Below are 56633 nucleotides of genomic sequence, written 5' to 3'. Positions count from 1 at the left end.
TCGTCGAGAACCTGCGCGTCCTCCCGTATCTGGGTGGCCGTCCGGCCGAGGGCCTCCGCGACGGCGCCGCCGAGGACGTCGTCGAGCAGTGGCAGGACCTCGTGCCGGAGTCGGACCCTGGTGAACGCCGCGTCGGTGTTGTGCGGGTCCTCGAACGGGACGACGCCGAGTTCGCGGCACGCCTGACGGGTCACGGATCGACGCACGCCCAGCAGCGGACGCCCCCACGGATCGTCCCACTCCTGCATCCCGGCGATCGACCGCGGACCGGATCCTCGCGCCAGGCCGAGCAGCACGGTCTCGGCCTGATCGTCGAGCGTGTGCGCAACCAGAACCGGCCTGCCTGCACGTGCCTCGCCCAAGGCGTCGTACCGGGCGCGCCTGGCAGCCGCCTCCATCCCACCGGAATGTCCGACGTCGACCGCCAGAACCACGGCATCACTGCACCCGAAGGCCACCGCCTGCGCCGCCGCAGCGGCCGCGACGTCGGCGGATCCCTGCTGCAGACCGTGATCGACGACGAGGGCGAGAGCATCCGGTACTTCGGCGACGGCGGCCGCGGTCAGGGCCAAAGAATCCGCGCCACCGGACAAGGCCACGGCGACGGGCCCACCGCCATGATCGGCCGACCACGAGCGGACGGCATGCCGGACGCCCAGAATCGCCGGTTCCTCGGGAAGCAGCACCGGCCGCGTCCGATCGGCCCGACTCAGCCGAGGACGCGCGCGATCCACCGGTCGGGATCCTCGATTTCGGCGAGCAGCGGCAACGTGTCACCGTCGGTCCAGATCGTGTTGAACCGTTCCATCCCGACTGCGCCGACGACGTGGTCGACGAAGGCCTTGCCGCGCACGTACTGCGCCATCTTGGCGTCCACACCGAGCAGTGCTCGCACAACTCGCTGGAGAGGGTTCTGCTTTCGTCGCCGACGACCGTCGAAGGCACTGCGGATCTGGGCGACGGACGGGACAACCGCGGGCCCGACTGCGTCCATGACGTGGTCGGCGTGGCCCTCGAGGAGGGTGCCGAGAACCAGCAGGCGATCGATCGCGTCGCGCGTCTGCGCCGGCTGCGTCGCGCGGAGCAGCCCGACGATTCCGGCGTCCTCGGCCTTGTCCGATCCTTTACGGTTCTTGAGCGCAGCGGTGAGCCGGGACGCGACTTCGCTCACCGGCTCGTCGACGCCGTCGGACAGCAGGGCCACGTTGCTGCGCATGTACTCGCCCAGCCACGGCGCCGACGAGAACTGCACCCGGTGGGTCACTTCGTGGAGGCAGACCCACAACCGAAAGTCGCTGGGCGAGACACGAAGTGCGCGTTCGACGGCAATGATGTTGGGCGCGACGAGAAGCAGCGTTCCGTTCTCGCCCGTGAACGGATCGTACTGTCCCAGAATGGCACTCGACAGAAACGCGAGCATCGCCCCCGCCTGCAGTCCAGCGGGCTTTCCTCCGAGCAGGCCGGACGGCTCGGTGTCCACCTCTCCGGTCAGGTGCTTCATCGACGCGGCAGCCGCCTCGATCCAGCCGGCGCGGTCGACGATCTGTGCCTGCGGCACCGCAAGGCCGTCGGCCAGGCCGGTGGTGTCACGAACCGGTCCCTCGGCACGGACGGACGCCTCGGCGAGTTCGGCGACGATGGCATCGGCGGTGTACCGGGACGTCGAGGGAGGTTTCGGGGCGAGTTTGGCGCCGGTCTTCGACGCCAACGCCCAGTCGACGGATGCCCCGATCCCACCGGGAGCCTGGGCGTCGTCCTCGCGCTGTGAATCCGTGTTCGAGCGGGTCACCGGCAACCACACATCCTGAGTGTCGACGCCACTGCGTCCAGTGCCGGCCGTGATATCTCCGGCGGTCGGTCGTTGGACATCAGAGCGAACGTGAGTGCCCTTCCGTCGACGTCGACGACGTATCCGGCGAGAGCGCTTGCTGCTGACAGTGTGCCAGTTTTCGCCCTGACCCATCCGGCGCCGATGCGGTCGTCGCTCGCGTAGCGGTCGGACAGGGTTCCGGTGGAACCGGCGACCGGCAGGTAGTCGAGCATCGGGCGAAGCTCTTCGCGCTCGGTACCGGCGGCGGACGTCAGGATCTGATCGAGGATTCGAGCGGGTATGCGGTCGTCGACGGACAGGCCGGAGGCGTCGTGGAGTGTCATTCCGGTGAGGTCGTAGCCTGCCGAGAACAGCGCCTGCCCGATCGAGTCCACCGCCCCGGTGAACGACGCCGACGTGTTCGTCTCGATTGCGATCTCGCGTCCGATGGCTTCGGCGAGGACGTTGTCGGACCGGCCCATCATCTGGCCCAGTCGCTCACGAAGCGGCGCCGACTGCACGCTGGCAACCTGGTCGGCTCCGTCCTGCGCTGTTCCGGTCGTGACGCGCGCCTGATCGATCCCGAGCCCGCGTGCAAGCGCGCGACCTGCGTCGAGGGCAGGCTGGGCACTGCGGGGCGACTCGTCCTCCAGCGGTACCGACCTACCTCCGTCGATCATGATCGGTTCGATGGGCGTGATGTAACCGGCGGCAACGTCCGGATCGAACCATCCCTGCGCCATCGTCGGGCCGGAGTAGATCGAGGTGTCGACGACGATGCGGTCGACGGGCACACCCGAACGCTGGATCTGCTCCACGAGATCGTCGATCCGTGCCGCTCCCGGATAGAAGCCGGGGCTTCCCTTCGGCTGGGCGGTGATGGTCGGGTCGCCCGCGGCGACGATCACGATCTCGCCGTCGCTCTGCCCCTTGACCACCCGCGTGGTCACTCGGTGGTTCGACGGCATGGACAGCATCGCCGCGGCCGCGGTCAGCACCTTCGTCGTGGACGCAGGAGTCATGGGGATGTCGCCGCCGGAGGACCACAGCACATCGCCGCTGACCGCGTCGGCGACGACTCCGGTGAAGGCGCCGAGTGCGTCCACTCCGACGACCGGCGCCAGGGCGGCCGCCACACCTGCTGCGGTGGGCGCGACTGCAGCATCGGATACCGGGGTGAACGCCGGATCGAGCTGGATCGGGTCCGGTTCGGGTGCGGACGCGGCCTGCGACTCGTCGCCCGAGATGCCGGGAACGATCGCGGCGACCGCGGTTCCGCCGGCGGCCAAGGCCACGATCACGCCCAGCACGAGCAGGACTCTGGTCCGTCGGCGCTTGCGCCCCGCCGTCGGGCCGAGAGAACGCTTGGTCAACCCCGCCACCATTCCTCCGTCAGTTCAATTCCGCCATGTGAGCAGAAATGTGTCCCCCAGGACGCATTTCTGCTCACAACGGCTCGGCGACAGTCCCTCAACACTATCGCCCTGTCCGGTACGCTTGCGCCGCCACCATCGTGCGTCACTTCGGGCGCACCCAACGTAGAAGAAGAGCGAGGGCGTGCACGTGTCGTTCGACGTCACCATCGAGATCCCCAAGGGTCAGCGCAACAAGTACGAGGTCGACCACAAGTCGGGTCGCGTTCGGCTTGACCGCTACCTCTACACGGCGATGGCATACCCGGCCGATTACGGCTTCATCGAAGGCACCCTCGGCGAGGACGGCGATCCGTTGGACGCGTTCGTTCTGCTCCCGGAATCGGTGTTTCCCGGCGTCATCGTCGAAGCACGCCCGGTTGCGATGTTCAAGATGGTCGACGAGGCAGGCGGCGACGACAAGGTGCTGTGTGTTCCCGCGGGCGACAAGCGCTGGGATCACATCCAGGACCTCTCCGACGTGTCGACGTTCGAGCTGGAGGCCATCAAGCATTTCTTCGTTCACTACAAGGACCTCGAGCCGAACAAGCACGTCACCGCGGCCGACTGGGTGGGGCGCGCCGAGGCCGAGGCGGAAATCGCCGCATCGTTCAAACGTTTGGCGGACAATCCGGAGCACTGACACACGATGCTCGGGCATCGTGGGGTGAAGAGAGAACTTCGAGCAACGTAAACCAGGGAAAGCATCAGGTGGGGAGAAACATGACCGACAGCAACACGACCGGCGAGCGTCGTAATTCGGAATCGCGAGCCATTTCCGATCCGGCACAGTTTCCCGATCTTCCCGTCACGGTCGTTCTCGACCGGATTCCGGTGCCGATTCTGGCCGTCGACCCCAGTGGCGCGATCGTGTTCGCCAACGAAGCGTTCGACGAACTCTTCGGCACGGACCGGTCCGAGCCCGCGGATTTCCACCTGCACGACATCTTCCCCGACCAGGCGCCCGAGGGTGTCAACGTCGCGGACATGTTCCTGACGACCGTCGCCACCCGCGCCGATTCACTGTGGCGCATGACCGACAAGACCGGTGACGTTGTTCAGGTCCGGGCCAGCAAGTCGATCCTCCGGCGTGCGGAGGACAACCTGGTACTCGTCGCGCTCGAAGATTTCACCGATCAGCTCTGGAACGACCCGAAGAGCGCACTGCGCTGACGGTTCAGCCCACGCTCCGCAGGTCTCGACAGGGGCCCGCGGGACGTGGGCTGTTCACTTGTCGAACACACGCACCTGGTTGCCGCCCGATCGTTTCGCCTCGTACATGGCGGCGTCGGCCTTCAACAGGGCTGAATGAATCATCGCCGAGGCATCCTGCGGCTGCAGGCTCTTCCACCGATCGACGGACACGACGGCGGCTCCGACGCTTCCCGTGACCGACACTTCGTCGGCAGGCTCGTGCAGAGATTCGAGGATTCGGCCCGCGACTTCGGGCGCCTGGGACCTCGTCAGTCGCACCGCAGCCGTGAACTCTTCACCACCGGTGCGGGCCACGCAGGACTCGTCGGGCACGACGGCTTCGAGACGGTGCGCCGTCGACCTCAGCACCCGGTCTCCCGCAGCGTGGCCGCGACTGTCGTTGACGGACTTGAACCGATCGAGATCGACGACGAACACTGCGACGTCGTCTCCGTCGCCGGACTCGGTGAGCAGTCGTTCGATCCGAACTTCGAATCCGCGTCGGTTCAGCAACCCGGTGAGCGAATCGGTGACCGCGAGTTCCAACTGAGCTTTGATGACAGCTCGGAACACGATCACGGAATTGACCACGACCAGGGCGACGAGCGCCTGGGCAACGACGGACGCTGCGTCGTGCACCCCCTCGATGTAGGTGCCGATGGCCAGGACCACGATCACCGCGCTGACGAAGAGAGAATGCAGCCGTAGAACCTTGGTGGACGAGAAATACGCGATGTAGATGCCGATCACGGCGAACAGCACGGTCGCGTACAGCGCGAGCCCGCGCTCGGCGAACGTGAACAGAACGGTGGCCACGCCCAGGTCGGCGTAGAGAACGAACCATCCCGGCATGCGCACGACTTCGCGGCCGTGCACCCACCACCACGCCCCGACCGGGAGAGTCGAGAGCAGCACGGCACCACACAGAATGCGTCGAAGATCCGATGACGGGCCCTCGTCCGAGAGCATCACCACGGCGCCGATGACGGCGAACACAGGAACGAGAACCGCGATACCCAGACCGACCCTGCGCTCGAGTCGATCCGCCGGGGCGGTGCTTGCGCGTAGCCGGAAGGTACGCGGGATCCACCGTCGTGTGCCGTCCAGCACCGCGTCCTCCCTAGTGGTCAGCTGCCCGAATTCACTGTCCCCGGGCGATCGACTCGTTCAGTCGCGGCCGGAGGGTGCGTCGGGCCGGACTCGCTCGTAGTCGGTCAGGAACCGGTCCAGCAGGTCGACGAGCGCAACCCGATCTTCCTGAGTCCAATCGGCCAGTACCAGCCCGAGGCTGTCGGTGCGCTTGCGGTGCATCCGGTCGGCGACGCTGCGGCCGGTCTCGGTGACCGCGAGGACGTACGCGCGGCCGTCCTTCTCGTCACGCACGCGCTGTACGTGGCCGTGCTCCACCAACTGTGCAACCTGCCGGCTCACGGTCGACGGGTCCGAATTCACCAGAGTCGCAAGCTCACTCGATCGCATCGGCCCGTCGCGCAGCAGCCGGAAGAGGCAGACGAATGCTGCGCCTTCCACGCCACCGGACTCGACGGACATCTGGGCCAATTTCCGCTCGCGAATGCGCTGCAATCGCACGAGCTGGGTGCCCAGTTCCTCGGCGGTGTCGATGTCGGCGGTACCACTCACGTCAGCTGCCACTGAAGTTCGCCGGTCGTTTCTCGAACACGGAGGTGATCGCCTCGGTAAGGTCGTTCGACGCCAGGAACGCTGCGTTCCAGGCCGCGACGTAGCGGAGACTGTCGTCGACGGCGGCGGACCGCGAATGGTCGAGGACCGTCTTGATTCCGTGTACGACGAGCGGAGGGTTGGCGGCGATCTCCGCCGCGGTCGCCCGAGCGCCTGCGAGCAACGCGTCCTGATCCTCGAAGACGTCGTTCACGAGCCCGATCTTCTCCGCACGAGCGGCGTCGATGTCCTTGCCGGTGAGCGCGAGCTCACGCAGGTGTCCGTCGCCGATGATCGCGGGTAGACGTGCAAGCGAACCCATATCCGCGACGATCGCGACCTTGACCTCTCGAACACTGAACTTGGCATCGGCACTGGCGTAGCGAATATCGGCGGCGCTGATCAGGTCGAGGCCACCGCCGATGCACCAGCCGTGCACCGCCGCGACGACGGGCTTGCGGCAGTCGGCGACAGCGTTCGAGGCCAGCTGCATGCGCTTGATGGTGTCGTGGAAGGTGGTGCGCGGACCCGCGAGCGCCTTGTCCGCCATGAGCGGCGCGAACTCCCCGCCCATGGCAGCCAGATCGAGGCCGTACGTGAAGTTCTTGCCGGATCCGGTGAGCAGAACTGCGCGCACCTCGTCGTCGGCGTCCAACTCGGCGAACAACCGCGGGCACTCGCTCCAGAAATCAGGCCCCATCGCGTTGCCCTTACCCGGCCCGAGCAGCGTCACCGACGCGATATGGTCGGAAATCTCGACCGAGAATGCGTTCCAGTTCCGTTCCGTCATGGACCCGAGAGTAACAAGCCTCGGGCAGCCCACCTCGGCTGTCGGCACAGGTCGCATCAACAGCAGTTCTTCGGTGTCGATCACGCGTTCTCGAAGGCCTTCTCATCGATAGTCGAGCCGGCTGCATCGCAGCGTCTCGACAGCATGCTCGACGCATTTTTGTCGGTGTCGTGTGCTAGCAGATCGAACTTCGAAAACGGTTGCCCCACAACCCGAAAGACCTTGCAGCCGAACAGAACGGGCGGTATATTCGAACATACGTTCCCATTAACCGGGGGGGTTCACCACATGCCACACACCACGCCCAGCAGATACGCCCGCTACCTGGGCCCACACACACCACCCACCATCGACCCAACACTCCTGACCGAACTCACCGACGCAGCCAGAGAAGAAAACAAAGCCTGCGCACGCAAAGTCGCCCACGCCGCACGCATCTGGGAAACCTGCATCGAACAAACCATCCACATCGGCGAACGCATCACCGACGCCGGCAACTACGCAGCCTCCGAAACCGCAGCCGCACTCGGCTGCTCCAAAACAGTCGCAGACACCTACTCCGACATCGGAATGGACCTGCGCCTACGCCTCCCCCACATCAAAGCAGCCTTCGACGCCGGAGACCTCGACCTACCCCGAGTACGCGCCATCCACCGCCTCACCGCCCCCTACAGCACCCCCGCCGTCGAACACGCACAAACCGACATCCTCACCGCCGCCCTACACCTGTCCCCCGGACCACTCGCCACCGAAATCAACACCATCATGCACCGCTGCGCACCCGAGGAAGCAGTACAACTACGCACAGACCTCACCCGCCTGACCGGCGTGAAATACCGCGACAAAGACATGATCGCCACCATCGAAGCCAACCTCGACGCCGCAGACGCCGCCGCCAGCTGGCAACGCATCAACGAAGTAGCCGACACCCTCTGCCCCCGCGACCCCCGCACCCGAGGACAACGCCGCGCCGCCGCCTACACCGCCCTCATGCACAGCGAAACCCACATCGCCTGCACCTGCGAACCCGACGACAACCACCCCTGCACCGCCAACCCCGAACCCCCCGACCGCCGCCGACCCCTCACCACCGTCACCATCGACATCGACATCGACACCCTCCTGCACCTCGCCGACCTCCCCGCCTACCTCGCCGACCACGGCACCATCGACGCCGACTACGCCCGACAACTAGCCCACAACAGCGACCTGCAAATCCTCATCACCGAAGCACTCGACCTCGCCCACGAACTAGGCCACATCACCAACCCCAACCCCGACAACAACAACGCCGCCGCACACGACACAGATCCCGAGCCCACACGCACACCACACCCCACCGCACACCCGACCTTCCATCCACTCGGACGCGGCCGACGACGCCGCGGACTCGACCTCCCCACACCCCCAGCCCCACACCCGACCGACACCGACACCGACACCCCGGCCGGACAGTACGAAGGCCGATACACACTCATCGCCGCACTCGAATCCGCCATCGAAACCAACCCCGCACTGGCAGTCCCGCTCTACCCCGACGGCCACGGCGGACTCACCACCCCACCACCCGGCGCACTGACCTACCGACCCGGCACCGCGCTCGCAGACCTCGTCCGACACCGCGACCGCACCTGCCGCCACCCCGGATGCGACGTCCCCGCAGCCGGCTGCGAGATCGACCACGTCATCGCCTTCGACCACCACAACCCCACCCGCGGCGGCTGGACCATCCTCACCAACCTCCACTGCCTCTGCAGATACCACCACTCCCTCAAAACCATCGGCGCCTGGACACCCACCATGCTCGCCGGAGCCGCCGAACACTGGCAATCGAACTCCGGCACCACCGCAGTCACCCTCCCCGGAAACACCTACGGAACAACCGACCTCACCGCACAATCACTCATCCCCCACATACCCCGCAAACGCAGACCCACCACCACCAACACCACCACCACCAACGCCACCAACCCAACCCACACCCCACCGACGAACGACACCGACGACCCCGCACCGTTCTGAACGGCACAGAGGCTCGGGTGGGGAGAGCTGAATGTGCCCCAGCGTGTCCCACCGTGTTACGCCGCGTTACGCCTGGGCTAAGACCCTGCTCAGGCCTGGAGTTCGTATCCTCGGCGGCTCATGATTTCTCCATGATGATGCACCAGGGACTCGGGCTCGAGACGTTCAACGATCTGCCGCGTCGCAAAGCGGTGCACGCGCTCTACGAGTGCAGCTGTTCGCACACGTGGGCATCGCGAGTCGCCGACGCGCGGCCGTACGGGTCGTACTCCGAGTTGTTCGCGCGGGCGGATGCAGAACTTGCGGAGCTGTCCGACGCAGACGTGGACTACCTGGCGTCGACGCTTCGGCCCGTCGGGCGAACATGCGCCGGAATGGATCCGGCGACGCAGAGTGTGTTCATCGACGCATGCCGCATGTACATCGAGCGGTTCGGTTACGGGTACATCGTGTGCTCGACGATGCTCGGTGACGATTCCTTCCGCCTCGACCCGCGCGCCGTGCTCGTCGACCTGGGGCATCGCCTGGACAATTCCGACGAGACCGAACGCAAGGTCATGCGGGACGAGCTGGCGAAGATCAACCGCACGCGCATCGAGCGCGTACTCGGCCCCGAGGACGGCTGGCCGCCGTACTGACGTTCGGACAATCAGCACGGCAGCCACTCGTCAGGACAGTTCTTCCTGCAGGCGCTCGACGAAGTTGGTCGCGCTGTAGTAGTCGAGCCGGAACGTGTCCAGTCCGACGGCGTAGACATGCTGTTGCTGCACTGCAGGAGTCTGGGCGAGCAGGGGGTCGGCACGGTACTCGGCCACGTCGGTGTCGTCGGCCGTCACGAGAACAACCGTCTGCCCGGCCAAGGCGAGCGAGTAGTTCTCGGGCGAGATCTGGACGATGTCCTTGCGCGCACCCATCGACGTGTCACCCAATGCGGCCGAGGGGATTTCGGCGAGAGTGAATCCCAGCTCGGCCAAAAGACTTCCCTGCGCGGATTCTTCCGTCCACACGTTGGACCCCTCGGCGCCGTTGTAGACCAACGCCGTGGTCGGCTGCGGCGGCAACGTCATCTCCGCCTTCGTAGACGCTACGAGATCCTCGAACGTCGCGATCTTCTCCTGCGCCTGCGCCTCGTGACCGGTCGCTTCGCCGAGCAGTTCGGTGACGTCCTGCCACGAGTTGTTGCCGTAATCCACGACGATGGTCGGCGCGACTGCACTCAACTGGTCGTAGAGGTCGATCGCGGAGTCCGCACCGGTCTTGGAGACGACGATCAAGTCCGGGTTCTGACCGATCACCTGCTCGACGTCGATGTCGGTCGCGGGAAGCGGTTCCACGGCGCGTTCGGCCGCGATGTCACCCCACTGCGTGAAGAATCCCTGGCCGTCGGCGACGTCGGTGTTCGGCGATGTCGCCCCGCTCGCGACGACGGGAGCATCGATCGCCAGCAGACTGCCGGTAAGGGTGACCGCCGTGGACAGAATTCTCTCCGGCTGCGCCGGAATCTCCACCGGCCCCTGTTCGGTGTCGACCGTTCGGGGCCAGGATCCGTCGGAGGACGCTGCTGCGGTTGTATCGGAGTTCTCGGCCGTGTCGTCGGCGGACGAACTGCAACCGACGAGGGCGACCGTCGACGCGATCAGTACCGCCGCGGCGCGGGTGAGGGTACGGCTGGTGGGCACGAGGAGTGGACCTTTCGATATGAGGTTAGGCTTTCCTGATGCTAGTTGATGTGGAAACGACAGTGCGCTCCCAGCTCGCGGAGGCCGGATCCGAGCCGGAGTTCTGGAAACGCGTCTCCCGAGCGGGAACTCCGCAGATCGAACCCGTGGCCGACGGTCGCGTGCAGGTCAGCTTTCTGTACAGGCACTCCAGTGGAGTGGACCCGGCGCGCGTGTATTTCGACGCGAGCTCGTTGACCGACCATCACAGTGCGCAGTTGACGACGATGCGTCGGCTGGCAGACACAGGCATCTGGTTCTGGTCCACCGAGGTCGCATCGACGTGGCGCGGCAGTTATCGATTCGTACCCGCATCGGCGAAGTTGGTTGCGCAGGTGGATCCGCCCGGGATAGCCGACACCGTAGCGGGGGTCCGGTCGAGGTTCCTCGGGCTTCTCGACCATGCGGTGGCCGACGAGTTCAATCCACGACCTGCCTCGATATCGGGCACGGACCGGGCGTCATTGGCCGAGATGCCGGACGCGCCCGTCCAACGCTGGTGGCACGAGGCGGACGAGAATACTGAGGCGCCCCGGGAACTGTTGTGGGACAGCACCATTCTCGGCAACAGTCGTCTCGTCTGGGTGCACGAGACTCCGGGCGACGTCGATGCACGACGCCCCCTGGTGATCGTTCTCGACGGCGAGCGCTGGATGGAGGACAACCCGTTGGCACCGGTTCTGGACCTGGCGACCGAGGCGGGCGAGTTCCCCGCGGCCGTCGTGGTGTTCGTTCACACGATCGACAACGATTCTCGAGGTGAGGAACTCCCCTGCAACGCCGATTTCTGGCGAGCGATCATCGATGAACTGCTGCCGAAGGTGGCCGACATCACACCGTTCACCGACGATCCGACGCGCACTGTTGTCGCCGGGCAGAGCTACGGCGGCCTGGCAGGGATGTTCGCCGCCCTGACCCGGCCGGACCGGTTCGCGCTGGTGGCGAGCCAGTCCGGCTCGTTCTGGTGGCCACAGATGCCGCACGGCGACACGCAGGGCCCGCTGGGTGGGCGTATTGCGGAAATGCTTGCCGATCAGGTGGTTCCGTCGTTCCGCGCAGACATGACCGTGGGGATCCACGAAGGGCACATGCCGGCGAACAACGAGCGTATCGCGGACATGCTGCGATCTCGGGGCATCGACGTCCGATACTCCGAGTTCGACGGCGGGCACGAATGGCTGTGCTGGAGAGGCGATTTGGTCGAGTCGTTGATCCGACTCCTGAGCTAGTGCGCTACTGGGGCTAGAAGAAGTCCAGCGTTCGGCCGACGAAAGCAAGCACGACGATCACGACGATCAGTCCGATCACGCCCAACACCGCGACGGGCATGGCCAGGCTGCGCTGCGGAGGCTCGTGCTGCGGTCCGCTCACTCCCGTCTCGGCGGGAGGGGTATCGCCCGGCGTGACGCCGCCGCCGGCCTCGAGGCCTGCAGTGTCGTCGGGTTCAGGATTCTGAGCAGTCATGAGTTGTAGTTACCCGTCCCTGTCGGCTCCAATCAGGAGTGGAGCCTGCAGAATTTCAGGACGCCGGGTTCAACGTTCGAGAGCGGCACGTGCGATTGCGCCGGTGAAGAGGGCGGAGATGGCGTCGCCGATGGCATCGTGGTCGATCTCTTCCGGGTCGACGGAGTGTTCGACGGCGAGGCCGGAGATCAAGGCGAGCAGTGAGGTTGCGACGCGGCGCGCGTCGATTCCGGTGCCGACGCCCCAGTCGTCGGCTCGTTCGGCGATCAGTCGTTCGAGTTCGTCGCGGAGACGGCGGCGTTCGCGGCGATATCCGTCGGCGAGACTGGGGTCTCGGCCGGCTTGGATGCCGTATTCGGTGACGAGCAGTGGCCAGCGCGGTTCGTCGACGACCCAGGAGGCGATGGCGTCGCCGCTTCTGCCTGCGGCGTCGCCTGGGCCGAGTCCGGAGACGGTGTCGATGACGCGGGTGGCCAGATCCATGGATTTCTTGGACAGCAACTCTGCGAAGAGTGCCTGTTTGGATTCGAAGTTGGAGTAGACGGCGCCCTTGGTGAATCCCGCTCTGCGGGCGATGTCCTGCAGTTTGGCTGCGGCGTAGCCGTTCTCCGTGAATTCGTCGGCGGCAGCGTCGAGCAGACGTTCGCGCACGTTTTCGCGGCCGGGCCGTTGTGTCGGCGCCCACTGTGCTTGACCTCGTCCATTCACGATACCTAGAGTATTCAATACCTGAGGTATTCACAATTGCGTCGAAGGGACTCGCATGCGCAAGGTCGTCTGGATCGCGTTCGGGGTACTGCTGCTCCAACTCGGCTTCATCGCCAGCTACGTTGCCGCGTTCCATCAGCCCACCCCGCGGGACATCCCCATCGCCGTGGTGGCCGAGCAGGGTCTGCCCGCAGGAATCGACACCGACACCGCGGACAAGCTCAACGCCATCGACGGCTCACCGCTCGACGCGCGTGCGGTCGCCAGCACCGAAGATGCCAGGTCGTTGATCCGCGACCGCGAGGTGCTGGGCGCCTACGTGGTCAGCGCCTCGGGCACCGACACGGTCATCACGGCAAGCGCCGCGGGCAGTTCCATCTCCGCTGCCCTCGAGTCGATCTTCACCGAGGTCGAGGCCTCGCAGGGCCGTCAGTTCGTCGTCCGCGACGACATTCCCGTCGGGATCCACGACAACCGCGGACTGTCCGGGTTCTACCTGTCCGTCGGCTGGGTCGTCGGCGGATACCTGCTGGCCGCCGCGATCGGCCTGCTCGTCGGCGCCCCGAAGTCCCGCCGCGACGCCGCTGCCCAACTCGGAATCTTCGCCGCGTATTCCGTGCTGTCCGGTGCGCTGGGAGCACTGATCGTCACCCACCTGCTCGGCACGTTCGCCGGTCACTGGTTCCCGCTGTGGCTCCTCGGCACCGGGGTGGTGTTCGCGACGTCGATGTTCACGCTCGGGCTGCGCGCGGCCATCGGAGTGGCGGCGGTGCCGATCGCCATCATCGTGTTCGTGATCCTCGGAAACCCGAGTGCCGGAGGCGCGTTCGGACCGTACGTACTCCCCGAGTTCTACGCTGCCGTCGGACGGTGGATCACGCCGGGAATCGGAACCGAGGGTGTGCGCAGCATCGTGTACTTCTCCGGGACGGGCCTCGGCCAGCCTGCGCTGGCCCTCGCGGTGTACTCGGTGGTGGGAATCGCCCTGCTGTTCGCCTTCACGAAGGCCGCACGAACCGAGCAACCGGACGCACTCCCAGTATCCTGACCACCATGACAACCACCTTCCCCCTCCCTTTGCCAGATCTCGCGGTGCGCACTCTCGGCGGCGCGGTCGTGTGGGCGAACGACGAAACGTTCGCGGAGAAGGAGAATCTGGTCAAGCCGGGGAAGGCCGATTACCAGACCGCCACCTTCGGTCACAAAGGGCAGATCTACGACGGTTGGGAGACGCGGCGGCGTCGGGAATCGGGTTACGACGAGGCCATCGTGCGGCTCGGAGCGCCCGGTGTCGTCGACGCAGTCGTCGTCGACACCGCCTGGTTCACCGGCAACTATCCGCCGGAGATTTCCGTCGAAGCGGCGTCCGTCGAAGGCTTCCCGTCGGCGAAGGAGCTGTACGAGGACACCAAGTGGGAGACCATCGTCCCGAAAAGCGCCGTCGAGGGCGACTCGGAGAACCGCTTCAAGGTGGCCTCGGACGAGCGCTGGACCCACGTCAAGCTCAGCATCTACCCGGATGGCGGTGTCGCACGGTTGCGGGTGCTGGGTCGAGGAAAGCCGGATCCGCGTTTCATCGCCGCAGGCCCGTTCGATCTCGCGGCGCTCGAGAACGGCGGGTACGTCTCGGCGTGCTCCAACATGTTCTACAGCTCACCCAACAATCTGTTGTTCCCCGGACCGCCTCGCTCGATGGGCGAAGGATGGGAGACATCACGCCGCCGTAACGACGCCAACGACTGGGTCCAGGTCACCCTCGCCGGAACGGGCACCATCCACCTGGCCGAGCTCGACACGTCGTGCTTCCTCGGAAACGCTCCCGGTGCAGCGTCGTTGAAGGGCAAACTCGGAAACGGTGAATGGATCGAACTGCTGCCGCGCACTCGTCTGCAGCCGGACACCAGGCACCGCTTCCTGCTCGATCACACCGAGCCGGTGTCCGAGGTGCGCATGGACATCTTCCCCGACGGCGGCATGGCGCGGCTCAGGCTGTTCGGCGAACTGCGCACCGAGTAAAGGCGCACCGAGTAAAGGCGCAACGAGTAACTGCGAACGGGGCCGAGTGGCAATACCATTGGAAGATGCCCCGGCTACTTCACCCGAACGCAGCCCACGTCGCGGACATTCTGATTTCGCGCGGACACCACGGCGTCGTCGTCACCTCGCCCGAACCGACACCGACGGCCGAGGCCGCCGCTGAATCGTTGGGTGTCGCCGTCGGCGCGATCGTGAAGTCGCTGGTCTTCCTGCTCGACGACGACCCGGTTCTTCTGCTCGTGTCGGGTGCACACCAGGTGAACCTGGAGGCGACGGGCGCCCGCCTCGACGGAACCCTGACGCGTGCCCCACTCGACGTCGTCAAACACGCGACCGGGCAGCCGATCGGCGGCATCGCGCCCGTCGGCCACCCCACCAACCTGCCCACCTACGTGGACGAGTCACTGGCCGAACACAAAGAGCTGTGGGCGGCGGCAGGGCATCCGAACACTGTCTTCCGGACCACCAGTGCAGAACTACTGCGCATCACCGCAGGCCTCGCGGTCGCCGTCACCTGAACACGTGACCGGGCCGCGAGGTGCCCTGAGTCAGGACGCGAGGACTCGGCTGCGACGAGCGACGCCCGCACCTTCGAGAACTGCATCCGCTGCGAAGACCACGCCGCGGTCCTCCAGCCACGGCACGACACCGTCGGCGACGCGGTCCAGATTCCGGGACGTGGGCCCGACGGGTACCAGCGTCACACCGTCGGCGACGTCGGCTGCCTTGACGTCGGCGATCAGGCCGGCCAGGCCGGACGGTGTTCCGACGTAGCGAATGGATCCGGGGACCGTGGGCGCGTCGAGGGCCGCGAACTCGCGGCGAGCCGTCCTTGCGTCGTCGGCGATGTGGATTTCGATGTCGAGGAACACGGCGACGCTGTCCGCGTCCTTGCCCACCTCGACGGCCTCGGCGCGGGCACGAGCACGTGCCTGCTGCCCTTCACGAAGGTCGGCGGCGTGGATCCGCACGACTGTCTCGGTGGGGGCTGCGTCGGTGATTTCGGTCCACTGCGACGGGTGGACGAGTGCTACGCGTACGGCTGAACTGTTCGACATGAAGGTGAAGTCCTTCTGATGCAAGCAGGGATATGACGGCTGAGGCCTAGCCCGAACGCCTACACGAACCCGAAGCGGTACGGCACAGATCGACGTAGCGATCCGACCAGAGTCCGCTCTGCGACAGAGCAATTGCTGTCATGAAGCGATGCTAACCGTTTGTGTGGCGCATGGGGATCCCACGCCTGCGGCACCGTCGACCAGATCGGGGAACGGGCGGGGATCCGGCACCGGATTCCACCATCCGCCGTCCTCCTCGTACGTCCAGGACGGGCCGTCGGTTGCGAGGGTCCGGACCGCGTCGATCAGCCTGTCGACGTCGCTTCCGGAACTGCCGAGCCCCAGGCTGGCGCGTACGGCTCCGCCTGCGTGGCCGAGCCTGGACAGCAGTGGATGAGCGCAGAACTTGCCGTCGCGCACACCGATTCCGTGCTCTGCCGACAGGTACGCGGCGATCTCGCCCGGGCCGTACCCGTCGACCGTGAATGTGACAATGCCCACAGTGTCCGGGGCGTCGCTCCAGACCGTCAGAAGGCTGACGCCGTCGATCGACGACAAGCCGTCGCGCAGACGGTCGGACAGTTCGCGCTCGTGCGAGATCGATCCTGCCGACTCGTGCAGAGCCAGCGCCTCGCATGCAGTGGCCAGTGCGACGACTCCCAGGACGTTCGGGGTTCCGGCCTCGTGACGCGCGGGCACCGGCGCCCATTCGGTCCGATCGATCGAAACCGAGCGCACGGCGCCGCCTCCGGCGAGGTACGGCTCGGCCGCGTCGAGCCAGTCCCGCTTGCCGACGAGGACGCCTGCACCGTGTGGTGCGTACAGCTTGTGGCCGGAGAACGCGAGGTAGTCGACACCCAGATCACCGATGTCGATGCGGCGATGCGGCACCAACTGCGCGCCGTCGACGAGGATGCGCGCGCCGTGCGAGTGCGCGAGCTGGGCCAGTTCGCGGATCGGCAACACCTCTCCGGTGACGTTCGATGCGCCGGTGATCGCGAGCAGCGCAGCAGGTTTCGTCTCCAGTTCGACCTCGACGCGCGTCAGCGTCTCGGCGATCGAGTCGGCGGCGACCACAACGCGACGGTCCCTCCAGGGCAACAGGTTCGCGTGGTGCTCGATGTCCAGCACCACGGTGTCACCCGGCACGCACCCGGCGAGCAAGTTCAGCGAATCCGTGGTGTTCCTGGTGAAGACGACGACCGAATCCGGTTGTGCGCCCACGAAATCGGCTACCGTCACCCGAGCCTTCTCGTACGCAGCCGTGCACACACGGGATGCGTACCCGGCGCCGCGATGCACGCTCGAGTAGTACGGAAGCAACTCGGCGATCCGTGCGGTGACCTCGGCGAGCGCAGGCGCACTGGCCGCGTAGTCGAAATTGGCGTACGTGCAACTCGTTCCGTCGACCAACGGGACCTGAAGGTCAGCTCCGCTGACGGCGGCGAAAGACGCACACGAGTTGTTCAGAACAGCAGTCATGACAAATAACCCCTTGTCGATCAAGGGACCCGACGTACCTGTCAGAAATCGAGTCCGCGCTTGCTGCACCGGTTTTCCGGCGCCAGCCAGGTCGTCACCCGGAGCACCCCACCGCGGAGGAGGGTTGCCGACCAGCAAGCCGGGGCTCGATGCTGGTACTCATGACCTGAAAAGAGGATGGCAAACGTGGCGAGGGATTGTCAACCTCCCAGGTAGGAAACCCTTCGACGGGGGCAAACGGGGCACTTCCTAGTAGAATCCGCGCAATGCCGAGCTACGACTTGTGTCGGAAGGGGACAGCCGAGACTGTTCACCTTCTGGACAACCGAACATGAGATAACGACGCGCGACGTTCGTTCGAATTTCGGTACCACACGAGAAGAAGGACACCCGGTTGTCTGTGCAATCACCATCGGAAACGGCCGACACCCGCAACGGGGTTCCGCCCGAGTTCCTGCGCGGTGAGCGTGCTCCACAGGAACGCACGCTCATCGACATCCTGCGGTCCACGACGTCGCAGTTTCCCGACGCACCGGCCATCGACGACGGCACTGTCTCCGTCAGCTATCGCGAACTGATCGAGGACATCGACGAAGGCGCTCAGTGGCTGGCCAGGGCCGGCGTCCGGCGCGGCGATCGCGTCGGCATCCGGATGCCGTCCGGTTCCTTCTCTCTGTACGTCGCAATTCTGTCGATCCTGAACGCAGGCGCCGCCTACGTGCCGGTCGATGCCGACGACCCCGACGAGCGGGCCGAGCTCGTCTTCGGCGAGGCCAAAGTGACCGCTGTTGTCACAGCTGGCGGTATCGCCGCAGGTACGGCCGAGAAGCAGGACACACCCGCCCCCGATGCTCTGACGACCCCGACTCCCGACGACGACGCGTGGGTCATCTTCACCTCCGGCTCCACCGGCACCCCGAAGGGTGTTGCGGTCAGTCATCGCAACGCAGCGGCGTTCGTCGACGCCGAGGCTCGGATGTTCATGCAGGACGATCCGCTGGGACCGGGCGACCGTGTCCTCGCCGGCTTGTCGGTGGCGTTCGACGCCTCGTGCGAGGAGATGTGGCTGGCGTGGCGGCACGGTGCATGCCTGGTGCCCGCTCCCCGATCGCTGGTGCGCAGTGGGTTCGACCTCGGGCCGTGGCTGGTGTCCCGCGACATCTCCGTCGTCTCGACCGTCCCGACGCTCGCTGCCCTGTGGCCTGCCGTCGCGTTGGAAGCCGTGCGACTGCTGATCTTCGGCGGCGAAGCGTGCCCGCCGGAACTGGCCGAGCGTCTTGCCGTCGACGGCCGCGAGGTGTGGAACACCTACGGACCCACCGAGGCCACCGTCGTCGCGTGCGCGTCGATCATGGATGGCAAGGGACCTGTTCGGATCGGTCTTCCTCTCGACGGGTGGGACCTGGCCGTCGTCGACGGCTCGGGCAACCCTGTTGCCGTCGGAGAAGTCGGTGAGCTGGTGATCGGCGGCGTCGGCCTTGCCCGTTATCTCGATCCGGCCAAGGACGCCGAGAAGTACGCACCGATGCCGACGCTCGGATGGGACCGCGCCTACCGCAGCGGAGACCTCGTCAAGCTCGAGCTCGAAGGCTTGCTGTTCCAGGGCCGCGCCGACGATCAGATCAAGTTGGGTGGCCGACGGATCGAGCTCGGTGAGATCGACAACGCGTTGCAGGCGCTTCCCGGTGTCGGTGGTGCGGCCGCTGCCGTGCGCAAGACCGGCGCAGGCAATTCGGTGCTCGTCGGCTATCTGGCCAGCACCGATCCTCACTTCGACGTGGAGGCCGCCCGCCGGATTCTGGCCGAACAGTTGCCGTCGGCACTCGTTCCGCGGCTCGCGCTCGTCGAGGAGATGCCGACGAGGACGTCGGGCAAGGTGGACCGCAACGCCCTGCCATGGCCGTTGCCCGGCATGGGCGAGGGCTCCGATCTCGCCGGTACGGCAGGCTGGGTCGCGGAGCTGTGGACCAACATCCTCGGCGCGCAGGTCTCCGACGAGAACGCGGATTTCTTCCAGAACGGCGGCGGATCCCTGTCCGCGGCTCAGCTGGTGACGGCACTGCGCGAGCGGTTCCCGGAGATCACCGTCGCGCAGCTCTACGACCACCCTCGACTCGGGTCGCTCGCGCGCTACCTCGACGAGTTGAAGCCGCCCGTCGAGGTGGTTCCGCGGGAGGTCGAGCCGACGTCCAGGTCGGCCCAGTGGACACAGATCGCGGCCACGGTTCCACTGACGACGTTGACGGGTCTGCAGTGGGTCACCTGGCTGGGGATCCTGTTCAACGTGATGAGCTGGTTCGCCGAAGTTCCGTGGGCGCCGACGGTGTCCTGGTGGTGGATTCTCATCGCGTTCGTCGCGTTCATCACTCCGGTCGGACGCATGGCGATCTCGGTCGTCGGCTCTCGAATTCTGCTGGCCGGTCTGAAGCCCGGGGCGTATCGGCGCGGCGGCAGCGCACACATTCGTCTGTGGACCGCGACGAGGCTGACCGACGCCAGTGGCGCCTCCAACCTGTCCGGTGCGCCGTGGATGGTCTACTACGCCCGAGCGCTGGGCGCGAAGATCGGCAAGGGCGTCGACCTGCACACCCTTCCCCCGGTGACCGGGATGCTCGAGCTGGGCGACGGTTGTTCGGTCGAACCGGAAGTGGATCTCAGCGGCCACTGGATCGACGGCGACATCGTCTACATCGGCGGCATCAAGATCGGTGCGGGCGCCACCGTCGGCGCCCGGTCAACACTCCTGCCGGGCACGACCGTCGGCAAGAACGCCGTGGTGAGTGCGGGTTCGGCCGTCGTCGGCCGGGTCAAGGCGGGTCAGCTGTGGGCCGGATCGCCCGCGCAGAAGGTCGGCAAGGCCGAGCACCCGTGGCCGGAGGAGACTCCCCCGCGGGCCACGCGCTGGGTGCTCGCCTACGGCGTCGCGTCGCTCATGCTGTCCGGGATGGCGATCTTCTCCCTCGGTGTGTCGCTCGTGCTGATGGGGTGGTGGCTGCACACCGCGACGACCCTGCTGGGTGCCGTCGGGCGCGCGGCGATCATGCTTCCGGTCGCCACGCTCGTCTCGCTCGGTGTCTTCGCGCTGATCACTCTGGTGGCGGTCCGCTTGCTCGGCATCGGCCTCACCGAGGGATATCACCCGGTACGAAGCCGCATCGGATGGCAGGTGTGGGCGACCGAGCGCCTGATGGACTCGGCCCGCACGTTCCTGTTCCCGCTGTACGCGTCGCTGCTCACGCCCCACTGGCTGCGGTTGCTGGGCGCGAAGATCGGCAAGGACGTCGAGGCGTCGACGGTGCTGATGATTCCCAAGTTCACGACCGTCGCCGACGGCGCATTCCTGGCCGACGACACGATGGTCGCGAGCTACGAGCTCGGTGGCGGATGGATGCACCTGGGCGACGCGAAGGTCGGCAAGCGTGCGTTCCTCGGCAACTCCGGCATGACCGGGCCGGGACGCACCGTGCCGAAGAACGGCCTCGTCGCGGTCCTGTCGGCGACGCCGGACAAGGCGAAATCCGGATCCTCGTGGCTCGGCAGCCCGCCGGTGAGGTTGCGCCGGGCAGCGGGCCGGGCGGACTCGTCGCGCACGTTCGATCCGCCGGTGAAGCTGAAGATCGCGCGGTCTCTCGTCGAGACGTGCCGCCTGATCCCGGTGATGGTGACGTTCGGCATCGGGCTCGGTGTCCTGTTCGGACTGACAGCCATCGCCGACGCCGTGGGCTTCTGGCTGACCGCGCTGCTCAGTGGACTCGTGCTGCTGATCGCCGGAGCTGTCGCAGCCGGGGTGTCCGCCGCCGCCAAGTGGGTCTGGGTCGGCCGCATCGACAAGGTCGAGCATCCGCTGTGGAGTTCGTTCGTGTGGCGCAACGAGGTGGCCGACACGTTCGTCGAGACCGTTGCGGCACCGTGGTTCGCGCGGGCCGCCGAGGGTACTGCTGTCCTGAACGTGTGGTTGCGCTGGCTCGGCGCCGACATCGGTCGCGGAGTGTGGTGTGAGACGTACTGGCTCCCGGAGGCTGATCTCGTGACACTCGCCGACGGCGCGACCGTGAACCGAGGGTGCGTTGTGCAGACACACCTGTTCCATGATCGGATCATGTCCATGGACAGCGTCACTCTGGGACGAGGAGCAACCTTGGGACCGCACTGCGTCGCGTTGCCTGCCGCCGGTATCGGTGACGGCGCGACGGTCGGTCCTGCATCATTGGTCATGCGCGGAGACACGGTTCCCCATCACACCCGTTGGCAGGGCAACCCCATCGCTCCCTGGGCCAAGGGCGACCCTTACGCACGCATCGTGACCGAGGCCCCCGACGACAGTCGTTCCGGCGGGCTCCACGCCCCCCACGACGGTCGTTCCGGCGGGCTCCACTCTCCCCACGACGGTCGTTCCGGCGGGCTCCACTCCGGGGCGGGCCTATGAAATTCGGTGGCTCCAAGTTGGTGACGCCGACGTTCGACATCGACGGCGCAGACCCACCGATCGACGACTACCTGCCACAGAACGGCAACCGCGGCTACCGAGTGTCGCGGTACGAGTTGGACCTCGAGTACAAGGTCGAGAGCAACCGGCTCGCCGGTAAGGCAAAGATCACGGCGGTCACCACCGACACCGTCTCGAAGTTCGCGTTCGATCTCGGCCCGGCACTGCGCGTGTCCAAGGTGACCGTCAACGGTTCACGGTCGGTGAAGTTCAGCCAGCACCGAGGCAAGCTCAAGATCACCCCGGCCAAGCCGGTTGCGTCGGGGGCGGCGCTGGTGGTGAACATTCAGTACAGCGGAACCCCGAAGCCCATCGACGGGTTCTGGGGCGAAGTGGGCTGGGACGAGCTCACCGAGGGTTCCATCGTCGCGAGTCAGCCGAACGGCGCGGCGTCGTGGTTTCCGTGCGACGACCACCCCGTGTCGAAGGCCAGTTACGGGATCACCATCACGACCGATTCGCCGTACTACGCCGTCGCCAACGGCACGCTGGTTCGCAAGCAGACTCGTGCCAGCCGCACCACGTGGGTGTACGAGCAGCCCGAGCCGATGGCCACCTACCTCGCCACCATCCAGATCGGCCCGTACAGCCAGCACACCATCACCGAGTCTCCTGTCCGCATGAAAGCCGTGCTGCCACACCGGCTCAGGCCCAACTTCGAGCACGACTTCGGCCGTCAACCGCAGATGATGGAGACCTTCACCCGCCTGTACGGTCCGTATCCGTTCGCCGCGTACACCGTGGTGGTCACCGACGACGACCTCGAGATCCCCATCGAAGCGCAGGGACTGTCCATCTTCGGCGCCAATCACTGTTCCGGCACACGGTATTTCGAGCGGCTCGTGGCGCACGAGCTCGCCCACCAGTGGTTCGGCAACAGCCTCACCCTCGGCAAGTGGAAGGACATCTGGCTGCACGAGGGGTTCGCCTGTTACTCCGAGTGGATCTGGGCGGAGAACTCCGGCGGCTCGTCCGCCGCGGAGAAAGCCCGACGCGTACACACCATGCAGCGCGGACTCCCCCGGGATCTGATTCTGGGAGATCCGGGGCCCGCGAAGATGTTCGACGACCGCGTGTACAAGCGCGGCGCGTTGACGCTGCATGCGCTGCGCACCACCATCGGCGACGACAAGTTCTTCGAACTGATCCAGGAATGGACGTCGAAGTACCGCTATTCCACCGTCAGCACCGCCGATTTCACGGATCTGGCATCACGTTTCGGTGCCCCACGGTCGCTGTGGGACGCCTGGCTGGGGCAGGAACAGCTGCCTGCTCTGCCGTAGTTCTCGAACTACGGCAGTTACAGGGTCCACCATGCGACGAGCACCAACGCGGAGTACAGCACGGCCGTCGCCGCCGCACCCAGCCACGACGACGGCGGTACCGACACCGACCACCGACTGTCGTCTTCCAACCGGAGATCGAACGGAAAGGCGCTGACGCACAGCGCATCAGCTCGGGTCGGGTGTGCGAGTACGACCCCCGAGGTGTACGGGAGGCCGCGCAAGACGAGGGTGCGCTGCGCTCCGCCCACGGTGTACGTGATCGTGTTGTCGTAGATCTCGCCGGTGAACCACCCGCGGTGCACACGCCATCCCGTCGCATGAGCCAGACGCACGGTGCCACGCTCCGCCACGGACTGCTCGACGGCGTCGATGACGACCGGGTCCGCGAACCTCAGCAGGGTCCACCACCGGGCGATGCGGCGCGCACGCAGACCTACACCGACGGCGATCAGCCCGATGGCGAAGAACGGCAACAACACTGGCACCGTGGTGAGCAGCAGGATCGGGATCACGAAGGCGAGGAACACGGCGTAGCTTTCGCGCCAATCCCACACCGACAACCCGGTGACCGGAACGAGGAGCGGGACCCGCCGCGTGCTCACGAGCGGGGAGTCCGACATAGTCAGCTGATCTTAGACGCCTCGGCCGGGAGGTGGTGGGTCGAACGGGTACGAACGAACGCCCAGCAGACTGCGGCGATGACGGCACCGGCGGTGAAGATCGCTGGATAGGTCACCACACCCGGCCACGCTTCGGTCAGCGCCGACAGGATCGCTGGAACGGCGAAGCCCAGGTAGGTCAGCGAGTAGAAGACGGCAGTGAGCCCGGCCAGGTCGTCCGGTCCGGCGATCCGCTGCACCTCCTGCAGCCCGGAGACCAGAGCCATGCCGTAACCGCAACCGAGGACAGCTGCCGCGATCAACGCCGCGACGATCGTCAGCACCGAGGCAGCCCACGCGGCCAGCACCATGCCGACCACCAGAATCGTCAGTGCGACGAGTGCGCCGCGAGCGGCGTCGGGTGTGTCGATTCTGCGCCCGACCGCCTGAATCGCGAATCCGGATCCAAGTGCGATCACGGACATCAACGCGGACAACGCAATCGGATGCCCTCCGCTGTGGTCTGCCATCAGCGACGGGAGAACGGCGTAGGCGACGCTTGCCGCGCCGAACACCCACGGCGCGAGCGGAACCACGACCAGCAGGAACCGCTTGTGTCCGGCGGACGGGATCTTCAGGTCGTCGACTAGTCGACGCCGATCGGCGGACGGCACTGCGGGCCGCGTCTCGGGAACCGAGATCATGCCGAGGCCGGTGACGACGCAGATCCCGACGTGCACCAGGTACGCGAGATGCGTGGGCCATGGACCCCATTGCGCGAGCACACCCGCCACGCCTGCACCGAGCGCAAATCCAGCGGTGAGGCTCATGGCAGCGCGCCTCGCGCCCGCCGATGAACCGGTCCGAGCGGACAGTTCCTTGATCCAACTGCCGCCGACGGCCATTCCGATACCGAGTGCCACTCCACTGAGCACGCGGCCGAAGAAGAGGATCGCAGCGGTGTCCGCGCCGATGGCGATGAGGATCGATCCCGCCGCGGCGACGGCCGTCGCCGGCAGCATGACCGGACGCCTGCCGAGCCGATCGGACAACGGACCGCAGACGAGCAACGCAGGAACGATGCCGATGACGTACGCGAACAGGAACGTGTCGACGGTGATCGCGGAGAACCCGTGTTCGAGCCGGTACATCACCAGTAGCGGGGTGAACTCGTTTCCGCCCCACGCGACGGCGAACATCCCGGCGGCTACGAGAATCCACCGTCCCGTCCTGGCATCGGTCGTCCGCGTTGGAGTCGTTGCTTCGGACCCCTTCACTGAATTCTCGGTCATTTCGCGCCTCCTTCGTCCAATCCGTGTGTGCGTCTCATGTGGGTGTCGACGGCCTCGCCGAAACCGTCGACGTCGGCGGCCTCGATCAAGTCCGCGAGGCGGCTGTGGTCGTCGACGATGCGGGAGATCTGATCGGGATCGCGGGCGAGCGAATGCGTCGTCATCCGCCGCTGGCGCTCGCGAAGTCCGTCGTAGAAGGCGTCGAGCAGTGGGTTGGCACCGGCTCGGACGATCAAGCGGTGGAAGTCCGCGTCGGCGGCGCTGAAATCGGCACGCGTACCCGTTGCGGCGATCTCCCGCTGCTCGGCCAGGTTCGCGCGTAGCCGAGGCAGAAGCCGCTCGCGCACGTGCGGCGACGCGGCGACGACTCGGACGCTGCCGGTCTCCACGAGCCACCGTGCGGACACGACGTGTTCCGCCTCGCCGGGGGCGATGGGTACGACGAGTGCGCCGCGCTTGGGATAGAGCCGCATCCACCCCTCGACCTGTAGGCGCAGAAATGCCTCGCGGACGGGAGTACGGCTGATGTTCATTCGGCCGGCGATGTCGCCTTCGCTGACCAGTTCCCCACCGGGCAGCTCACCGGTGACGATCATCTCCTTGACCGTCACATAGGCATGCTCAGCGGCCGTGGGTTCCTTAGACACAACATAGATACTAGATGAACCGCGTTCGGCGTCGAGCTAAGGCACCCAGTACCTCGTGGCGAGGGCATCGACGATGGGGTCGTCGTCGGCTGCGTCGTCGAGAGCGGCGAGGTCGTCGCGGATCGCCGTGAAGCGTGGGTCGTCGCCCTCGGCCACCTCCGCGTCGGTGGCGCCGTCACCTGCGAGTTGATCGAGCAGCTTCGCGCGCACTCGTGCTTTCAACGAGTCGGTCATTCGTCCTCACCCTTCTTGAACACACGCCGAGCCGTCGGGATCAGCACCACCAGAGCTCCGACGAGAACGACCACGGAAAACGCTTCGAGCCACATGTGCTTTCTCTTTCCTCAAGGCGCCAGGGCGCTACCGAACGGCAGATTCCTGACCACGGTGAACAGAACTACGACAAGCGCCGAGAACAGCACTACCCAGCTCGGCGGCGCGTGAACGGCCCGGCCGCGAACCCACGTCGCCCACAGGAGCACTCCGAACACGAGCAGTGTCACGGCGAGCACGTTCGTCGACACGGCCGACGCGACGTCGCCGTGCACCAGGTCTCCGAACGCCCTCGTCGCACCGCACCCGGGACACCACAACCCGGTCAGCGCATGAAACGGACACGGTAGATACGTCGACGACCTCGGATCACGCACGAACAGCACGGCCCCCGCCGCAACCGTCAGTCCCGCAACCGCCGCCGGAGCAGCGAAGCGTCGTCGACGTCGCGCCCCGGTCTCGGTCATGCATCCAGACTAAGCGAGTCCCGAGTCGGCCTCGGGCTTGTCCACTGCGTGGTCGTAGTAGCCGACTACCCCGCGCACTCCGAACACCGCGAACTCGGCCTGACCGCCGGACGTGACGGCGTCGTCGACGATCCGGCGTAGGACGACGTCGACCAAGCGGTCCAGGGCGAACCATCGATCCGCGGGACCGGCCTCCTCGTGAAGTGCCGACTCGTCGAAGCTACGTCCGATGGATGCGTCGAGGTCCTTCATCTCGGCGAAGATCGACGTGTCCGGGACGGTGATATCGGCTTCGTTGTCCAGCAGCACCCGCACCGCCCAGCGAATATCGTCGACATGGTTGGCGAGCCACAGACGTCGCCGATGCACGACGCCCAGAGCCGGCCACCTCTTCCTGGCTGCCTGACGGGTCTTGCCGGTGACTGCGGCGAGGTCGGCCAGGCTGGCACCGAGCCACATTGCAGTCGACGCAGCTGTCTCCGTCGCCGCGGCAGCCTCGGCGACGACGCGGGCTTCGTTCTCGATGGCCTGCCCGAGATGCACGAGCGCGTGGGTGCGACGGGACCGCTCGTCGCCGATGTCGGTCGGTTTGTCACCCGGGTCGAATACTGACAACTTTTGGTTCACACCGACGAGAGTACGGTGTGAACCGCAGGTTTACAACGGCATTTTTCTACGGCACGACTACGACGCTGCCGATCATGTCCGGATGAGGAGTGCAGTGGTAGGTGAAGGTGCCCGGTTCGGTGAACGTGTGCGAGAACGAGCCTTCCTTGGCGAGGGGGCTGCGGAAGGACCGATCGTCGGCGACGACATCGTGAGCCATCCCACCGTCGTCGAACACCCAGGTGACGGTCTCCCCCACCGAGACGGTGATGTCGGCGGGCGTGTACGCACGATCGGCCACGGTGACCTGGTTCTTCACCGGCGGCGCAGCTGTCTCCTGGGCGGGCTGGGAAGTGCATCCTGCGACGGTCAGGGCCACGATCGCTACGCCGAGCTTCAGTCTCACAGTTTCAACCGTATGGCATGTCGTGAGCTCGGGTAACATCACCGCCGTTCACTTATCGACCGAAAGGCCAGGCTTGTCCATGACGACACGACGTGCCCGTACCAGCGTTGCATCGTCGGCAACCCTGCTGTTCGCGACCGTGATGATCTTCCTCGCGACGACCTTGTTCGGCACCGCGTCCGCGCAGGCCAGGCCGGTCCAGTTCGTTCCTGCAGGCGCCATCAGCCCGACCATCGGCTTCGATCCGGCTGCGGTCATCGAGTGGCGATTGGATCAGGCGATCGTCAACCAGCCAATCTTCGTTCGCGTCGACCCGTACTTTCCCGGCCTCACCGACTTCTCGCTGAACAACTGGTGCAACTGCGCCATCAACTGGTTCAACCACACCACGCAGCAGGGCGGGGTCGCGTTCCCCGGTCCCCTGCCGTCCGGGCCGATCCGCACCGGCTCCGGTGACGTCTCGGCCTGGACCGACATTCCCGGCGGCTTCACCCTTGTCCGTGGGCAGGGCAACTGGTGGGTTCCGTAGGCGGCTCCGCCGCCACATGAGTGGAAATGTAGGCCAGGGCCTACATTTCCACTCACACAGGGCGATCTCGAACTAGAAGAGCGCCTCGCCGAGGTACCCCCCTTCCGAGGTTCCTCCGGGCATGAAGAACACCGCGGATCCGATCGGCGTCGTCCACTCGTTCAGCGCGTCGTGTTCGTCCAACCGCTGCTGCACGGGAAGAAACTGCGTGTCGATGTCGCGCTGATACGTCGCGAAGATCAACCCCGAATTGCTCGTCGAACCCCCCTCGGGTGCATCGTCGTAGTTGTACGCACGCCGGAAGAACCGCTCCCCGTCGTGCGTGTGCCGGGCACGTGCAATGTGCGACGCAGGCGAGATCACCGGGATGCCGAACCGATCGGTGGCATCGAAATCCGCCTCGTCGTGCTCGCGTTCGCCGGTCATCGGCGCTCCCGTGTCCAGCTTCCGACCGACCGCGAATTCTCTTCCGCCGCGGTCCAACTCGTCCCAGGTGTCGAGTTCGACGGAGATACGGCGCACGATCATCGACGTACTGCCGTCGTCGTTCCACACCAGGGAGTCGAAATCCGTTGCCGGATCCGGGTTCACGGTGCCGTCGACCTGTCCCATCAGGTTCCGCATGGTCGTACCTTCGGTCCTGGCTCCGCGGGAGGACCGAAACCCTCGTTGGACCCAGCGAATCGACGCCATCGACCTTACGTTCTTGGTCAACACCCGCACCGCATGGCTCACTGCGGACGGGTCGTCGGCGCACACTTGAAGCAGAAGGTCTCCGCCGTTCCACCGATCCTCGAGTCGATCGATGCCGAACGGAGGCAACTGTCGGACGGGTGACGCCACTCCCGCCGCCGCGAACGCGCCCGGTCCGAGCCCGACGGTGACCGTCAGATTGGCCGGGTCGGCCGCGAGTTCCGGTTCGGTATCGGCCAGGGCAGGCATGCCCTGGGTGAGCCTGTCGGCGTCCGTCGTCCACAGTGTCAACACCGACACCACGTGTTCGCGTCCTGCGCCGCCCGCGAGGTCGAGCGCAACGAACGTCCCGTGCGCCTGTGGCGGAGTCGAGACACCGGCCTGATGTTTCCCGTGAAACGGAACGACCTGTCGACCGAAGACGAATTCCTCCGGCTCCCTTGTGTATCCGTACGCCACACCCGCAGCCCCCAGCGCGGCGACGCCTCCACCGAGAAGGCGTCGCCTGCTGATTCCGGGACTGCGGCGTGGTGCTGCGTCAGCCACCGTAGTTTTCCTGCGCGCCCGCGAACTCGCGGACCTGCGCAGTGAACGTGGACGACGATCCGTCCTCGAACGTCAGCGTGATGTCGGTGTCTGCTCCCGGAGTCAACGGCGACGTCACGTCCATCAACATGATGTGGTCCCCGCCCGCCTGGAGCACCTTGGTTTCCTGTGCGCCGACGGCGAATCCACCTTCCTTGGGCTTCATCACCATCGTTCCGTCGGCACTGGCGACCACCTCGTGCAGTTCCATCATCGACGAGGCGGGTGACTGCGCGGAGACCACCCGGACCTGGGTGTCTCCGGTGTTCTGGATCTCCGCGAACGCGGAGGTCATTCCCGTGTCGGCAGATTTGATCCAGGCCTCGCGGATGGTGACCGACTCCGACTCCGTTGCAGGAATATCCGAGCTACATCCGGCGAGCAGGGCGAACGATGCCAGGGCTACGAGCAGTTTTTTCATGTCGACTCCGATGTCGATGCGCGGCGCCGAAGCCCGAGCAGGGCGTCGACGAGAAGGAAGACGAGGACGCTGATGCCGAGAAGTGGTACGAACCAGCCGATCACGGCAGTGATCGCAGCGAGCGGGACGAGCTGCCGGACCGGCAACCGGCGCAGCCCGCCTGCGGGCGGGGCGGAGGCCGAAGGACGACGTTGCCACCACATGAGGTATCCGCGGACGATCACCGTCACCAAGGCCACGGCCAGCAGTGCCAGCGCGATCTGGTTGGCGATCCCGAACAGAATGCCCATGTGCAGCGCAATGCCCCAGGCGGCCAGCTTCGCGGCCATCGGCCACTCCGAGAACCAGTTGGTATCGACGATCGAGTTGGTATTTCCGTCGATGGCAAGGGAACTCGTGGAGAACACCCACGGCCCACGCGTCTGCGCGACGACGAAGGCTGTGTCGGCCGTAGCAGGGATGGTGACTTCCACTGCGCCGGCGAGCCCCGCCGCCCGAGCCGTTCCGATGACGGCGTCGAGGCGGCCGATTCCAGCGGACACCACGTCGGCCTCCGGTGCCATGGCCGACATGTCATGGCCTGCGTGGTCGCCGGACGGTGCCGGCGCGTCACCGCTGATCGACGAACTCACTCCCGGCGTCGTCCAGTTCAAGGAGGACCTGAGTTCGGTGATGTTCTCACCGGCGTACTTGGACCAGGTCAGTCCCGTCGCGGACAGAAACACGAGGCCGATGGCTATCCAGATACCGACACTTCCGTGCCAATTACGGTTTCTGGCTCGACCTTTCGACGATCGCTCGACCGTGAGGAGTCGTCCACCGCGTCGATACCGTCGCACCCAGAGCACGACGCCGCCGAGAGCGACGACCCACATCCAGGACGCGGCGAGTTCGCTGTAGATGCGTCCGGGTTCGCCGAGGTGAAGGTGCCGGTGGAATCCGCTGATCCAGGTGCGGGCCGGCAGTGCGTTGCTGCTGCCGTACACCACCGATTCGCCGACGGATTCCGCGGTGACCGGGTCGACGAAGACTGCTCGCCGTTCGGACTCGCCGAGTGAGGGATCGGTGAACATGACCCTGGTGGTGGTGCCGGGTTCTGTTGCCGGGCGTACGGCGTCGAGGCTCAGGTCGGGCCTGACCTGGGTTGCGGCAGTTACCTGCTCGGCCACCGAGGCGGTGGGCCCAGCCGAGTCGGTGGTCAGCAGGTCGGAGTACAGGATGTTCTCGGCCGTCGGCGCGAGTGCGTAGAGACCACCGGTGAGCGCGGCGATCAGGATGAACGGTCCGACGAAGATGCCTGCGTAGAAGTGCAGGCGCATGACCAGAGAGGGACGTGGTGGTGATCGATCGGGTCGTTCCGGACCGATTTCGGGCACGACTGTGCCGGTTGTGGACATAGGTGTTCCAGTTCTGTCGGGTGTCGCAAAAGCCCGGTGATCGACGGCGCTTCATGCGCGAGGGATCACCGGGTGTGAGGAAAGGAAAGATCAAGCAGGGCAGGGAGGCCCGCGAGTTCCTGTTCCCGACGACACCAGCAATCGGAGTACGACGTTCGGCCGGTATTCGGTGCTCTCGGTGCGAGCCCGATCCTGCACTGGCAGAACCAGACACAACACGGGAAGGATCCGGCGCAACACGGCCACAGCTCGACTGTGCCCGAGCACGGCACCACGAATGAGCAAGGCGCACAGCACCGTCGCGCATGCGTGCGCCGCCAGCATCGACGGAGTGAGCGACGAGCCGTGGTGATGCCCACTTGCCGCCGTCAGCACCGTGTGTCCGACGACTTGGCCGAGCGCGAGCACGACCGTCGTCGGGACGCGGTCCCCGAGGGCTGCGGTCAGGACGCCGAGCGCCGCACTGACGACCACGAGCAGTACGAGGGCCGATTCGCTCGGCACCATGACTCCGCCGCCCACGCCGTGCGCTGCGATGCTCAGCGCACCGGAGGCAGCACCGACGAACGCGCCGCGCACACGCGCACGAGCGTCGGGGCGGAAAGTCATGGGGACACCTTAGACGAGTACTACGCTTCCTAGTATTGCGCGGCGGCGCGGAGCCCCCGGAGCCGATCCGACGGTGTCCGGCGTGGGCAGCTGGTGCACTTGTCCGACGCTGACGTCAGGTACAACAGGCAGCACGAGCTGCGGCGCGTGAAGCGTCGGCCTCCCACGTCGACGAACCGGGGAGCGGGTAGCGGCGAGGACATTGCGGCAACGAGCTCCTGGGCATACGCGCTGCCCCGCTCTCGGTCTCCGAGGGCCGTGCCTACGTCGAGGCACCGGTTGGCTATCGAGTCCGACGTGATCGCCCAGAGCGCGTTGGTCGTCGCTCCCGACGCCGCCGCGAGAGCGTCGACGACCGCACGAAACGTGGCGGCAAGGGCACCGGGCAACTGCTCCGGCGTCACCGTGCGATCGCTCCGCACCCCGCCGAGGTAACCGTCGCCGCGCAGAAAGCACCGAGAATGCTCGAGCGACGGATCGGCCGCCGTTCCCGTCACCATCGCCGTCGACACCGCCAGGAAGCCAATCGTCGAGCTGGCGGAGTACCACCACAGCGTCCCGTTGATTCGGTCGTCGGTGCAGTTCCAGCGCCTGCCGGTGTCGGCAATCCGCTCCCGCAACCAGTCCGCATCGGTCATCGCCGACGCCGGGAGATCGAACGGGCCGTGCAGGTACTCCGCGAGTCCGGCAACCCTCTCCGCAGCCTCGGTGTAGACACTCATGAGTTCCTCTCAGGAGGTCGACGACACAGCATTGCGGACCATGGCAGCGTGCGCATCGCAGTATGCACGGACGGTGTCAGACGCGTGTCAGCGCCTCACCCATGGTGCGGTTGAGGGTGCTCAGTGACCTGACGGCGCTGCGGACGGGACCGGGGGTCGTGGTGGACTTCAGCATGACGTCGGGGGCCGAGGTCTCCGTCAGCTTCTCCGGTGGGTCGACGTGTTCGCCTGCGAGTGCACGCCCGACGTCGGCGATGGTGGCTTTGGTTACCTCGGCTGCCCGGCGTAGTGCGTCGGCGGTCTCCTGTGACGGGCCGGTGTCGGGTTCGGCGTGGGAGGCGCCGACACCGGCACGGGCCAGTGCGTGGCTGGATCGGTTGCTGACGGTCATGATGCGCAACAGCCGTTTGACGCCTTTGCGTGTGCGTGTCGTGGGCCCCATCTCGAGGGGTTTTCCGGCCGCGACGAGGTCTTTCAACGCGTTGTCGAGTTTGCGCATGTCGGCGACGAGATCCGTCGGGCGGCCGGGCCGGACGATGGCATCGATGCCGGTGTCGATGATGGCCGTCATCTGGTCGAGGTAGTCGTCCACTTTTTCGACCATCGTCGATCTGGTTCCCGTGGAGAAGATGAAGTACGCCGACGCTATCCCGACGAGTCCGCCTGCCGCAGTTTCGTAGATTCGTAGTTCGAGCACCTCGATGCTGAAGGTGCCGAGCAGTCCGTACAGCATCGCGAGCATGACGGTGACGAAGAACGACAGCAACGCGTACGCCACTGTCACGAGGTAGAACGCGAAGAAGATGCAGACGACCAGCAGAAGCAGTTGCAGCGGTTGATTGCGACCGACCAACGCGGACAGCAGAACTCCGGCCAGGACACCACCGACGGTACCGACGACGCGGTGTCCGGCACGGGAGAGGATCTCACCGCGAGTCGACGCCCCGGTGAAGACCAGGAATGCTGTCAGCACCGCCCAGTACCAGCGGTCCGGTGAAATGATTTCGCCGAGAATGGTCGCCGCACTGGTCGCGACGGCAACCTGGATCGCCGCTTTGGTGCTGGGGTTCAGTCCCGAATCGGTGTCGTCGTCCTTCTTCGGCTCTTCCTTGGGTACGGATTCGGTGTGCAGCGCATTGCTGGTGATGTGGTGAATGGCGATGTGGGCCTGCACTGCTCGCATGGCGACCGTCGTGGCGATGCCCGCCTGGGTGGACGGATCCGCTTCGTCCGCGGCTGCTGCAGCGAGGCGCCTGGCCGCACGGAGTTGGTCGTCGGACGGGTTGTTCTGCAGACACGACGAGAGGGCGGTGGTGGCCTGGACGAGCGACGAGGGCCATGAGTTGGGCGGGAGCGCAGCCTGCGGGGTGACCCCAGATGGGATCGGGTCGAGGGCCCACAGCGCGCTCACGAGTTGTTCGGTGGCTATCTGCGCGTCGAAGATTCGGAGCGAGAGGTCCTCGTTGGTGACGCTCAGCAGCTGCGAGGCATCGTTGCGGTCGAGCCAGTCGTCGATCATCAGCGCTGTGCTGCCGAGCCGGTCCAGCCGCTTGCGGAGCAGGTCCAGATCGCGATCGACTCTGTTCGACGCGACCTCGAGGACGTCGATCGACGCGGCTCGCAGCGCTCGCACCAGACGCCGAAGTTCCAGTCCCGGCCGCTCGGGAAGGACGAGAGTACGCACGGCGAGCGAGATCCCGACACCGAGAACGATGGACACCGCAAGGGCAGGAATTTGGCCTGGTTGAGCGCGCAGGAACAGCGCGAAGAAGTAGCAGATGAACGCGACCATGCCGAGCGCAGTGCCGCGCGGACCGTACCGCCGCACCCAGACTGCAGCGAACAGCACGACGATGAACCCGACGTCGGCCACCTTCCCGAACTGGGACAGCACCGCCGACAGCGACACTGCGAGGATCGCCGGAAACACCAGTAGGAGTGTCGTGATCACTCGGCTGCGTTGGTCCTTGTCCTTCACCGCCGCCGAGGACTGCATGGCGACGACAGCGCCCAGCAGCGCGACCGTCAACGGCTGGCCGACGAGATGAGACCCGGGGATCAGAATCGCCATCGCGAGGACGACGGTGATCGTCGTCGTCGCGGCTGCCCGTAGCCGGAGCCTGCCGGGGTCGGAGACTGCGAGGAACCGCAGCGTCTCCGATACGATCCGATAACCCATTCGGCCAGCTTACGGCCGTGAACGGATGGATTCAGGAGCGACGCATCCGCACCACGGCAGGCGCCGTCGAGTGCGGGAGGAGTCGGCTCGGGTCTTCCGGCAGCAGCACGTCCACGACGGCGGTCTCGTCGAACCGGTAGGGCTGCGTCTGCACGATTCCCGACATGTGCTTGCGCAGCCGGGACATCTCGGCGCGGACGGTGATGGCTCGGCCGTCGTCGCCGAACAGGTCCGCGGCCAGCTGTGCTGCACTTCGACCTTCCCTGCTCGTCGCGAGGAGATACAGGATCTCGGCGTGCCGGGGAGTGGGTTCGTGCGTCCACTCCCCCACCTCACTTCGTATCTGCACCCGCACGTGCTGGTGGTGCCGAAGATCCAGGGACACAGTCGTTCTACCGGTTTCCGACGCCTCGTCTCCGGTCGGGCGGACGAGCCACCCACCGGGAAGCGGCTCGAAGTCGCACACCCCGAGGGTCGGCAGCCAGAACCGCCCGGCGACGACGTCCTCGGGCAGCAGTACTCGGTTGCGCAGCGCCACGGATTCGACGGCGGCGACCCATCCGTTGGCGTCGACGGCGAGTGCGGGCGCTTGCAGACGTGCGAGCATCGGCGCTGCGACCGACCGGAGTCGGTCGAGGTTCTGCCGGTGATGTTCGCGCAGTTGAGATTCCGCGAGTCGAGCAATGGCGTCGACCAAGGCCAGGGTCGTCGGGTGGACGGTGTTGGCGGGCCCGCTGACGTCCACGGCCCCGATGACATGCCCGGTACGCGGGTCCTTGATCGGTGCACCTGCGCAGGTCCATGGATGGTGGCTGCGCACATAATGTTCCGCGGAGAAGATCTGCACCGCCCGCCGCGACACCAACGCGGTGCCGATCGCGTTGGTTCCGACCGAATCCTCGGCCCAGCTGGCACCCTCGACGAATCCGAGGCCGTCGGCGCGGTCGAGCACCGACGTCGACCCACTCCGCCACAGGACCCGCCCGTGTCGATCGGCGACGACGAGGATGTTGTCGCCGTCCTGTACGACGGATTCGAGTCCGCGCCCCAGGTCGTCGAGGATGTCGAACAAGCCCGATTCCCGACGGCTCAGCTCCAGATCGGACACGTCGATCTGCGGTGATGCCACGCTGCGCTGCTCGGGGTCGATGCCGAGGGTCTGCAGGCGTCGCCACGAATCACCGATCACGTCGCGGGGACGTGCGGGGGATTTGCCGCCGGCCATCGTCGCGTCGTACACGGCAGTCAGAATCTGCGCGTAGCGGCGCGGGTCCTCTCCGGCCGCCAGCGCAGGTTCGGGTCCTGTCGTCTGCGTCATCACCGACAATTGTGCTCCAGATCACTCAGAACTTGCAAAGCCAGGGTGGCGAAACCAGGTGGTCGAAGGCTGCTACCCAGCACCGTTTTCAGAAGGTTGCCACACCCGCTCGGACATGAACGCGTGTGTCACCCTTGCACAAAGGGCGTCAGCTCTCGGGCATGCGGAACGCCTGGTACCGAACTTCCCGAACTCCACGTGTGCAGTGATCGAGAGGTCTCCCATGTGGGCGTCCGAGGACAAACCCGGACGTGGCGGCAGCTCTGATCGGCGACTTCGTCCGTGGTGTGCATCACGTGCAACCCACTGCAACTCTCGACCGCAGGTCACGAAGAGAGTGTGCTGGGTCACAGCACACGAACGAACGACAAGGGAGTTTCCATGACCCAGACCATCGAACCGCCCGTTCTCTCGCAGACACCGCAGCAGCGGGTCGACGCGTGGCTCGCGGATTTCGAAGCCGCGCTGCAGGCCCGTGACCTGGATCGCGTCGCGGCCAAGTTCGCCGTCGACAGCTTTTGGCGTGATCTGGTGACGTTCACCTGGAACCTCAAGACCGTCGAGGGCCGCGACGGAATCAAGGGGATGCTCGCCGAACGTCTCGAGGACACCGATCCGTCCGGGTTCCACACCACCGAGACGCCCGACGAGGCAGACGGGGTGACGTCTGCGTGGATCGAATTCGAGACCGCCACCAGCCGCGGCAAGGGGCACCTCCGTCTGAAAGGCGATGAAGGGTGGACCCTGCTCACGACGATGCAGGAGCTCAAGGGCCACGAGGAGCGTCAAGGGCACACCCGCATCAAGGGAGCAGTCCACGGTTCCAACGCCGACACCCAGAACTGGGCGGAGAAGAAGGAGATCGAGGAGAAGGAGCTCGGCTACACCGTGCAGCCGTATGCGCTGATCGTCGGTGGCGGCCAGGGCGGTATCGCTCTCGGCGCCCGGTTCCGCCAGCTGGGCGTCCCTGCCATCGTCGTCGATCGGGCGAACCGGCCGGGAGACCAGTGGCGCGGACGCTACAAGAGCCTCTGTCTGCACGACCCGGTCTGGTACGACCACCTCCCGTACTTGCCGTTCCCGCCGAACTGGCCGGTGTTCGCACCGAAGGACAAGATCGGCGACTGGCTCGAGATGTACACCAAGGTCATGGAGGTTCCGTACTGGAGCCGCACCACCGCCAAGACCGCCACGTACGACGAGACGGCGAAGGAATGGACCGTCGTCCTCGACCGCGACGGCGAAGAGGTGACTCTGCATCCCAAGCAGCTGATCATGGCCACCGGGATGTCCGGCAAGAAGAACGTGCCGAACTTCCCGGGCATGGAGGATTTCGAAGGCGAACAACACCATTCGAGCGAGCACCCGGGTCCCGACGCCTATGTCGGCAAGAAGGTCGTCGTCGTCGGCTCCAACAACTCGGCGCACGACATCTGCAAAGCGCTGTACGAGACCGGCGTGGACGTGACGATGCTGCAGCGCAGTTCGACGCACATCGTCAAATCGGATTCACTGTGCGAGATCGCCTTGGGTGATCTGTACTCCGAGCGGGCTGTGGAATCCGGAATGACAACGGGCAAGGCCGATCTGACGTTCGCGTCGCTGCCGTACCGAATCATGCACGAGTTCCAGATCCCGGTGTACCAACAGATCGCCGAGAAGGACAAGGACTTCTACGACCGGTTGGAGAAGGCAGGGTTCCAGCACGATTTCGGTGACGACGGCTCGGGCCTGTTCATGAAGTACCTGCGCCGCGGATCGGGCTACTACATCGACGTCGGCGCATCGGAGCTCGTCGCGGACGGCAAGATCAAACTCGTTGCCGGACAGGTCGAACGGATCGGCAAGAACAGCGTTGTACTGGAGGACGCGTCGGAACTGCCGGCCGACGTGATCGTCTACGCCACCGGCTACGGCTCGATGAACGGCTGGGTCGCCGACCTCATCGACCAGACGACGGCCGACAAGGTCGGCAAGGTGTGGGGCCTGGGCTCGGACACCACCAAGGATCCGGGTCCGTGGGAGGGCGAGCAGCGCAACATGTGGAAGCCGACGCAGCAGGAGAACCTGTGGTTCCACGGCGGCAACCTGCATCAGTCACGGCACTACTCGCTGTACCTGGCCCTGCAGATCAAGGCCAGGTACGAGGGCATCGACACCCCGGTCTACGGCCTACAGGAAGTGCATCACTTGCGCTGACGCTCCCTATGTGAGTGGAAATGCGCACCCCAGTGCGCATTTCCACTCACAGCGGTGTGTCTGCGTTCAGTGCCTCAGCCTGCGGATCGCCCGCGCCGACGCCCCTTCGTCGCCGCTACCGGGTCGATCCCGTCGTCGGCCCACGTGGCCGCGAGACGAAGGCTCATCTCTCGACCGGAGTGCACGTGCGAGAACGCCGACGCTGCAGCCCGGTCCGGGTCACGGCCCGCGATGGCTGCGTAGAGGTGCTCGTGTTCGAGGCATTGCTGACCGGGGTCGCGATCCTTCGTCAGGTGAAACAGCCACTGCACCCGAGCTTCCAGAGGCCGCAGCAGCGACTCGAGCAGCGGGTTCGCGGACATGTCGACGATCATCGAGTGGAACTTGGCGTTCGCGGCGGCGATGGCCGGTTTGTCGTCGGCCTTGGTCGCCGCCCGCGCGGCATCGAGTTGCGACGCCAATGCAGCCAACGAGTCGTCGTCGGCGCGTTCCGCAGCCAACCGCGCCGCCAGCACTTCGAGGCTTTCACGAACGTCGAACAGGTCCCGGACGTCGTCGACGGTGAACGGCGACACGATGGCACCCTGCCGCGGAACCAGTACGACGAGGCCGTCCTGCTGCAGCTGTTGCATCGCCTCACGCAGCGGAATGCGTGACACGTTCAGTTCGGTGGCGAGGTCGCGCTCGACCAATCGGGAGCCCGGGGACAACGACAGGTCGACGATGCGCTCTCGAATGGCGTCGTATGCGATCTCTCGCAACGACTTTCGCTCTTCGACCTGCACCATCCGGCTCCTTCGTCTCATCGTCTCCCACTTCGAGCCTAGACGGCCGAGCCGGGGTGAGAATTCCCTTACGGGGTTGTAACACGGGCGCAACACGAACCCTTCAGGCTTCTACTTAACGGTATACCACTAACCAGTAGGAGCCCGATCCCATGAAACGCACGCTTGCACTCGTCGCCGTCGCTGCGACCACCCTGACCCTCGGCGCCTGCAGTTCCGACGACTCCAGCTCCTCCGGGGACACCTTGTCGGTCGGCGTTTTCTTCCCCGGCTCGATCTCCGACACCGGGTTCATGGAATCCGGATACCTCGGCTACCAGCGGATTCTCGACGCCTACGGGGACAAAGTCGACGCCAGCTATGTCGAGCAGGTCGCCGCCCCTGACTACCAGCAGGCATTGCAGCGATTCGCATCCGAGAACGATCTCGTCATCTCCGTCGGCGGACAGACCGACGCAGACGTCCGCAAGGTTGCACCCCAGTTCCCGGACGTGAAGTTCGTCGAGATCGGTGGGCCCGCGGACGCCGAGCCACTCGACAACCTCGCCTACTACGACCCGCAGCAGGCCGAAGCCGAGTTCCTCTCGGGTGCAGTTGCTGCCAGCGTGTCCACCACCGGCGCGGTCGCGTTCGTCGGCGGCGTCGAACTGCCTGCGATCGTCAACGCCGCCGCGTCGTTCGAGGAAGGTGCAAAGTTCACCCGTCCGGACATTCGGGTTCTGAGCCCGCAATACGTGGGGGACTTCAACGATCCTGCCAAGGCAAAGCAGGCAGCAAGTGCCGAATTCGCCGGTGGTGCCGACGTTCTCGGCCAGATTGTGAACCTCGGCAAGCAGGGCCTCCAGCAAGCCGCACGGGAATCCGGTGCGCGGCTCAGCGGCGGACCCATCCCCGGTGACTGCTCCGACCCGGCCTACGTCGGCTACGTCCGCACCGACATCGGCACCGAGATCGAGTACGCAGTGTCCTCGGCTCTCGACGGAACGTGGGCCGCCGAGCAGGTCCCCTTCGGCTTGACCTCGGACAAGGGCGGCACCGACTACCTCCTGTGCGGGACCGACGACGCAGCAACCCTGGCGCTGGAGAACGCCAAGGCAGCATTGACCGACGGAACCGCAGGATCGCAGTGACATGTTGACACTCAACGCGATCGGAAAACGATACGGTGACGTCGATGCACTCACCGACGTGTCGATGACCGTCGCCCCGGGAACCGTGCATTGCATTCTCGGCGAGAACGGTGCGGGCAAGTCGACACTCTGCAACATCGTCTTCGGAACCACCGCCGCATCCATCGGCACAATGACACTCCAGGACAAGCCTTACTCCCCGACCTCGCCTGCCGATGCCATAGCGTCGGGAATCGCCATGGTGCACCAGCACTTCAGCCTCGTGAACACCATGACCGTCCGCGAGAACCTGCTGCTCGGACACCGCGGGTACCGACTTCCGCTGGATCGCTTGGACGCGGACCTGCGCCGAATCGACGACTCCTACGGCCTGTCCGTCGATCTCGACGCTCCCACCGCCGAGCTCCCCGTCGGAGCGCGCCAGAAGGTCGAGATCGTCAAAGCGCTTCTGCGGCAACCGTCGTTGATACTGCTCGACGAGCCGACGGCCGTCCTCGACCCCGGTGAGATCGACTCGCTGATCGAGACGTGCCGCGCGCTCGCCGACGACGGCAAGTCCGTCGTCATGATCACACACAAGCTCGGCGAGGTCAGCCGTGTCGCCGACGAGGCCACCGTCCTGCGAGGCGGGCGTGTCACCGGCGGCGGAGTCATGGCCCAGACCACGGTCGGCGCCCTGCTCACCGACATGGTCGGAACCGAGACAGCCACGACCCATGCCCGACGCCTCGGCCCCGCGCCGTCACGTGAGGTTGCCATGCGTGTCGAACAGGTCTCGTGCGCGCGGAGCGACGGAAGCATCGCACTCGACGGAGTCGACCTGTCCGTACGGCGCGGCGAGATCGTCGGTATCGCAGGCGTCGAGGGCAACGGGCAGTCCGAGCTCGCATCGATTCTTTCCGGAGCCGAGATTTCGCATACCGGCCGAATCACGTTGAACGAACGGGACATCACGGCAGTGAACCCAGCCGGTAGGACCCGGGCGGGCCTCGGCGTCGTCCCGGAGGACCGGCAAGCGGAGGGCATCGTCGGAGATCTCACGATCACCGAGAACCTGCTTCTGCCGCGGACCCGTGAGTTCCGCCGATTCGGTCTGTTGAACCGTGCGGCCATGCAGACGGCGTCGACTGCTGCGATCGACGAGTACTCGATCCGCACGTCGGGTCCCGATGCACCGATCCGGTCGCTGTCGGGAGGAAACCAGCAGAAAGTCGTTCTCGCACGCGAACTGTCGATCGACGGACTCTCGGCCGTGGTTGCCGCTCAACCGACCCGCGGACTCGACATCGGCTCCGTCGGGTTCGTCCTGGACCGGCTTCGCGAGGTAGCGAACGACGGCGTAGGTGTACTCGTGATCTCCAGCGAAATGGACGAACTCATGGCCGTGTGCGATCGCATACTCGTCGCATACCGTGGACGTCTGCTCGGCCCCATCGACGTCGATTCCGCCACCGCGCAGGACGAGATCACCGAGTTGATGATGGGGGTGGCGGCATGACACGTCATCCACTCGTCGTCGGGTTCGCTGCCCTCGTCGTCGCCGCCGTCGTCGGACTGGCACTGGCGTTCACCGCGGGCGCTGGACCGGCCGAGACGTCGGAAGCACTGTTCGACGGCATGTTCGGGTCACCGTTCGCCGTCGGTACGTCACTGAACAATGCGGCGCTGCTCATGCTGATCGCCGCCGGATTCACCATCGCGTACCGGGCAGGCCTGGTGAACGTCGGTGGTGAGGGCCAGATGTGCCTCGGCGGTATCTGCGCCACCGCCGTCGGCGTCTCGCTGCCGGAGTCGTTTCCTTCCGTCCTCGGTGTGTCCGCAGTCCTGATCGCTGCCGCGCTCGGGGGCGCGGCCTGGGCGTCCATCGCGGCGTACCTGAAGGTCCGGCGTGGAACCAGCGAGATCATCACAACCCTGCTGCTCAATTTCGTCGGTCTCGCTGCCGTCGTACTCGTCGTCCACGAGCCCGCCTTGCTGCGTCAGCCGATGACCTCGTCGGAGACCCTCCCGCAGTCCGAGGCGCTCCGCGAACCGGGCCAGGTGGCGTTGCTGGGATTGCACAAATCGCCGGCGACCATCGCACTGATCATTGCACTCGTCGCCGTCGTCGCGGTGGGAGTGCTGCTCCAGCGCACGCCGACAGGACTGAAACTGCAGTCGGTCGGGTTGTCACCTACGGCATCGCGTCGGCTCGGAATCTCGGTGCAGGCGTATCGCTTCGGGAGCCTCACCGTAGCCGGCGCATTCTCCGGTGTCGCCGGCGGCCTGATAGTCGCGACGGCACCCTTCGTTCTCGCCGAGGGATTCTCGTCGGGCTTCGGGTTCACCGGCCTGGTCGTCGGGCTCCTCGCCCGCGGTTCCATGACGGCCGTGGCCTGCGTGTCACTTCTGCTCGGATTCCTCGTGTCGGGCGGGATCAATTTGCAGCTGGCAGTCGGTGTACCCGCCTCCACGGTCTCGGTCGTCGAATCGGTGCTGATCATTCTGATCGCCGGTGCGTCGATATGGACCACCACCACAGTTCGTGCCCGCACGAAGGAAGCGGTCCTGGTATGAGTACAGCAATCGTCACCGAAGTCGTCTCCAGTGGAGTCGGTTTCGCCATCCCGCTTCTCGTCGCCGCGAGCGGTGAGTCCATCAGCGAACGCGCAGGAGTACTGAACCTCAGCATGGAAGGCATGATGCTGACCGGTGCCTTCGCCAGCATTCTGGCCACCGCGGACACAGGGTCACCGATCCTCGGTGTCCTCGCCGGCATCGTCGCCGCCACGATCTTCGGCGTCGCCCAGGCCGCGTTGAGCGTTCGGTTCCGCGCTGACCAGATCGTCATCGGCATCGCGAGCAACGCACTTGCTCTCGGACTGACGACGTTCTTCTCCCGCACGCTGCTGTCGGACGGGAAAGGGCAGTCCGTGCCCGGATTCCAATCGCTGAACATTCCTCTGCTCAGCGACATCCCCGTGATCGGTCCCGCGATCTTCGGCCAAACCGTCCTCGGCTACGCGTGCATCGCAATCGTCGTCGCGCTCGCCGTCATCCTCTCCAAACGCAGCACACCGGGCCTGACGATCGACGCCGTCGGTGAGGACGCCGTCTCAGCACAGTGGACCGGATTGCCCGTCAGACGAGTTCGGTACCTCTGCGTCCTGTTGGCCGCGGCAACCGGAGGCCTTGCCGGTTCACAACTCGCCCTGTCCGAAGTACATTCGTTCAGCGACAACATGACCGGCGGACTCGGCTATCTTGCCGTCGTCGCGGTGATCGCAGGTCGATGGAGAATTCTCGGCATCGTCTACGCCTGCATCTTCTTCGGGATCGCCCAGGCACTGCAGTTCGCGCTCCCCGCGCTCGGCGTCGACATCCCCTTCGCTCTGCTCGTCATGCTGCCCTACGTCATCGCCATCGTCGCCATCACCGGCTTCGTGGGTGGACGAAGCGCACCGACCAACCTCACGGTCCCCTACGCGGGACGATAGGACTTTTCGATGACACTGATACTCAGTCATTCCGACATCACGACGCTGATCGACCGGACGGAAATCTACGACGCCGTCGAACGCGCCCACGCAGCACTCGCGACCGGGCAGGCGCAGAATCCGGGTCCGGTGTCGATGCCACTCCCCCACAGCGGAAGTGCACTTCCGATGGTCGCCGCGGGGTTCGGATCCAGCGCGGTGAAGCTGTTGTCCGACATGCCGTTCAACGCGTCCCGCGGACTCCCCACCCAGAGATCCACCATCGTCGTCAACTCAGCAGACACCGGGGAATGCGAAGCGATTCTCGACGGCCGGGCCATCACGGCAATCCGGACCGCCGCTGTGAGCGCCGTCGCCACGGCTCACCTGTCGCGGGAGAACAGCACGGTGCTCGGGCTCGTAGGGGCAGGCACCCTCGCGATCGAACACACCCGCGCCATCGCACGTATCCGCGGCATCGAGAAGGTCCTCGTGTGGTCGCGCTCGGTGTCGACCGTCGACAGATACGCCGCTGCCGTCGCGGACCTGGGTCTGGCCGTCGAGCCTGCCGGGTCACCGCGCGAGGCGACGACACGGGCCGACGTACTGTGCACGCTGACGCCGTCGAAAGAACCGATAGTTCAGGGTGATTGGTTTCATCCGGGCCTACACGTCAATGCCGTCGGCGCTCCCCCGCGTCCCGATCATCGTGAAATCGACTCCGGCGGCATGAAGGTGGCGACGGTGTTCGTCGACGCCATCTCCACGACGCTGGCCAAGTCCGGGGACGCCCTGCTGGCCATCTCCGACGGCACCATCTCGGAGGCCGATCTGACGATCGAGCTGGGCCATGTCGTCGTAGGCTCGAAGCCGGGAAGGACGTCCGACGACGAGGTGACGTTGTTCGATTCCGTCGGAATCGGTCTACAGGATCTGGTCTCGGCGCGCACACTGATCGACAAAGCATACGAATTGGGAGTAGGTACGACCGTGGATCTTTCGTCATGAGCGACGCACATCTGAGCCGAGCGATCGCGCTGGCCGTCGAGGCGGGCGAGGCAGGCAACCGACCGTTCGGGGCGGTACTCGTCGGCGCCGACGGCACCGTGCTGGCCGAGGGCCGCAACGAAGTCGCGTCGGCCGGCGATGTCACCGCGCACGCGGAGTTGGTCGCGATCCGCGGCGCCGCGACGGCCGAGAACGCAACCATGTACGCCAGCGGCGAGCCGTGCCCCATGTGCAGTGCCGCCATGGTGTGGGCCGGCGTCACGCGCATCGTGTTCGGGGCCTCGGAACCCGAGTTCTCGAAGATCCTCGACGGCGGTCCACGGTTCTCACTGCGCTGCGCCGAGGTCGTCGGCGCAGCGGACGTGGACATCACCGTCGAGGGTCCGGTCGACGAGGCCGACGCGTTGAAAGCCTTCCGTTCGTGAGCGCTCTACACCAGGCGCGCCTCGGGTGACTGCGTCTTCGCCGGGTCGGTTTCGATCGATCCGGCGAGGGCGTCGTCGATCTTCTTCAGCACGTCCGCGTCCAAGGCGACTTCCGACGCCTTGATGTTCTCCGCGATCTGCTCGGGGCGTGACGCACCGACCAGTGCGGCGGCGATGTTGTCGTTCGCGAGTACCCAGGCGACCGCGAGCTGAGCCATCGTGATGCCGAGCGACTCGGCGATCGGCTTCAATTCCTGAACGCGCGTGAGTGTTTCGTCGTTGAGGTAGCGCTCGATCATCTTGTCGCCACCCTTGTCGTCGGTGGCACGCGAGCCCTCGGGCAGCGGCTGACCGGGCAGGTACTTGCCGGTGAGAACACCCTGAGCGATCGGCGACCACACGATCTGAGAGATGCCCAGTTCCTTCGACGTCGGGATCACCTCGGATTCGATGACTCGCCACAACGCCGAGTACTGCGGCTGGTTGGAGACGATGGAGAAACCGTTCTCGCGGGCCAGCGCCTGACCCCGGCGCAGCTGATCGGCCGTCCACTCCGAGACCCCGATGTACAGGGCCTTGCCCTGACGGACGACGTCCCCGAACGCGGCGATGGTCTCCTCGAGCGGAGTCTCGAAGTCGAAACGATGAGCCTGGTAGAGGTCGACGTAGTCGGTGCTCAGCCGTCGGAGGGACGCGTCGATGCCCTCGAAGATGTGCTTGCGGGACAGTCCGGTGTCGTTGGGACCCTTCGGCCCGACCGGGAAGTACACCTTGGTGAAGATCTCCAACGATTCACGCCGAACACCCTTCAGCGCCTCACCGAGCACGGTTTCGGCGGCGCCGTTCGCGTAAACGTCCGCGGTGTCGAACGTCGTGATCCCCGCATCGAGGGCGGCATGCACGCACTGCGTCGCGACATCGTTCTCGACCTGCGAACCGTGAGTGAGCCAGTTTCCGTATGTGATCTCCGAGATCTTGAGTCCACTGTTGCCGAGGTATCTGTACGCCATGACGAAAACGCTACCCGCGGGGCGGTGCCTCTGCGCTAGCCTCGTGTCACGAGGGACAACGAGGAGCACGGTGTGGTGCGTGAGCAGATCGCATTGTCGTGGCAACGCTCTGCCTCCAGCGGGCTGGAACCCGCCCACTCGCTCGAACAATCCGCTCTACGTGACGTGGACCGGCGCAGTCGCCTCCTCGCCGCCGCCGACCCGATCCTCGACCGCATGGAAAGCATGCTCGACGGTTCCGGCTACTGCGTACTGCTCGCCGACCGCGACGCCCGGCTCGTCGATCTCCGCTTCGGCACGCGAACACTGCGCGACGTCGTGTTCGGCGTCGGCGCCGTCGTCGGCCGATCCTTCACCGAGGAGGCGTCGGGCACCAACTCGATCTCCACGTCGTTCGAACTCCGTAAACCCCTGGCCGTTCGGGGCAGCGAGCACTACATGGAGTCGATGAAGGGCTTCAGCTGCTACGGCCACCCGCTGATCCATCCGATCACCAAACGCATCGAGGGCGTCCTCGACATCACGTTCCTCGAATCCGAGGACAACCCTCTGCTCCAGCCGATGCTCGCCCACTCCGCGCAGGACATCCAGGGCCGGTTGCTGGAAGAGACGCGCAGCGGCGAGCAACGCCTCTTCCAGGCATTCCAACATGCGTCGGCCCGGCGACGCGGCGCACCCGTCGTCGCGATCGGTGACGAACTTCTGCTCGAGAACACGTCCGCCGCCGCCATGATCGACACCGTCGACCACGCCGCGCTGCGGTCACTGACGGACGAGTCGATCCGTCGCAGCGGAGTCATCGACTCCGTCGTCCTGAACTCCGGAGCCCGGGCACTGGTGCGATGGGAGAGGCCGGTGTCCGGCACCGGCGTCGTCCTCGAGATCGATGTGCTCGACGAGCCCGCGCGCCGTACGTCGGCAGCGGCCACGTCCCAGCCCCTGTGTGTCGTCGGCGAACCGGGAACGGGCAAGTCGACGACACTGGCCAGGCTCACCGCCGCCCGCGCGCCACGATGGTTCGACGCCGCCGACCTCGTCACGACGACACCCGCGGCGTGGCTCGCATCCGTCGAAACACAGGTGACGGCTGGTGCCGACGTCGTGGTGAAGAACATTCACCTGGCAGACGCGCCCATCGCGCACCGACTGCACGCGCTGTTGAAGTCGGCGCGTGGATGGTTCGCACTGTCCAGCTCCATCCGGGACACGTCCACGGCGGAGCACCGCCAACTGCTGTCGCTGTGCACGGACACCGTCGAGCTCGCTCCGCTCAGGTCCAGGCGTCACGAAATTCCCGACCTGGTCCGCGGAATGCTCGCGGAAATCGGCTCCCGTGCCCGGTTCACCCCGGACGCCATGCGCGCTCTCATCGATCACGATTGGCCCGGCAACATCGGCGAACTACGCGACGAAGTGATGAGCGCGGCAGCCCGCAGGTCCGTCGGCGACATCAGCGAACACGACCTGGTCAGGCCCGGTGCGCGGGGTGCGTCGAGTCGCCTGACGGCTCTCGACGCAGCGATGCGCGATGCCATCGTGCACGAACTCGCTCGATGCGGGGGCAACAAAGCCGCCACCGCGGACAGCCTCGGAATCAGCCGCACCACGCTGTACAAGCGAATGAAGGAACTCGGCATCCACTGAGCACCGCGTGGAGAACGTCCAGTTTTTGAACACTCACCCGGCGTGATGCGGGTCACGATCTATGCATGAGTACAGATACGGCAATACACGCGGCGTCGCTGTTCATCGGCGGCGAGTGGGCACCCCCGAGTTCGTCGGCGAGGATCGACGTCCGGTCGGCCAGTACCGAACAGATCATCGGCTCGGTTCCGGAGGCGCAGGAGGCAGACGTCGACGCAGCCGTCGCGGCCGCCCGTCGCGCGTTCGAGGATCCCAGCGGCTGGAGTCAGTGGGCGCCGTCGGACCGCGCCGACGCTCTGGACCGGCTCGCCGACGAACTCGAAGCGCGCGGTGAGCAGATAGCCCGCACGGTCTCGGCGCAGAACGGGATGCCGATTTCGATCGCACTGCAGCTCGAAGCAGGATTTCCCGTCGCGGTCGTCAGGTATTACGCCGGGCTTGCGAGGACGGCGACGTTCGAGGAATCGCACCCGCACCTACTCGGCGGCACGACGACGGTGCGTCGGGAACCCATCGGCGTCGTCGGCGCCATCGCGCCGTGGAACTTCCCCCAGACTCTCGCGGCGTTCAAGCACGCACCCGCTCTGGCGGCCGGGTGCACCATCGTCATCAAGCCGTCACCGGAAACCGTCCTCGACTCGGTTCCGTTCGCCGAAGCCGTCATGGCGGCCGGCATTCCGCCCGGAGTGGTCAACATCGTTCCCGGCGGGCGCGAGGTAGGCGCCTACCTCGTATCGCACCCGGGTATCGACAAGGTTGCGTTCACCGGATCCACTGCCGCCGGGCGGTCGATCGCCGAGACCTGCGGACGACTGCTGCGGCCCGTCACGCTGGAACTGGGCGGCAAGTCCGCGGCGATCGTCCTCGACGACGCCGAACTCGATCTTGCGAAAATCGGTGAAGACCTCTTCGGTGCAACGTTTCTCAACAACGGCCAGACGTGTTTTCTCGGCACCCGAGTGCTCGCGCCACGCAGTCGATACGACGAGGTGGTCGGCGTACTCGAAGCATTCGCACAATCACTCGCCGTCGGCGATGCACTGGATCCGGCGACGCAGATCGGTCCGATGGCCAGTGAGAGGCAACGAGATCGAGTCGAGGGCTACATCGCGAAGGGCAGCGGCGACGGTGCCCGGCTGGTCACCGGAGGTGTCCGGCCGTCCGATCTCGATCGCGGGTGGTTCGTGTCGCCGACGGTGTTCGCCGACGTCGAGAACGATCACGCCATCGCGCAGGAGGAAATTTTCGGGCCTGTGCTGTCGGTGATCCCGTACAGCGACGAAGCGGACGCCATCCGCATCGCCAACGACACCGACTTCGGGCTCGGTGGCACCGTCTGGACCTCCGACGACGAACGAGGGTACGGCGTCGCCAAGCAGATTCGCACCGGAACCATCGGCATCAACCGCTACATGGTCGACCCGGGTTCGCCGTTCGGTGGCGTCAAGGACAGCGGCATCGGCCGCGAACTCGGCCCTGACGCCCTCGGCAACTTCCAACAGTTCAAGTCCATCTACCGCTAGGAGATCTTTCGTGAAGACCAAAGCTGCAGTTCTTTTCGAAGCACACAAGCCGTTCGAGATCCTCGAACTCGAGCTGGACGGTCCCGGCCCGGGTGAAGTCCTGATCAAGTACGTCGCTGCCGGACTGTGCCACTCGGACCTCCATCTGCTCGACGGTGACCTCCCGCCGCGCTTCCCCATCGTCGGCGGCCACGAAGGCTCCGGCATCATCGAGGAAGTGGGGCCCGGCGTGACCAAGGTCAAGCCCGGCGATCACGTCGTCTGTTCGTTCATCCCCAACTGCGGTACCTGTCGCTACTGTTCGACGGGCCGACAGAACCTGTGCGACATGGGCGCAACGATTCTCGAAGGCTGCATGCCCGACGGCTCCTTCCGGCGTCGCGACAGCAAGGGAACCGAGTTCGGCGCGATGTGCATGCTGGGAACCTTCGCCGAACGCGCCACGATCTCGCAACACTCCGTCGTGAAGATCGACGACTGGTTGCCCTTGGAGACAGCGGTTCTCGTCGGATGCGGCGTGCCGTCGGGCTGGGGCACCTCCGTGTACGCGGGTGGCGTGCGGGCCGGAGACTCGGTGATCATCTACGGCATCGGCGGTCTCGGCATCAACGCGGTGCAGGGCGCGGTGCACGCGGGCGCCAAGCACGTCCTCGTCGTCGATCCGCTGGAATTCAAGCGGAACCAGGCGTTGAAGTTCGGCGCGACACATGCCTTCGCGGACTACGCCTCCGCGCAGGAGAAGCTCACCGAGCTCACCTGGGGCCAGGGCGCGGACCAGGCGCTGATTCTCGTCGGCACCGTCGACGAGGAAGTGGTCCAGGCAGCGACGGCCGCCATCGGCAAGGGAGGCACCGTCGTCATCACCGGACTCGCCGACCCCGAGGCGCTGACCGTTCACGTCTCCGGTACGGACCTGACGCTCAACCAGAAGACGATCAAGGGCACACTGTTCGGCTCCGCGAACCCTCAGTACGACATCGTCCGTCTGCTGCGCCTCTACGACGCCGGCCAGCTCAAGCTCGACGAGCTGATCACCAACACGTATTCACTCGAGCAGGTGAACGAGGGGTACCAGGATCTGCGAGACGGCAAGAACATGCGAGGGGTGATTCACCTCTAGGGCCCTGTGAGTACTTGTGTAGGTCTTGACCTACACAAGTACTCACAAGGGGGGAGCTAGCCGCCTACCGCCTCGAGCTGGGGGCGAATCTTGTCCACCGAGTACTCGATCGACGCCTTGGACGGCAGGTTGAATCCGACGACCGTGGCGTAGTCCTGCACCGAGACGCCACCGCTCGCCACGGCGGGCAGGGAATCGAAGCCAGGCAGGGCCTCGAGGTCGGCGGCGGTTCCACCGTTGGGCAGCATGACGACCAGGTCGGCAGTGAGTTCGTTGATCCGTTCAGGACTGAATACCAACCGGCCGCTCGTCGCCTCAGGCGAGGCTGCGAGGTCCGCAGGAACACCGAGACCGATGCTGCCGAAGACCTGCGCGGCACCGTCGTCGGGATCGACGACGGCGACGAGTTGCTGTGTGGCGACGATGTACTGGGCGAGCACCGCGGTCTTGCCGTCCAAGCCTGGGTACTCGGCGGCAATGCCGTCGGTGAAGCCTTCGCCCTCGGCGATGATCGCCTGCGCGTCGTCCTCACGGTCGAAGATTTTTCCGAGCGTCTCGATCTGCCACTGCCAACTGTCCACCGTGCTCTTCTCGGGGAACACCGTGGGCGCGACCTCACTGAGCGACTTGTACGGATCGGGAGATGCGATCCCCGCCACCAGAATGAGATCCGGATCCAATGCCGCGATCTCCTCCACGGGCGGGGTCGCGTTCATCGTGTCGACCGACGTCGAATCGAGCATCACGGAATCCTCGGTCAGGGCCGTCTGCCAGGGGAACAGCTTCCGCTCGTCTCCCTGAGATCCTGCGGAGATGTAGCCGACCGGGGAGATGTCGAACTCCGCCAGCGCGTCCACCCACTGTTGCCCGAGGGCGACGATGCGCTCGGGCGTTCCCTGTATCGTCGTCGAGCCGACGACGTGGTCGATGGTCACCGACCTGTCGTTCGACCCAGCAGAGCTACTGTCCCCCGAGTCACTGCTGCACGCGACGAGGCCGACAAGTGCCACCGAGGCGATGATCATGCGCATCACGGTCCGCTTCATGCGCGTGAAATTAGCACAGCCTCGCCTAAGTCACTAGAGGTACTTCTTCAACTCCATCCGCGCGATCGACAGCTTGTGCACCTCGTCCGGGCCGTCCGCCAGCCGCAGTGTCCGCACGTGCGCGTACATCATGGCCAACGGGAAATCGTTGCTGACACCGCCGCCGCCGTGGACCTGAATGGCCCGGTCGATGATCTTCAACGCCATCTCCGGCGCGGCGACCTTGATGGCCGCGATCTCGGTGCGAGCTTCCTTGTTCCCGACGGTGTCCATCAGGTATGCCGCTTTGAGCGTGAGCAGACGTGTCTTCTCGATCTCGATCCGCGCCTCGGCGATCCAGTCCTGAATGTTGGCGCGCATAGCGACGGGCTTGCCGAAGGTCACCCTCGACACTGCACGGCGACACAGCAATTCCAATGCCCGCTCGGCGACACCGATGGTCCGCATGGCGTGATGGATCCGCCCGGGGCCCAACCGTGCCTGACTGATCGCGAAACCCTCACCCGGTCCCTTCAACACGTCCTTCGACGGCACGCGCACGTCCTCGAAGAGCACCTCTGCGTGACCTTCACGATCCACGTAACCGAACACCGGCAGGTTACGCAGTACCGTCACACCCGGCGCGTCTATCGGAACGACGAGCATCGACTGCTGCCGGTGGGTTGCCGCGTCGGGTTCCGTCTTGCCCATGACGATGAGGACTTTGCAGTTCTTGTGCATCGCGTTCGACGTCCACCACTTACGCCCGTTGAGGATGTAGTCGTCGCCGTCGCGTTCCATCTTCATGGCGATGTTGGTGGCGTCGGAGCTTGCCACGTCGGGTTCGGTCATCGCGAACGCGGAGCGAATAGTGCCGTCCAGCAACGGTTTCAGGTACTTCTCCTTGTGCTCGTCGCTCCCGAAGAGCGTGAACACTTCCATGTTGCCCGTGTCGGGCGCGTTGCAGTTGCACGCTTCCGGGGCGAGGAGACTGCGCCCCATGATCTCCGCGAGAGGCGCGTATTCGAGGTTGGTCAGACCCGGTCCCCACTCCGGATGTGGGTGAAACAGATTCCACAGCCCGCGAGATCGCGCTTCCTTCTTCAAATCCTCGATGATCTGCGGTTGCGCATGCGGATCGCCCAGCTCGCGCATCTGCTCGTCGTACACCGACTCTGCCGGGTAGACGTGCGAATCCATGAAGTCGAGCAGATCGGTCTGATACTTGCGTCCGCGTTCGGTGGTTTCGAAGAACGACACGTGTCTCCTCAATCGGTTTCGCCCAGAAGGGCTTTCTGGTAGCGACGCATGCCGCGTAGCCATCGGTCGTAGTCGGCACCCTTGTTGCGGTACATGTCGAGAACATTCGGGTGCGGGAGGATCAGGAACTGTTCGGCGTCCATCGCGGCGAGGACGACCTCGGCGACATCCGCAGGTTCCAGCACGTCGCCGGCCGACAACACGGCCTTCGTCGCCGCCGCACCGAGGGAACTACCGGACTCTTGACCCTCGTAGAGAAGCTTGGTGTTCACGCCCATCGGGCACAGACAGCTCACGCGAACGCCACGATCGCCGTAGGTGACGTTCAACCATTCGGCGAATCCCACGGCGGCGTGTTTTGTGACCGAGTAAGTGGCAGAACCGATTTGAGTCAGCAGACCGGCCGCAGACGCCGTGCTGACGAAATAGCCCTCGCCTCGCTCCAGCCACGTGGGAACAAGCAACTGCGCCGCTCTGATATGTGCGCGCAGGTTCACGTCGATCGACAGGTCCCAATCGGCTTCCGATGCGTCCAGGCCGGGCGCACCACCTATACCGGCGTTCGCGAAGTACAGATCCACCGGACCGAATGTGTCCTCGGCGAGCGCGACGAGCGCGGTGATGTCCTCGGTCTTCGACGCGTCACCTCCGAGGGACACTGCCGAACCGGGTTCGAGGCGTTCCACCACCTTCGACGCCGACGCCGGGTCGAGGTCGGATACGACGACCTTGGCTCCCTCGGCGACGAGACGTTCGGCAAGCGCTCCCCCGATTCCGCCGCCTCCTCCGGTGACGACGGCAACCTTGCCTGTAACCTTCATCACCCAGGTATAGCACGCCGAAGTTGCCCTGTTCTTCACGCCTTTGGAATAGCGGTGACGACGCGGGGGTTCGTCCTCGACGTGACCGAAACCGTAGTGAGCAACCAAGACCTCGACACCGCCGGACTCTTCACACCCATCGAGGTGAAGTCACTGAGGCTGCGCAACAGATTCGCGATGGCGCCGATGACGCGGCAATTCTCACCCGGCGGCGTACCCCGCGACAACGTGGCGGAGTATTACCGCAAGCGTGCTGCCGGCGGGACGAGCCTGATCATCACCGAAGGCACACTCATCCCCGACCCTGCGGCCGGCCCCGACACCCGCGTGCCCCTCATCTACGGTGACGACAGCCTCGACGGCTGGAAGGGCGTCGTCGACGCTGTCCACGCCGAGGGCAGTTCGATCATCCCGCAGCTATGGCACCTCGGCGCTGCGCGCGGTGCGGAACCGAGAATGAACCCCGACGTCCCCTCGGTGAGCCCGTCCGGTCTCGGCCTGGACGGCGCACCCGTCGGACGCGCGTTCACCGACACCGACCTCGAAGAGCTGAAGCAGTTCTGGGTCGACGCAGCGGTCAATGCCCAGAAGACCGGTTTCGACGGCGTCGAACTCCACGGCGCGCATGGATACCTGCTCGACGAGTTCCTGTGGGAGCAAACCAATGTTCGCGAAGACGGGTACGGCGGTTCGCTGGAAGCGCGCACCAGGTTTCCGGCAGAGGTCGTCGCCGCGATTCGTGCTGCGGTCGGTCCGGACTTTCCCATCGTGTATCGGTTCTCGCAGTGGAAGGCCGATCATTACGACGCTCGTATCGCAGCGACGCCGCAGCAACTCGAACACGTTCTCACTCCGCTGGTCAGCGCGGGCGTGGACATTCTCCACCCGTCGACGCGCAGACACTGGGAACCAGCCTTCCCGGAACTGTCGGGCGTAGAAGGTGCACGCGGGCTCGCCGGGTGGACCAAGACCATCACCGGCCTGCCGACGATCACGGTCGGGTCCGTCGGTCTCGACGCTGTCTTCACCGGCGCCTGGAATCCCGGGTCCACGGCAGGCACCACCGATCTGAACCCGTTGCTCGAGCAGTTCGCACGCGAAGAATTCGACATCGTCGCCGTGGGCCGCGCATTGTTGTCGGACCCCGATTGGGTGAACAAAGTAGCGGCCGGACGATTGGACGAGCGAATCCCGTTCTCGCGCGATCACATCACCGAACTCGTCTAGCCCCCATGTGAGTGGTTATGTGAGTGGTCATGTAGGCCAGGGCCTACATGACCACTCACATAGGTGGTGAGCTTTTTCGCCGCCGTGCTCGCCCTGGGCGACCAGGTAAAGGCGAGAACAGCGTCGGCAGGCACATCCGAGATCGGTACCGAGACCAGCCGATCCTCGAAATCCGTTGCCATGGAACGACTCAGGATGGCGACGCCCAAACCCCTCGCCGCCAAGTCGGCGACAGCTCCCGGCGCGCTGGCGGCCAACGCGACGTCGGTGGTGATATCCGCTGCGGCACAGGCGTCGTCGAACACGGATCTGATCCCAGTACCCGCCGGCAAGCACACCACCCGGTGGACGCACACCTCGCCGAGTGTCACCGCCGATGCCGTCGACAACGGATGCCCGGGCGGCACACACGCCGCCAGTCCTTCCGTGATCATGACCAGCGATTCGAGCCCCTCGGGCGGACCGTGAGCGGTGCCGACGAGGGCGACGTCGAGCGCGCCCGACCGGACGCGCGCGATCAATTCGTCCGAATTTGCCTCCGCCAACGTGATGTCCACGCCCGGGTACGCGGAATGGAACGCAGCCAACGCGTCGAACAACGGTGTGACGGTGCACGCGGTGACCATTCCGACGGCGACCCTCCCGCGCACGAGGGAGAGCACCTCGTCGACGGAATCGCGAAGGGCTGCGGACGATTCCAGTGCGCGGCGCGCGTGGACCACAGCAGCTGTCCCCGCTACCGTCAATCGCGCCACCCTGTTGCTGCGGTCGATCAGCTCGGCCCCGACCTCCTTCTCCAGCGCTTTGATCTGCGCACTGATGCCGGACTGGCTGATGTTCACCCGCTCTGCCGCACGGGTGAAGTTGGCTTCCTCCGCGACGGCGACGAAGTACTCGAGCTGCCTCAGTTCCATAACTTTTAATTCTAGCTTTCATCACAATCATCTGTTGGACTTCTCGTACGGTTGGGCCGACGATGGAACCATGACAAACAAAGCAATGACCGACAAAGCAATGACACCGGAAGACATCACCCGCCTGTTCGTCGAACGATCCAACGCAGGGGACGCCGACGGTGTCGCCGCGCTCTACGCCGACAACGCCGTCATGGCCTACCCCGCAGGACAGACGACGACGGGCCGAGCGGCAATTCGTGAACTGTGGGCGTCGGTGCTCGCGCACGGGCCTCGGTTCGAACTGGAGGAGGGACTGCCGACGCTGGTGTACGGCGACATCGCGCTCACCTCGACGGCACCGAAGGACAATGCAGGCGCCCGCGCCCAGGTCGTGCAGCGTCAACCGGACGGTTCGTGGCTGCGCATCATCGATCAGCCGGAGTTCAACCCGACCTCGTGACACGCCCCGTCGGACTGCTCTGACAGTATTTCCCCTCGTGATACCGCAGCCGCTACGCCGAACGATCGATGCGCTCGCTCGGCGACTCGGCCGCAGTAGTGCCGCTCTGAACGAGCAGGTCCAGAAGTTCGACTCCGAACACCCTTGGTTCCTCAGCTCCGAGGAGCGCGGCAACCCCGACACCCGCATCGCGGCCTGGACGGACGGCAACCGGGTCACCCCGCTCGTGCACGGCAAACCCTATTTCGCGGCTCTGGCGAGCGCGCTGGACGCCGCGGGCGAGGGCGACCTGGTGCTGTTCACCGATTGGCGCGGTGACCCGGAACAGCTGCTGACCGACGACACGACCGTCGAGGACGCGCTCGCGGCGGTTGCGCAGCGCGGCGGGATCGTCAAGGGCATGGTGTGGCGCTCGCACATCGAGACCCTCGGCTTCACCGGACCCAAGAACCGGAAGTTGGCGTTGCGCCTCGAGGAGGCAGGCGGAGAGGTGATTCTCGACCAGCGGGTCCTGACGCTGGGAAGTCATCACCAGAAGTTCGTCGTCGTCCGGTATCGAGATCCCGACACGGTCGATCTCGCGTTCGTCGGCGGCATCGATCTCGCCCGTGCCCGACGCGACGACGCCGATCATTTCGGCGATCCGGTGAGCAGGCCGTTTCCGCCCGAATACGGCGAGCTACCCGCGTGGCACGACATGCAGGTTCAGGTGGAGGGGCCCGCGGTCCGCGACATCGAGCACGTCTTCCGTGAGC

55 protein-coding genes and 1 riboswitch (2 of these 56 only partly in view) are annotated in these 56633 nt (G+C 65.6%); of the genes, 24 read left to right on the top strand and 31 right to left on the bottom strand.

Annotation, left to right across the window (positions count from 1 at the left end; genetic code table 11):
- The 3 genes in view from tilS to dacB are tightly spaced (each overlapping or abutting the next) and all read right to left on the bottom strand, a layout consistent with a single transcriptional unit that may run on beyond the window.
- Window positions 1-734: the 5' portion of a tRNA lysidine(34) synthetase TilS gene (gene tilS, locus ACFULT_RS11545; RefSeq protein WP_094720580.1), read on the bottom strand. The gene continues 280 nt to the left of window position 1, outside the view; only the first 734 of its 1014 coding nucleotides appear in the window; it begins with the start codon at window positions 732-734; its stop codon lies off the left edge, out of view.
- Window positions 710-1801 (bottom strand): zinc-dependent metalloprotease, encoded by a 1092-nt coding sequence (locus ACFULT_RS11540; protein WP_094720579.1) that lies wholly within the window; start codon window positions 1799-1801, stop codon window positions 710-712. Before ACFULT_RS11540 ends, tilS begins: the two co-directional genes overlap by 25 nt.
- Window positions 1786-3195 (bottom strand): D-alanyl-D-alanine carboxypeptidase/D-alanyl-D-alanine-endopeptidase, encoded by a 1410-nt coding sequence (dacB, locus tag ACFULT_RS11535; RefSeq protein WP_378481510.1) that lies wholly within the window; start codon window positions 3193-3195, stop codon window positions 1786-1788. The genes ACFULT_RS11540 and dacB overlap by 16 nt, the downstream gene beginning before the upstream one ends.
- Window positions 3196-3373: 178 nt before the next feature.
- On the opposite strand from dacB, the gene ACFULT_RS11530 reads away from it, so the two are divergent.
- Window positions 3374-3865: an inorganic diphosphatase gene (locus tag ACFULT_RS11530; protein ID WP_037112482.1), complete on the top strand. Its 492-nt coding sequence runs from the start codon at window positions 3374-3376 to the stop codon at window positions 3863-3865.
- Between the two features lie 80 nt (window positions 3866-3945).
- On the top strand, window positions 3946-4395 hold the full coding sequence (locus ACFULT_RS11525; protein ID WP_019663047.1) for a PAS domain-containing protein: 450 nt from the start codon (window positions 3946-3948) through the stop codon (window positions 4393-4395).
- 54 nt (window positions 4396-4449) lie between these two features.
- On the opposite strand, the gene ACFULT_RS11520 is transcribed toward ACFULT_RS11525, so the two are convergent.
- The 3 genes from ACFULT_RS11520 to ACFULT_RS11510 are packed head-to-tail and all read right to left on the bottom strand — an operon-like array spanning window position 4450 to window position 6886.
- Window positions 4450-5526 carry a diguanylate cyclase domain-containing protein gene (locus tag ACFULT_RS11520; RefSeq protein WP_378481509.1) on the bottom strand — a complete coding sequence of 359 codons (1077 nt, stop codon included), beginning with the start codon at window positions 5524-5526 and terminating at the stop codon, window positions 4450-4452.
- Between the two features lie 57 nt (window positions 5527-5583).
- Window positions 5584-6057, bottom strand: a complete 474-nt coding sequence (locus tag ACFULT_RS11515; protein WP_230594322.1) for a MarR family winged helix-turn-helix transcriptional regulator — start codon at window positions 6055-6057, stop codon at window positions 5584-5586.
- 1 nt (window position 6058) lies between these two features.
- Window positions 6059-6886 carry a crotonase/enoyl-CoA hydratase family protein gene (locus ACFULT_RS11510; protein WP_019663044.1) on the bottom strand — a complete coding sequence of 276 codons (828 nt, stop codon included), beginning with the start codon at window positions 6884-6886 and terminating at the stop codon, window positions 6059-6061.
- Window positions 6887-7174: 288 nt separating this feature from the next.
- Between ACFULT_RS11510 and ACFULT_RS11505 the strand changes: the two genes are divergently transcribed.
- Together ACFULT_RS11505 and ACFULT_RS11500 are read left to right on the top strand one after the other, a co-directional pair.
- Window positions 7175-8908 carry a DUF222 domain-containing protein gene (locus tag ACFULT_RS11505; RefSeq protein WP_378481508.1) on the top strand — a complete coding sequence of 578 codons (1734 nt, stop codon included), beginning with the start codon at window positions 7175-7177 and terminating at the stop codon, window positions 8906-8908.
- Window positions 8909-9039: 131 nt separating this feature from the next.
- On the top strand, window positions 9040-9546 hold the full coding sequence (locus tag ACFULT_RS11500) for a 2-oxo-4-hydroxy-4-carboxy-5-ureidoimidazoline decarboxylase (RefSeq protein ID WP_019663043.1): 507 nt from the start codon (window positions 9040-9042) through the stop codon (window positions 9544-9546).
- Window positions 9547-9576: 30 nt separating this feature from the next.
- Here the strand turns inward: ACFULT_RS11500 and fepB are convergent, their stop codons facing one another.
- Window positions 9577-10587 (bottom strand): Fe2+-enterobactin ABC transporter substrate-binding protein, encoded by a 1011-nt coding sequence (gene fepB / locus ACFULT_RS11495; RefSeq protein ID WP_378481507.1) that lies wholly within the window; start codon window positions 10585-10587, stop codon window positions 9577-9579.
- A gap of 50 nt (window positions 10588-10637) precedes the next feature.
- Between fepB and fes the strand changes: the two genes are divergently transcribed.
- Window positions 10638-11855: an enterochelin esterase gene (gene fes, locus ACFULT_RS11490; protein ID WP_378481506.1), complete on the top strand. Its 1218-nt coding sequence runs from the start codon at window positions 10638-10640 to the stop codon at window positions 11853-11855.
- 13 nt (window positions 11856-11868) lie between these two features.
- On the opposite strand, the gene ACFULT_RS11485 is transcribed toward fes, so the two are convergent.
- Both ACFULT_RS11485 and ACFULT_RS11480 read right to left on the bottom strand, forming a co-directional pair.
- Window positions 11869-12090: a DUF6480 family protein gene (locus tag ACFULT_RS11485; RefSeq protein ID WP_037108663.1), complete on the bottom strand. Its 222-nt coding sequence runs from the start codon at window positions 12088-12090 to the stop codon at window positions 11869-11871.
- Window positions 12091-12159: 69 nt separating this feature from the next.
- Window positions 12160-12741, bottom strand: coding sequence for a TetR/AcrR family transcriptional regulator (locus ACFULT_RS11480; protein WP_037108660.1), 582 nt, complete (start codon window positions 12739-12741; stop codon window positions 12160-12162).
- A gap of 112 nt (window positions 12742-12853) precedes the next feature.
- Here ACFULT_RS11480 and ACFULT_RS11475 point away from each other — a divergent pair, with 112 nt between their 5' ends.
- From ACFULT_RS11475 to ACFULT_RS11465, 3 genes are all read left to right on the top strand, one after another.
- Window positions 12854-13846: a membrane protein gene (locus ACFULT_RS11475; RefSeq protein ID WP_037108657.1), complete on the top strand. Its 993-nt coding sequence runs from the start codon at window positions 12854-12856 to the stop codon at window positions 13844-13846.
- Between the two features lie 5 nt (window positions 13847-13851).
- Window positions 13852-14814: an allantoicase gene (gene alc, locus ACFULT_RS11470; protein WP_037108654.1), complete on the top strand. Its 963-nt coding sequence runs from the start codon at window positions 13852-13854 to the stop codon at window positions 14812-14814.
- A gap of 65 nt (window positions 14815-14879) precedes the next feature.
- Window positions 14880-15353 carry a YbaK/EbsC family protein gene (locus ACFULT_RS11465; protein ID WP_037108652.1) on the top strand — a complete coding sequence of 158 codons (474 nt, stop codon included), beginning with the start codon at window positions 14880-14882 and terminating at the stop codon, window positions 15351-15353.
- 30 nt (window positions 15354-15383) lie between these two features.
- Here the strand turns inward: ACFULT_RS11465 and ACFULT_RS11460 are convergent, their stop codons facing one another.
- Window positions 15384-15893, bottom strand: a complete 510-nt coding sequence (locus ACFULT_RS11460) for a hypothetical protein (RefSeq protein ID WP_241483715.1) — start codon at window positions 15891-15893, stop codon at window positions 15384-15386.
- 138 nt (window positions 15894-16031) lie between these two features.
- Window positions 16032-17375, bottom strand: a complete 1344-nt coding sequence (locus tag ACFULT_RS11455; RefSeq protein WP_378481505.1) for an aminotransferase class V-fold PLP-dependent enzyme — start codon at window positions 17373-17375, stop codon at window positions 16032-16034.
- A 51-nt stretch (window positions 17376-17426) separates the two neighbouring features.
- Window positions 17427-17542: riboswitch (SAM riboswitch) on the bottom strand.
- A gap of 227 nt (window positions 17543-17769) precedes the next feature.
- Between ACFULT_RS11455 and ACFULT_RS11450 the strand changes: the two genes are divergently transcribed.
- Both ACFULT_RS11450 and ACFULT_RS11445 read left to right on the top strand, forming a co-directional pair.
- Window positions 17770-21801 carry a Pls/PosA family non-ribosomal peptide synthetase gene (locus ACFULT_RS11450; RefSeq protein WP_378481504.1) on the top strand — a complete coding sequence of 1344 codons (4032 nt, stop codon included), beginning with the start codon at window positions 17770-17772 and terminating at the stop codon, window positions 21799-21801.
- Window positions 21798-23144 carry a M1 family metallopeptidase gene (locus ACFULT_RS11445; RefSeq protein WP_037108642.1) on the top strand — a complete coding sequence of 449 codons (1347 nt, stop codon included), beginning with the start codon at window positions 21798-21800 and terminating at the stop codon, window positions 23142-23144. The genes ACFULT_RS11450 and ACFULT_RS11445 overlap by 4 nt, the downstream gene beginning before the upstream one ends.
- Before the next feature lie 17 nt (window positions 23145-23161).
- Here ACFULT_RS11445 and ACFULT_RS11440 read toward each other — a convergent pair whose 3' ends face one another.
- From ACFULT_RS11440 to ACFULT_RS11410, 7 genes are all read right to left on the bottom strand, one after another.
- Window positions 23162-23749: a hypothetical protein gene (locus tag ACFULT_RS11440; protein WP_378481503.1), complete on the bottom strand. Its 588-nt coding sequence runs from the start codon at window positions 23747-23749 to the stop codon at window positions 23162-23164.
- A gap of 20 nt (window positions 23750-23769) precedes the next feature.
- Window positions 23770-25038 (bottom strand): MFS transporter, encoded by a 1269-nt coding sequence (locus ACFULT_RS11435; RefSeq protein ID WP_037108637.1) that lies wholly within the window; start codon window positions 25036-25038, stop codon window positions 23770-23772.
- Window positions 25035-25685: a GntR family transcriptional regulator gene (locus ACFULT_RS11430; protein ID WP_378481502.1), complete on the bottom strand. Its 651-nt coding sequence runs from the start codon at window positions 25683-25685 to the stop codon at window positions 25035-25037. The genes ACFULT_RS11435 and ACFULT_RS11430 overlap by 4 nt, the downstream gene beginning before the upstream one ends.
- A 36-nt stretch (window positions 25686-25721) precedes the next feature.
- Window positions 25722-25919, bottom strand: coding sequence for a hypothetical protein (locus ACFULT_RS11425; RefSeq protein ID WP_037108632.1), 198 nt, complete (start codon window positions 25917-25919; stop codon window positions 25722-25724).
- A 110-nt stretch (window positions 25920-26029) separates the two neighbouring features.
- Window positions 26030-26425: a DUF2752 domain-containing protein gene (locus ACFULT_RS11420; protein ID WP_378481501.1), complete on the bottom strand. Its 396-nt coding sequence runs from the start codon at window positions 26423-26425 to the stop codon at window positions 26030-26032.
- A gap of 9 nt (window positions 26426-26434) precedes the next feature.
- A complete protein-coding gene (locus tag ACFULT_RS11415; protein ID WP_378481500.1) occupies window positions 26435-27052 on the bottom strand; it encodes a hypothetical protein in 618 nt (205 codons plus the stop codon).
- A gap of 46 nt (window positions 27053-27098) precedes the next feature.
- Window positions 27099-27437, bottom strand: coding sequence for a plastocyanin/azurin family copper-binding protein (locus tag ACFULT_RS11410; RefSeq protein ID WP_037108624.1), 339 nt, complete (start codon window positions 27435-27437; stop codon window positions 27099-27101).
- A gap of 79 nt (window positions 27438-27516) precedes the next feature.
- Between ACFULT_RS11410 and ACFULT_RS11405 the strand changes: the two genes are divergently transcribed.
- Window positions 27517-27966, top strand: a complete 450-nt coding sequence (locus tag ACFULT_RS11405; protein ID WP_019663023.1) for a hypothetical protein — start codon at window positions 27517-27519, stop codon at window positions 27964-27966.
- A 72-nt stretch (window positions 27967-28038) separates the two neighbouring features.
- Here the strand turns inward: ACFULT_RS11405 and ACFULT_RS11400 are convergent, their stop codons facing one another.
- The 7 genes from ACFULT_RS11400 to ACFULT_RS11370 form a co-directional block, all read right to left on the bottom strand.
- Complete coding sequence (locus tag ACFULT_RS11400; protein ID WP_378481499.1) at window positions 28039-29205, bottom strand: Dyp-type peroxidase; 1167 nt, start codon at window positions 29203-29205, stop codon at window positions 28039-28041.
- On the bottom strand, window positions 29198-29665 hold the full coding sequence (locus ACFULT_RS11395) for a copper chaperone PCu(A)C (RefSeq protein WP_378481498.1): 468 nt from the start codon (window positions 29663-29665) through the stop codon (window positions 29198-29200). Before ACFULT_RS11395 ends, ACFULT_RS11400 begins: the two co-directional genes overlap by 8 nt.
- Window positions 29662-31062 (bottom strand): PepSY-associated TM helix domain-containing protein, encoded by a 1401-nt coding sequence (locus ACFULT_RS11390; protein ID WP_378481497.1) that lies wholly within the window; start codon window positions 31060-31062, stop codon window positions 29662-29664. Before ACFULT_RS11390 ends, ACFULT_RS11395 begins: the two co-directional genes overlap by 4 nt.
- A gap of 90 nt (window positions 31063-31152) precedes the next feature.
- Window positions 31153-31671 carry a hypothetical protein gene (locus ACFULT_RS11385; RefSeq protein WP_255122852.1) on the bottom strand — a complete coding sequence of 173 codons (519 nt, stop codon included), beginning with the start codon at window positions 31669-31671 and terminating at the stop codon, window positions 31153-31155.
- 29 nt (window positions 31672-31700) lie between these two features.
- Complete coding sequence (locus ACFULT_RS11380) at window positions 31701-32393, bottom strand: (2Fe-2S)-binding protein (protein ID WP_378481496.1); 693 nt, start codon at window positions 32391-32393, stop codon at window positions 31701-31703.
- A gap of 76 nt (window positions 32394-32469) precedes the next feature.
- Window positions 32470-34572 carry an FUSC family protein gene (locus tag ACFULT_RS11375; protein ID WP_378481495.1) on the bottom strand — a complete coding sequence of 701 codons (2103 nt, stop codon included), beginning with the start codon at window positions 34570-34572 and terminating at the stop codon, window positions 32470-32472.
- Window positions 34573-34603: 31 nt separating this feature from the next.
- A complete protein-coding gene (locus ACFULT_RS11370; RefSeq protein WP_378481494.1) occupies window positions 34604-35890 on the bottom strand; it encodes a GAF domain-containing protein in 1287 nt (428 codons plus the stop codon).
- A 381-nt stretch (window positions 35891-36271) separates the two neighbouring features.
- Here ACFULT_RS11370 and ACFULT_RS11365 point away from each other — a divergent pair, with 381 nt between their 5' ends.
- A complete protein-coding gene (locus ACFULT_RS11365; protein WP_378481493.1) occupies window positions 36272-38089 on the top strand; it encodes an NAD(P)-binding domain-containing protein in 1818 nt (605 codons plus the stop codon).
- A 74-nt stretch (window positions 38090-38163) separates the two neighbouring features.
- On the opposite strand, the gene ACFULT_RS11360 is transcribed toward ACFULT_RS11365, so the two are convergent.
- A complete protein-coding gene (locus tag ACFULT_RS11360; RefSeq protein WP_037108586.1) occupies window positions 38164-38877 on the bottom strand; it encodes a GntR family transcriptional regulator in 714 nt (237 codons plus the stop codon).
- Between the two features lie 149 nt (window positions 38878-39026).
- On the opposite strand from ACFULT_RS11360, the gene ACFULT_RS11355 reads away from it, so the two are divergent.
- The 6 genes from ACFULT_RS11355 to ACFULT_RS11330 are packed head-to-tail and all read left to right on the top strand — an operon-like array spanning window position 39027 to window position 44892.
- Entirely contained in the window at window positions 39027-40004 is a 978-nt protein-coding gene (locus tag ACFULT_RS11355; RefSeq protein WP_037108584.1) for a BMP family protein, read from the top strand.
- A 1-nt stretch (window position 40005) separates the two neighbouring features.
- Window positions 40006-41502 carry an ABC transporter ATP-binding protein gene (locus ACFULT_RS11350; RefSeq protein WP_378481492.1) on the top strand — a complete coding sequence of 499 codons (1497 nt, stop codon included), beginning with the start codon at window positions 40006-40008 and terminating at the stop codon, window positions 41500-41502.
- Window positions 41499-42560: an ABC transporter permease gene (locus ACFULT_RS11345; RefSeq protein ID WP_378481491.1), complete on the top strand. Its 1062-nt coding sequence runs from the start codon at window positions 41499-41501 to the stop codon at window positions 42558-42560. Before ACFULT_RS11350 ends, ACFULT_RS11345 begins: the two co-directional genes overlap by 4 nt.
- Entirely contained in the window at window positions 42557-43480 is a 924-nt protein-coding gene (locus ACFULT_RS11340; RefSeq protein WP_094720509.1) for an ABC transporter permease, read from the top strand. Before ACFULT_RS11345 ends, ACFULT_RS11340 begins: the two co-directional genes overlap by 4 nt.
- Before the next feature lie 9 nt (window positions 43481-43489).
- The gene (locus ACFULT_RS11335) at window positions 43490-44467 is read left to right on the top strand and encodes an ornithine cyclodeaminase family protein (protein ID WP_378481490.1); all 978 of its coding nucleotides are present in this window, start codon (window positions 43490-43492) and stop codon (window positions 44465-44467) included.
- Entirely contained in the window at window positions 44464-44892 is a 429-nt protein-coding gene (locus tag ACFULT_RS11330; RefSeq protein ID WP_378481489.1) for a nucleoside deaminase, read from the top strand. Before ACFULT_RS11335 ends, ACFULT_RS11330 begins: the two co-directional genes overlap by 4 nt.
- Before the next feature lie 5 nt (window positions 44893-44897).
- Here ACFULT_RS11330 and ACFULT_RS11325 read toward each other — a convergent pair whose 3' ends face one another.
- Entirely contained in the window at window positions 44898-45902 is a 1005-nt protein-coding gene (locus ACFULT_RS11325; protein ID WP_378481488.1) for an aldo/keto reductase family protein, read from the bottom strand.
- Between the two features lie 75 nt (window positions 45903-45977).
- Between ACFULT_RS11325 and ACFULT_RS11320 the strand changes: the two genes are divergently transcribed.
- The 3 genes from ACFULT_RS11320 to ACFULT_RS11310 all read left to right on the top strand — a co-directional run bounded on the left by ACFULT_RS11320 (window position 45978) and on the right by ACFULT_RS11310 (window position 50189).
- Window positions 45978-47546, top strand: coding sequence for a sigma-54-dependent Fis family transcriptional regulator (locus ACFULT_RS11320; protein WP_378481487.1), 1569 nt, complete (start codon window positions 45978-45980; stop codon window positions 47544-47546).
- Between the two features lie 65 nt (window positions 47547-47611).
- A complete protein-coding gene (locus ACFULT_RS11315; protein WP_037108567.1) occupies window positions 47612-49069 on the top strand; it encodes an aldehyde dehydrogenase in 1458 nt (485 codons plus the stop codon).
- Window positions 49070-49079: 10 nt separating this feature from the next.
- Window positions 49080-50189 (top strand): NDMA-dependent alcohol dehydrogenase, encoded by a 1110-nt coding sequence (locus ACFULT_RS11310; protein WP_378481486.1) that lies wholly within the window; start codon window positions 49080-49082, stop codon window positions 50187-50189.
- Window positions 50190-50245: 56 nt separating this feature from the next.
- Here ACFULT_RS11310 and ACFULT_RS11305 read toward each other — a convergent pair whose 3' ends face one another.
- Genes ACFULT_RS11305 through ACFULT_RS11295 form a run of 3 tightly spaced genes read right to left on the bottom strand, consistent with a single transcriptional unit; the run spans window position 50246 to window position 53295 of the window.
- A complete protein-coding gene (locus ACFULT_RS11305) occupies window positions 50246-51235 on the bottom strand; it encodes an ABC transporter substrate-binding protein (RefSeq protein ID WP_378481485.1) in 990 nt (329 codons plus the stop codon).
- A 33-nt stretch (window positions 51236-51268) separates the two neighbouring features.
- The gene (locus ACFULT_RS11300) at window positions 51269-52474 is read right to left on the bottom strand and encodes an acyl-CoA dehydrogenase family protein (RefSeq protein ID WP_094720502.1); all 1206 of its coding nucleotides are present in this window, start codon (window positions 52472-52474) and stop codon (window positions 51269-51271) included.
- Window positions 52475-52482: 8 nt separating this feature from the next.
- A complete protein-coding gene (locus tag ACFULT_RS11295; RefSeq protein WP_037108560.1) occupies window positions 52483-53295 on the bottom strand; it encodes an SDR family oxidoreductase in 813 nt (270 codons plus the stop codon).
- Between the two features lie 96 nt (window positions 53296-53391).
- On the opposite strand from ACFULT_RS11295, the gene ACFULT_RS11290 reads away from it, so the two are divergent.
- A complete protein-coding gene (locus tag ACFULT_RS11290) occupies window positions 53392-54522 on the top strand; it encodes an NADH:flavin oxidoreductase (RefSeq protein WP_378481679.1) in 1131 nt (376 codons plus the stop codon).
- Here ACFULT_RS11290 and ACFULT_RS11285 read toward each other — a convergent pair.
- Window positions 54519-55436: a LysR family transcriptional regulator gene (locus ACFULT_RS11285; protein WP_378481484.1), complete on the bottom strand. Its 918-nt coding sequence runs from the start codon at window positions 55434-55436 to the stop codon at window positions 54519-54521. The two genes, ACFULT_RS11290 and ACFULT_RS11285, sit on opposite strands and share 4 nt — an antisense overlap.
- A 100-nt stretch (window positions 55437-55536) precedes the next feature.
- Here ACFULT_RS11285 and ACFULT_RS11280 point away from each other — a divergent pair, with 100 nt between their 5' ends.
- Together ACFULT_RS11280 and ACFULT_RS11275 are read left to right on the top strand one after the other, a co-directional pair.
- Window positions 55537-55878: a nuclear transport factor 2 family protein gene (locus tag ACFULT_RS11280; RefSeq protein WP_094720551.1), complete on the top strand. Its 342-nt coding sequence runs from the start codon at window positions 55537-55539 to the stop codon at window positions 55876-55878.
- Window positions 55879-55915: 37 nt separating this feature from the next.
- On the top strand, window positions 55916-56633 hold the 5' end (the start) of the coding sequence (locus ACFULT_RS11275) for a phospholipase D-like domain-containing protein (RefSeq protein ID WP_037108557.1). 953 nt of this gene lie beyond the right edge of the window; 718 of the gene's 1671 nt are visible here — the first part of the coding sequence; the start codon lies at window positions 55916-55918; its stop codon lies off the right edge, out of view.

It is taken from the genome of Rhodococcus sp. NPDC057297, from assembly GCF_042667435.1.
Lineage (GTDB): Bacteria > Actinomycetota > Actinomycetes > Mycobacteriales > Mycobacteriaceae > Rhodococcoides.
This window is presented reverse-complemented; position numbering and strand designations above follow the sequence as displayed.

Excerpts from the sequence above, each read along its gene's own strand:
- dacB (WP_378481510.1), bottom strand. The coding sequence starts at position 3,195 with ATGGTGGCGGGGTTGACCAAGCGTTCTCTCGGCCCGACGGCGGGGCGC.
- ACFULT_RS11525 (WP_019663047.1), top strand. The coding sequence starts at position 3,946 with ATGACCGACAGCAACACGACCGGCGAGCGTCGTAATTCGGAATCGCGA.
- ACFULT_RS11510 (WP_019663044.1), bottom strand. The coding sequence starts at position 6,886 with ATGACGGAACGGAACTGGAACGCATTCTCGGTCGAGATTTCCGACCAT.
- ACFULT_RS11505 (WP_378481508.1), top strand. The coding sequence starts at position 7,175 with ATGCCACACACCACGCCCAGCAGATACGCCCGCTACCTGGGCCCACAC.
- ACFULT_RS11500 (WP_019663043.1), top strand. The coding sequence starts at position 9,040 with ATGATGATGCACCAGGGACTCGGGCTCGAGACGTTCAACGATCTGCCG.
- ACFULT_RS11485 (WP_037108663.1), bottom strand. The coding sequence starts at position 12,090 with ATGACTGCTCAGAATCCTGAACCCGACGACACTGCAGGCCTCGAGGCC.
- ACFULT_RS11475 (WP_037108657.1), top strand. The coding sequence starts at position 12,854 with ATGCGCAAGGTCGTCTGGATCGCGTTCGGGGTACTGCTGCTCCAACTC.
- alc (WP_037108654.1), top strand. The coding sequence starts at position 13,852 with ATGACAACCACCTTCCCCCTCCCTTTGCCAGATCTCGCGGTGCGCACT.
- ACFULT_RS11465 (WP_037108652.1), top strand. The coding sequence starts at position 14,880 with ATGCCCCGGCTACTTCACCCGAACGCAGCCCACGTCGCGGACATTCTG.
- ACFULT_RS11460 (WP_241483715.1), bottom strand. The coding sequence starts at position 15,893 with ATGTCGAACAGTTCAGCCGTACGCGTAGCACTCGTCCACCCGTCGCAG.
- ACFULT_RS11455 (WP_378481505.1), bottom strand. The coding sequence starts at position 17,375 with ATGACTGCTGTTCTGAACAACTCGTGTGCGTCTTTCGCCGCCGTCAGC.
- ACFULT_RS11445 (WP_037108642.1), top strand. The coding sequence starts at position 21,798 with ATGAAATTCGGTGGCTCCAAGTTGGTGACGCCGACGTTCGACATCGAC.
- ACFULT_RS11435 (WP_037108637.1), bottom strand. The coding sequence starts at position 25,038 with ATGACCGAGAATTCAGTGAAGGGGTCCGAAGCAACGACTCCAACGCGG.
- ACFULT_RS11425 (WP_037108632.1), bottom strand. The coding sequence starts at position 25,919 with ATGACCGACTCGTTGAAAGCACGAGTGCGCGCGAAGCTGCTCGATCAA.
- ACFULT_RS11420 (WP_378481501.1), bottom strand. The coding sequence starts at position 26,425 with ATGACCGAGACCGGGGCGCGACGTCGACGACGCTTCGCTGCTCCGGCG.
- ACFULT_RS11405 (WP_019663023.1), top strand. The coding sequence starts at position 27,517 with ATGACGACACGACGTGCCCGTACCAGCGTTGCATCGTCGGCAACCCTG.
- ACFULT_RS11395 (WP_378481498.1), bottom strand. The coding sequence starts at position 29,665 with ATGAAAAAACTGCTCGTAGCCCTGGCATCGTTCGCCCTGCTCGCCGGA.
- ACFULT_RS11390 (WP_378481497.1), bottom strand. The coding sequence starts at position 31,062 with ATGTCCACAACCGGCACAGTCGTGCCCGAAATCGGTCCGGAACGACCC.
- ACFULT_RS11385 (WP_255122852.1), bottom strand. The coding sequence starts at position 31,671 with ATGACTTTCCGCCCCGACGCTCGTGCGCGTGTGCGCGGCGCGTTCGTC.
- ACFULT_RS11380 (WP_378481496.1), bottom strand. The coding sequence starts at position 32,393 with ATGAGTGTCTACACCGAGGCTGCGGAGAGGGTTGCCGGACTCGCGGAG.
- ACFULT_RS11375 (WP_378481495.1), bottom strand. The coding sequence starts at position 34,572 with ATGGGTTATCGGATCGTATCGGAGACGCTGCGGTTCCTCGCAGTCTCC.
- ACFULT_RS11370 (WP_378481494.1), bottom strand. The coding sequence starts at position 35,890 with ATGACGCAGACGACAGGACCCGAACCTGCGCTGGCGGCCGGAGAGGAC.
- ACFULT_RS11365 (WP_378481493.1), top strand. The coding sequence starts at position 36,272 with ATGACCCAGACCATCGAACCGCCCGTTCTCTCGCAGACACCGCAGCAG.
- ACFULT_RS11360 (WP_037108586.1), bottom strand. The coding sequence starts at position 38,877 with ATGGTGCAGGTCGAAGAGCGAAAGTCGTTGCGAGAGATCGCATACGAC.
- ACFULT_RS11355 (WP_037108584.1), top strand. The coding sequence starts at position 39,027 with ATGAAACGCACGCTTGCACTCGTCGCCGTCGCTGCGACCACCCTGACC.
- ACFULT_RS11350 (WP_378481492.1), top strand. The coding sequence starts at position 40,006 with ATGTTGACACTCAACGCGATCGGAAAACGATACGGTGACGTCGATGCA.
- ACFULT_RS11345 (WP_378481491.1), top strand. The coding sequence starts at position 41,499 with ATGACACGTCATCCACTCGTCGTCGGGTTCGCTGCCCTCGTCGTCGCC.
- ACFULT_RS11340 (WP_094720509.1), top strand. The coding sequence starts at position 42,557 with ATGAGTACAGCAATCGTCACCGAAGTCGTCTCCAGTGGAGTCGGTTTC.
- ACFULT_RS11335 (WP_378481490.1), top strand. The coding sequence starts at position 43,490 with ATGACACTGATACTCAGTCATTCCGACATCACGACGCTGATCGACCGG.
- ACFULT_RS11330 (WP_378481489.1), top strand. The coding sequence starts at position 44,464 with ATGAGCGACGCACATCTGAGCCGAGCGATCGCGCTGGCCGTCGAGGCG.
- ACFULT_RS11325 (WP_378481488.1), bottom strand. The coding sequence starts at position 45,902 with ATGGCGTACAGATACCTCGGCAACAGTGGACTCAAGATCTCGGAGATC.
- ACFULT_RS11315 (WP_037108567.1), top strand. The coding sequence starts at position 47,612 with ATGAGTACAGATACGGCAATACACGCGGCGTCGCTGTTCATCGGCGGC.
- ACFULT_RS11305 (WP_378481485.1), bottom strand. The coding sequence starts at position 51,235 with ATGAAGCGGACCGTGATGCGCATGATCATCGCCTCGGTGGCACTTGTC.
- ACFULT_RS11295 (WP_037108560.1), bottom strand. The coding sequence starts at position 53,295 with ATGAAGGTTACAGGCAAGGTTGCCGTCGTCACCGGAGGAGGCGGCGGA.
- ACFULT_RS11285 (WP_378481484.1), bottom strand. The coding sequence starts at position 55,436 with ATGGAACTGAGGCAGCTCGAGTACTTCGTCGCCGTCGCGGAGGAAGCC.
- ACFULT_RS11280 (WP_094720551.1), top strand. The coding sequence starts at position 55,537 with ATGACACCGGAAGACATCACCCGCCTGTTCGTCGAACGATCCAACGCA.